The organism is Stenotrophomonas sp. Pemsol (assembly GCF_003586545.1).
Lineage (GTDB): Bacteria > Pseudomonadota > Gammaproteobacteria > Xanthomonadales > Xanthomonadaceae > Stenotrophomonas > Stenotrophomonas sepilia.
Genome location: NZ_CP025780.1, coordinates 1,641,591 through 1,695,449 on the forward strand (window position 1 = coordinate 1,641,591; position 53,859 = coordinate 1,695,449).

Genomic DNA, 53,859 nt, shown 5'->3' on the forward strand with positions numbered 1-53,859 from the left:
ACGTCTCTTGGAGGTGTCCAGCAGGGAGCGGAGCCGAGCGTGGGCTCGGCTCTACAGGGGCCTGTCAGCCGCGGGCGAGGGCGAGCAACCGCTCGGCGATCCTCTCCAGTGGCACCTGTTCCTCGGCAGCGCCCAGCTTGAACGCGGCACCGGGCATGCCCCAGACCACGCTGGTCGCTTCGTCCTGCACCAGCGTTGGGGCGCCGGCCTGGCGCATTTCCAGCAGGCCGCGCGCGCCGTCGTCACCCATGCCGGTGAGGATGGCACCGATGGCATTGCCACCGGCGCTCTGCGCGACCGAGCGGAACAGCACGTCCACCGCGGGCTTGTGCCGGTTCACTGCCGGGCCGTCGTCGACGCGGCAGCGCCAGCGCGCACCGTCGCGGATGATGCGCAGGTGCTTGCCGCCGGGCGGGAGGTAGGCGTGGCCGGGCAGCACCGCTTCGCCGTCGCTGGCCTCGCGCACGGCCATTGCCGAGTGTCGGTCCAGGCGTTCGGCAAAGGCGCTGCTGAAGCTGGCCGGCAGGTGCTGGGTCATCACCACGGCGGGTGCATCGGCAGGCATGCCTTCCAGCACCACGCGCAGCGCTTCGGTGCCACCGGCTGACGAGCCGATCGCGATCAGGCGGTCGGTGGTACGGAACTGCGGCGAGGCAGCACGCGTCGCCGGCGCTGCGTCCAGCGTGAGCTTGGGGGCGCTGGCACGCACCAGCGGGCGCACGCGCGAGCGCGCCGCCATCTTGACCTTGGCGATGATCTCCTCGGCATAGCCCTGCAGGCCGCGGGCCACGTCCAGCTTGGGCTTGGAGACGAAATCCACGGCGCCCAGCGCCAGTGCCTGCAGGGTGGTGTCGGCGCCTCGCTCGGTCAGCGAAGAAATCATCACCACCGGCAGCGGATGCAGGCGCATCAGGTTTTCCAGGAACGCCAGCCCGTCCATGCGCGGCATTTCCACGTCCAGGGTGATCACGTCCGGGAGCAGGCGCTTGATCTTCTCGCGCGCCAACAGCGGGTCAGCCGCAGTGCCGACCACGTCGATGGCCGGGTCGCTGGACAGGATTTCCGTGAGCATCTGCCGCACGACGGCGGAGTCGTCGACGATCAGGACCCGGCAGGGGGCGTTGCCGGTGAAGGTCATTCGAACAGCTCCACGCCACCGGTGACCGGCGCCTTGGACAGGCGCGCACGCACCGCCGATTCGGCGGCGGCCACCTCGGCCTCATGCGCATGCGGCAGGCGCTGCACCACCACGCGGCCGGTATCGGCGAAGAACCAGATCTTGCGCGGATGGATGCCGCACAGGTCCTCGGCAATGATCGGGATATGCTCGGCCTGCAGGTACTGGCGCACGAATTCGGCGTTGCGGGTGCCGACCGGATTGCTGGTGAAGCCCTTCAGCACGTTGGCACCACCGAACACCTTGGCCTCGATCCGCTTGCGATGTGCGCCGCGCTTGAGCATGTCGTTGATCAGCAGTTCCATCGCATAGCTGCCATAGCGCGCAGGCGCGCCGTCACCGGCGTTGCCCTCGGGCAGCAGGAAATGGTTCATGCCGCCGATCTTCAGCACCGGGTCGCGCAGGCAGGCCGCCACGCAGGACCCCAGCGTGGTGGTCAGCGCAGTGGTGTCATCGACCACCAGGTACTGGGTCGGCAGCAGCTTGGCGGCGATGGTCTGGAAGCGCGCATCCTGGTAGCGCATCACATCGTCGATACGCAGCGAGGCATTCATGCGCCGGCCTTCGCCGCACGGCGGTACAGGGTGCGGCCGCAGGGCTGGATCAGGTCGGCGGCGTGCAGATAGTTCTCCGAATGGCCGGTGTAGAGCAGACCGTCATCGGCCAGGTGCTGCACCAGGCGGCCGAGGATCGCGCGCTGGGTCGGCTTGTCGAAGTAGATCATCACGTTGCGGCAGAACAGTGCGTCGAACGGGCCACCGACGTCGTAGCGCGGGGCGAGCAGGTTCAACGGGCGGAATTCGATCAGCTCGCGCAGCGCGGGCAGCACGCGGCACTGGCCCTCGTTGGGGCCGCTGCCACGCTGGAAGTAGCGGCGGCGCAGGTCCGGATCGAGGCTGGCGACGCGATCGATGTTGTAGACGCCACGGCCGGCGGTGGCCAGCACCTGGGTGTCGACGTCAGTGGCGATGATGCGTACCGGCGGCTTCAGGGTGCCAAAGGCCTCGCACGCGGTGATCGCCATCGAATAGGGCTCTTCGCCGGTGGACGCCGCGCACGACCACAGCAGCAACGGCGTGCGGCTGGAGCGCTGCTGCAGTTCTTCGCGCAGCTTGTCGAAGTGGTGCGGTTCGCGGAAGAACGAGGTCAGATTGGTGGTCAGGGCGTTGGTGAACGCCTGCCACTCGTCACCATCTTCCTGCTCCAGATGGTCCAGGTACTGCTGGAAGCTGCGCATGCCCAGCGTGCGCAGGCGGCGCGACAGGCGGCCATAGACCATGTCGCGCTTTGCCGGCGCAAGCGCAATGCCCACGCGCTGGTAGATCAGGTCGCAGACGCGGCGGAAATCACGGTCGGCGAACTCGAATTCGCGTGGGCCGGTAACGATGGGAGTAGGACTTTGCACGGGGGACGTGTCCATCGGCGGGGGCAGCGGCCGAAGCCGCTACGGGTGGGTATCAGAATTCCTGCCAGTCGCTGTCGCTGGCGACGAAGGTGCCGGCGTTGCTGCTACGACGTGGCGATATCGGTGCAGGTGCTGCCGCGTGGCTTGGCTGCGGAGGTGCCACGGTGGTGACTCTCGCCGGCTCGACCCGCGCGGCAACGGCCTGCATCGCGGCCGAGACCTGGTTGTCGAGCCGGAAGATCGCCACGGCATCTGCAAGCTGTGCGGCCTGGTCTTCCATCGCACGTGCGGCAGCGGTGGCTTCCTCCACCAGCGCGGCGTTCTGCTGGGTGGTTTCGTCCATCTGCACCACGGTCTGGTTGACCTGCTCAATGCCCGCGCTCTGTTCCTGCGAGGCGGCGGAGATCTCGGCCATGATGTCGGTCACACGCTGCACCGAGGCGACGATCTCGCCCATGGTGCTGCCGGCCTGGTGGACCAGGCTGGAGCCCTCGGCGACCTTGCCGACGGAGTCGTCGATCAAGCCCTTGATCTCCTTGGCGGCAGCCGCCGAGCGCTGGGCGAGGGTGCGCACTTCGCTGGCGACCACGGCGAAGCCGCGGCCCTGTTCACCGGCACGCGCGGCTTCCACGGCGGCATTCAGCGCCAGGATGTTGGTCTGGAACGCAATGCCGTCGATGACGCTGATGATCTCGGCGATCTTCTTCGACGAGGCTTCGATGGCGGACATGGTGGTGACCACCTGGCCGACCACTTCACCGCCCTGCGAGGCGACGCCATGGGCGCCGATGGCGAGCTGGTTGGCCTGGCGGGCGTGCTCGGCGTTCTGGCGCACGGTGGAGGTCAGTTCCTCCATCGAGGCCGCGGTTTCCTCCAGGTTGGCGGCCTGCTGCTCGGTACGGCGCGACAGGTCGCTGTTGCCCGAGGCGATCTCGCCGGCGGCCAGGGTGATGCTGGAAGCGCTGGCCTGGATCTGGCCGACGATCTGGGTCAGCTGCGCGACCGTGGCGTTGGCATCGTCGCGCATGCGGGCGAACACGCCCTTGTAATCGCCGTGCATGCGCGCGGTCAGGTCGCCCTCGGCGATGGCCGACAGCAGCTGCGACAGCTTGCCGAGGTTGTCATCGCTGACCGCCATCATCGCGTTGAGGTTTTCCAGCATCAGGCGGAAATCGTGGTCGAAGCGCTGCGCATCGCCTCGGCGGCTGAAGTCGCCGGCAGCAGCGGCGCTGGCCAACTGCTTGATCTCGGCGTTGATGCGGCCGAGATTGGCCTTGACGGTGTCGACGGTGGTGGTCATCGCCGCCTTCTCGCCCGGGTAGCGGGCGATGTCGCGGCTCAGGTCACCAACCGCGTACTGCTGCACCACGTCCAGCACATCGTGCAGGGTCTGCACGTGGCTACCCACCAGGGCGTTGGTTTCCTGCACCATCAGCCCGTACTCGCCGGGGAAGGCGCTGGCGTCGATGCGGTAGCTGAGTTCGCCACCGTCGTGGCGGCGGGCCATTTCGCGCTGGCCGGTGATGACCGCATGCAACTGCTGCTGCATGCCGGCCATGGCGTCCAGCAGGCGGCCGGTTTCATCGTGCGGCTGCGGGCCGATATGGCTGTCGAGCTTGCCGGCGGCGATGCCCTCGGCGACGGCCGTGGCCTGCTTCAACGGCACGGCGATGCGATTGCCGATGACCCAGCTCAGGGCCAGTACGATCAGCACCAGGACGCCGCCGGAGACTGTCATGATGGCAGTGAACACCAGCGCCTGCTTCTGCACGTCGTCCATGTAGACGCCACTGCTGACCACCCAGTTCCACGGCGCGAACAGGCCGGCGTACGCGACCTTCTCGACCTCGCCCTTGCTGCCCGGCTTCGCCCAGCGGTAATTGACGAAGCCACCACCGGCGCGGGCGGCTTCGACCTGGTCGTAGTAGATGCGCACACCGTCGTCGGTGCGGAAGTCCTTCATGTCCTTGCCGACCAGGTCCTTGCGGAACGGGTGCATCAGCAGCCGGTAGCCGGTGTCGTAGACGTTGAAATAGTAGGTATCGCTCTCTGCACGCATCACTTCCAATGCCTGCAGCGCGGCGCGCTTGGCAGCCTCTTCGCTGAGTTCGCCGGTACCGGCCAGGCGGTGGTAGTGCTGCAGGATGCCGTAGCTCAGTTCGACCTGGGTCTTCAGTGCGGTCTTGCGGGTCTCGGTGAGATCCAGGTACTGCATGCGGGCGGCGATCACCGAGAGCGCGATCACGCCGAGCGCGATGAGCAGCGTCAGCAGGTTGAGCTTGCGCCGGACGGAAAGATTGCTGAAGTAGTGTTGCCAGCGATGCAGGAGATTCATCGAGCAGGACCAGGTCGAAGCGGGCGGGCGGCGCCGTGCCGGTCACGGCGGGACAAGCGGTGACAACCCCGTTATCGGCCGTCAGGGCGGGGGATTGAGGTGCGGTGTCCGAACGTATTCAGGTTTCCGTGCGGCGGCGGCTGCGGCGCTGCCTGCGGCAGGCTGGTTTTGAAGCAACAGCAACAGCAACAGCAGTTGGTCGGCGCTGGATTGTCAGTAGGTGGCTGGGCCGGGGTGGGCAGCCAGGACACGCCGTAAACCCGTCCATGGGGGCTCGATGGCGCCATCCATGGCGCCAACGGTCCTGCCTGCCCACCCCGGCCCAGCCCTCTCGGCATTTCGGTGTCGGACGGAAAGAGCGTTGGGGTTCCAGGTGGAAAGAGGGGTCAGATCCGTTTTCCGCAGGAAAACGGATCTGACCCCGGAAGTGACCTGGCTTTTGTTTTTTGCTCTTCTTTCTTCAATCCGGGGTGGACGCGCACGGAAACTGTCCGTGGCCGGGAGGGTGGGCTGCGCAGGGGTGTCTGATCTGGCCCCCAGGGATGGGTTTACGGCGGCCCCTGCGCAGCCCACCCTCCCGGCCAGCCCGCAGTAGCCAAGCGCTCTCCGCGACCACCCCGAGGGGCTTCACCGTTGGCTGATATCCAGATGCCCCGTAAACGAAGACGCCCCGGCGCAGGGCCGGGGCGTGTTCGTGGATCAGGTCAGGCCGGCATCAGAATTCCTGCCAGTCTCCGTCGGCCAGTTCGGTGGCCATCGGGCGACCGCCAGCGGTGCGGCGGGCCGGCGGTGCGACCGGTGCCGGGGCGGCTGGCACGGTGGCTCGCGGGGCCGGGGCTGCGGCGACGCGCGGGGCGGCGACGACCTCGGCCTCATCGACCACGAAGATCGACACCGCTTCGCTGAGATGGCCGGCCTGTTCTTCCATCGCACGTGCGGCAGCGGTGGCTTCCTCCACCAGCGCGGCATTCTGCTGGGTGGTTTCGTCCATCTGCACCACGGTCTGGTTGACCTGCTCGATGCCGGCCGACTGTTCCTGCGAGGCGGCGGAGATCTCGGCCATGATGTCGGTCACGCGCTGCACCGAGGCGACGATCTCGCCCATGGTCGCGCCGGCCTTGTGCACCAGCGCCGAGCCGTCGTTGACCTTGCCGACGGAGTCGTCGATCAGGCCCTTGATCTCCTTGGCGGCAGCCGCCGAGCGCTGGGCGAGGGTGCGCACTTCACTGGCAACCACGGCGAAGCCGCGGCCCTGTTCACCGGCACGCGCGGCTTCCACGGCGGCATTCAGCGCCAGGATGTTGGTCTGGAACGCAATGCCGTCGATGACGCTGATGATCTCGGCGATCTTCTTCGACGAGGCTTCGATGGCCGACATGGTGGTGACCACCTGGCCGACGACTTCACCGCCCTGCGAGGCGACGCCGTGGGCGCCGATGGCGAGCTGGTTGGCCTGGCGGGCATGCTCGGCGTTCTGGCGCACGGTGGAGGTCAGTTCCTCCATCGAGGCCGCGGTTTCTTCCAGGTTGGCAGCCTGCTGCTCGGTGCGGCGCGACAGGTCGCTGTTGCCCGAGGCGATCTCGCCGGCGGCCGAACTGATCGCGCGGCTGGACTGCTTGATGCGGGTGACGATCTCGCTCAGCTGCGCGGCGGTGGCGTTGGCATCGTCACGCATGCGGGCGAACACGCCCTGGTAGTCGCCGTGCATGCGCACGGTCAGGTCACCCTGCGACAGTGCCGCAAGCAGGCCGGAGATCTGTTCGATGCTGCCAGCGTTGGCATCCAGCAGGCCGTTGATCTGCTGGGCCAGCTGCAGGAAGAAGCCTTCCTTGTCGGTGGCGTCGATGCGGCCGGACAGGTCGCCGGCGGCAGCCTGGGCGATCACGCGGGCCACTTCGGCTTCGACCTGCGCTTCCTGAGTACGGTCGCGCCATTCCACCACGTAGCCGACGGTGTCGCCGCCTTCATTGCGGATGGTCGAGACCACCTGGGCGAACTGGGCATCGCCATACTGCATCGGGCGACGGGCGACGCCGTGTGCCTTCAGGTTACCCAGCAGGGTCTGGTCCATCTCGCCGCGGTGTTCAAGCACGGTGACCGGCTTGCCGATCAGCGAGGCCTGGGCATCGAAGTCCGGCAGGTCGCGGCGAACTTCGTCCTGGTACTGGCTCAGGGTCTGCTGCAGGGCGCGGTTGCTGTAGACGATGGTGTTGCTGGTGTCGGTCAGGTACACGCCGGTCGAGCTGTAGTCCAGCGCGGTACGGATGCGCAGATTCTCGCGGGCCACGGCCTGGTCGGTCTCGATGCGCTCGCGGAGGTCGCGCTGCATGCGCTGCATGGCCTGCATCAGTTCGCCCACTTCGTCCTGGCGGCTGACGTCGATATGACCATCGAGCTTGCCACCGGCGACGTCGTTGGCGACCGATACGGCGCCACGCACGCTGCCGACCAGTGCGCGGGCGAACAGCCACACCAGCACCAGGCCGAGTGCGGCGCCACCCAGCAGGGCGACCACGGTCAGCACGGCCGAGGCGGAATAGGTGGAGGCGGCCTCTTCGCGCGAGGCGCGGGCGAGGCGGTTGTCTTCGGCGATCAGCGCTTCCAGCGCCGATGCAGCCTTGCGGTGCTTGGTACGGGTTTCGCCGACGAAGGTATCGATGGCATCGTCCGGCAGGTCAAGTTCCAGCATCTCGGTGACGCTGTCATAGGACGCCAGCGCATCCTTCCATTCCTTGGCGAAGGTGTCGAACAGCTTCTTCTGTTGCGCGTTGTCGACCAGCTTCGGATAGTCCTTGATCGACTTGTCCATGCTGGTGCGCAGGTCGACGGCCTGCTTGCGCGCATCGGACTTGACGTCGTCGCTGGCGCGGATCAACTGCTGGTAGGCGGCATTGCGGTATTCGCCCAGCATGCCGCGCATCTCGCCGGCGAGGCGGATGCTCTCCATGCGTGAACCGGCCAGCTCGGTGGTGACGTTGTTCAGCGAATGCAGGCCGCGATAGGCGACGATGCCCTGCAGCAGCATCACCAGCAGGAGGACGCCGAAGGTCAGCAGCAGCTTCGGCATCAGTTTCAGGTTGTTGATCCACGGCATGGGCGTTGCGAGCTCCTAAGGCAGACGCGCCCGGGCATCGGGCCCGGTTGCAGCAGAAACCACGCCGGCACCAGGTCCGGCGCGGTTCGACGGACAGCGGATTACTTGATGTTGGCCAGCTTCAGCCCAGCCGGCGAGCTGACTTCGATTTCCGCGCGCGAGGCGTCGCGCTGGATCTTGCCGATCACGCAGACGGTCTTGCCTTCCAGGGTTTCCAGCGGGAAGGAGAACTTGCCGCGGTTCTCGCCGGCGATGCGGGCCGAGAAGGTGTGGCGCGGGAAGGCGCCGCCCATGTACAGGAAGGTCGGCTGGCCTTCGGAACCTTCTGCGTAGCGGGCCTTTTCAACCTTGCCACAGACCATGCCGTCCTTGCCGACCGAACGCGGGGCCAGTTCCGGCGGGATCATGTCAGCCGACTGGGCGAAAGCGGAGGCGGCGGTGGTGGCCAGGACAGCGGCCGAAACGAACGCAAGCAGGGACTTCATCGAGGGGTATCTCCGGGGATGGTAACGGTCGGGCCGGCCCTGCGCGCTCCTGCGCGGCCGGCTTCTGTCCCCCTATCGGCATCGCCGGGGGGAACTGAAGGGTTTTGTGACCGGAACGTGAAGCAGTTCCGTTTACTCAGGCGGCGACGTCTTCGGTGAGGCTGGCCTGGCCCATGTCGGCGCTGTCGAGCAGGGTCTCGATGTCCAGCAGGATCAGCATGCGATCGTCGTGGGTACCAATGCCGGAGATGAAGCGGGTATCGACGGCGGCACCGAATTCCGGGGTCGGTCGGATCTGCTCGGCCGACAGCGGGATCACGTCGGAGACGCTGTCGACGACGATGCCGACCACGCGGTCTTCGACGTTCAGCACGATCATCACGGTGAAGGCGTCGTAGCGGGCGTTGTCCAGGCGCAGCTTCAGGCGCAGGTCGATCACCGGGACGATGGTGCCACGCAGGTTGATCACGCCCTTGATGTAGTCCGGGGCATCCGGCACGCGGGTAACCGCGTCGTAGCCACGGATTTCCTGCACCTTGAGGATGTCCACGCCGTAGTGCTCGTCACCAAGGGTGAAGCTGAGGAATTCGCCACCGGTGCTGGCGGCGGAGCTGGTCTTGTCGTTCATCGAGGGGTCCTGGTTCTGCCGGAAGTCCCGGTGTCAGGCTCGATATCGGCCCCGCTGGGGGGGACTTTAGGTGCCCGGGCAGTGGATGGGGTCAGATCCCTTTTCAGGGAAAAGGGATCTGACCCCGGCATGCGTTCCAGGGTTGCCGGCCATCGGCCGGCACTACCGGTCGGGCGGCCTCAGAGCTCGCCGTTGCGGCGTGCCTTGCGTTGGCGGTCGATGCGGAAGATGTAGCGCTGGATGGCGCTGTCGGCGCCGCGCGGCAGGCTGTCGAAGCGCATGCCCACGCGCTTGACCTCGATGCCGTTGGGCTGGCGCTGCGGCAACAGGTTGCAGACCACCAGCGCGATGTCCAGGTCGGGACCGTCGGGCAGGGACAGCTGCGCCGGATAGCGCTTCTGCAGGCCGAACACCGCGCAGTCATTGGGAACCACCACGGCCAGGCCACCGCCACTGATGTCCACCACGCGCATCGACAACGCTTCGGCGCGCGCTTCGGCGGGGGGCAGCAGCAGCTGCGGTGAGTCGGTGACCGGGGTCTCCAGCCGATACAGCTCGCGGCGCTGCAGGTGCACCAGTTCTTCCGGAAGCGGGGCGCGGAAGGCCACGTGGCCGTCGTTGTCCACGCGCTGCAGTTCGTGCAGGCGGAAACGCACCAGTACCCGTTCGAGCTGGGCGAAGCACAGCAGGTGATCGGCCTGCTCGGCGGCGCGGTTGGAGGCTTCCTGCGGGCTGCCATCGAGCAGCAGGTAGTCCTCGTCCTCGTCGAGGTCGAGCAACGCAGTGGGGAACGAACGGTCACGGCCGTCGATGTGCGCGTTGATCAGTGATCGCTGGTCGATCAGCGAGCGCAGCAGCTGCCGCAGCTGGCGCGGGTTGCGGACCAGGAAGCGCTCGTCAGCGGCGTCGGCCGCGTGGACATCATGCACTGCAGTGTCGTTGCCGTCGGACATGGAATCTACGGTCAGGGGCGGGCGCCAGCACGCGTTGGTGCGAGGCTCGATGGGGATATCGGCCTCTGCACCGGATTATGAAGTGAGATTTGCATCACTTTCCACGCGTAAGGGGTCAGATCCCTTTCCTGCGGGAAAGGGATCTGATCCCGTGGTTCTGTCAGAATTCCTGCCAGTCGCCGTCCGCGGCCAGCGCCGGCTGGGCCGTTGCCGTGCGCAGCGCACGTGCCGGGGCCGGCCTTGCGGCCGGTGCGGCGGCGGCGACCTGGCGCGGTACCGGTGCCGCCAGCGGGCGTGCCGGAATGGCCGTCGTGCCGTGCGATGCCAGCCGGAAGCGGGCCACGGCTTCACCCAGCTGCACGGCCTGGTCCTCCATCGCACGTGCGGCAGCGGTGGCTTCCTCCACCAGCGCGGCATTCTGCTGGGTGGTTTCGTCCATCTGCACCACGGTCTGGTTGACCTGCTCGATGCCCGCGCTCTGTTCCTGCGAGGCGGCGGAGATCTCGGCCATGATGTCGGTCACACGCTGCACCGAGGCGACGATCTCGCCCATGGTGCTGCCGGCCTGGTGGACCAGGCTGGAGCCCTCGGCGACCTTGCCGACGGAGTCGTCGATCAAGCCCTTGATTTCCTTGGCGGCAGCGGCCGAGCGCTGGGCGAGGGTGCGTACTTCGCTGGCGACCACGGCGAAGCCACGGCCCTGTTCACCGGCACGCGCGGCTTCCACGGCGGCATTCAGTGCCAGGATATTGGTCTGGAACGCGATGCCGTCGATGACGCTGATGATCTCGGCGATCTTCTTCGACGAGGCTTCGATGGCCGACATGGTGGTGACCACCTGGCCGACCACTTCGCCACCTTGCGAGGCGACGCCATGCGCGCCGATGGCGAGCTGGTTGGCCTGGCGGGCGTGCTCGGCGTTCTGGCGCACGGTGGAGGTCAGTTCCTCCATCGAGGCCGCGGTTTCCTCCAGGTTGGCGGCCTGCTGCTCGGTCCGGCGCGACAGGTCGCTGTTGCCCGAGGCGATCTCGCCGGCGGCCAGGGTGATGCTGGAAGCGCTGGCCTGGATCTGGCCGACGATCTGGGTCAGCTGCGCGACCGTGGTGTTGGCATCATCCCGCATGCGGGCGAACACGCCATTGAACTGGCCTTCCATCCGCGCGGTCAGGTCGCCGGTGGCGATCGACTGCAGCAGCTGCGAGAGCTGGCCCAGGTTGCCGTCAGCCACCTGCATCATGGTGTTGAGGTGCTCGATCATCACCTTGAAGTCGTGCTGGAACCGCTGTGCGTCGCCGCGCTGGCTGAAGTCACCGGCGGCGGCCGCCGCAGCCAGGTGCTGGATCTGCGAATTGATGGCCAGCAGGCTGGCCTTGGCCGCGTCCATGGATTCGTGCAGGATCGCGCGGCTGCCGGGCAGGCGGCGTGCGTCCGGGCTCAGGTTGCCGATGGCGTACTGGTTGAGTACTTCAATGGCATCGACGATCGCATCGAGGTGCTCGAAGATCACCGTGTTGATGCCGTTGGCCAGCTGGCCGTAGACACCCGGGAAATCTTCCGGGATGCGATGGCTGATGTCCGGGCCAGCGTGCATCTGTGCCATCAGCTGTGTCTGCTCGCTGAAGCGTCGCAGCATCGCCGTCATCTCGGCGGTGGCAGCGAGCATCCTGCCGGCTTCATCGTTGCTGGTGGCCTGGGTGCTGACGCTGAGATCACCGCGGGCAACGGCCTGGATGGCATGCACGGCCTTGCCGAGTGGGCCGGTCACTGCACGCGAGATGACGATGGCCAGCGCGGCAGCGACCAGCGACAGCAGCACGATGCAGCCGATGATGGCAATCATGCTGGTGCGGTGGGTGGCGTTGGCGTCGGCAATCTTGCCGTCCATCTGGCCGGCGATGTGGGTTCCCAGTGCCTTCATTGCAGCGAAGAGGTCGCGACGCGCCGGGCGCGACTGCTCGTCGGAGATCTGCTGGGCCTGTGCGCCATCACCGGCGGCCACGGCGTCGCGCATCGCCTTGTTTGCGGCGAAGTAGCGGTCCAGCTGCGCACTGGCCGCGCGATACAGTTCACGCTCCTTGTCCAGCGCCGGCAGCGCCGCGTACGCCGCCAACTCGTCATGCACGGCCTTGGCGGTGTCGTCCATGCGCTTGTTGTAGTCGGCGACCTTGTCCGGCTGGTCGAGCATGCTCAGCTGGGCCAGTTCGTAGGTGCGGAACTCGCCCAGCTGCGAGCGTGCCTCGCCCAGATGCTGGACCGAGGGGATATCGTTGCCAGCCATGTCGCGCAACTGCGCGTTGGCCTCGCTCAGGCGCACCAGTGCGAAGGCGCCGAGGATCAGGGTCATCAAGGTGGTGAGGGTGAACCCCACGGCCAGCTTGCGGGCGATGGGCAGATCTTGGAACCACTTCATGCAGGGTGCTCCAGGTGGGCAGAGTGCCGGCGTCTGTGCGCCGGTTTGGGGGTGGTTGCAGAGCGAACGGGGGTGCCCGGTGGGGTTCGGTGACGACCGTCAAAGCGAAATAACGGCGCCGTCCGCGCGGACTTTATGGACGCAGATCACATTCGGTTGCGTAGGGATGACGGCGCGAAAGTGCTGGTCTGGCGGGGCTTGCGCTCGGATGACGTGGTTGCGCGCGAAACCATCGCCTCGACGGAGTTCACAGAAGGGATGGGGTCAGATCCCTTTTCCCTGAAAAGGGATCTGACCCCGGCTGGAATGGAGCACACAAACAAAACCGCCGCCCCGAAGGGCGGCGGTCCATGACCCGCATGCGGCGTGGATCAGGCGGCCTGCGGCATCCGCAGCGAGCGCACCAGTCCGCCGATGTCGACGATCAACGCGACGCGGCCGTCGCCAAGGATGGTGGCACCGGACACCCCGCCGATACGGCGGTAGTTGTTCTCGATGTTCTTCACCACCACCTGCTGCTGGCCGACCAGTTCGTCCACTTCCAGCGCGATTTTCTGGCCATCGCCTTCCACCACCACCACCAGCGATTCGCTGCCCGGTGCGCGGTTGCCGTAGCCGTAGTACTCGCTCAACGACAGGATCGGCAGGTACTCGCCGCGCACGCGCAGCACGCGGCCTTCGCCGGCCATGCTGCGGATATCCTCGGGCTGCGGCTGCAACGCCTCAAGCACGTAGGCAAGCGGCAGGATCAGGGTTTCGCCGGCCACGGCCACCGTCATGCCATCGAGGATGGCCAGGGTCAGCGGCAGGCGGATCAGCGTGCGGGTGCCGGTACCGAGGCTGCTTTCGATCTGCACCTCGCCGCCCAGTGCCTGGATGTTGCGGCGGACCACGTCCATGCCGACGCCACGCCCGGACAGGTCGGTGACCGCATCGGCCGTGGAGAAGCCAGGTTGGAAGATCAGGTCCCAGACCTGCGAATCGGTCGGGTTGTCCGGCACGGCCAGGCCGCGTTCGTGAGCCTTGGCCAGGATCTTGGCGCGGTCCAGGCCGCGACCGTCGTCGCTGACTTCGATGACGATATGGCCGCCCTGATGCGAAGCTGCCAGCGTGATCGTGCCGGTCTCGTCCTTGCCCGCACCGCGGCGGACGTCGGGCATTTCCAGGCCGTGGTCGATCGAGTTGCGCACCAGGTGCACCAGCGGATCGGCGATCTTTTCGATCAGACCCTTGTCCAGTTCGGTGCCTTCGCCGACGGTGCGCAGGCGCACCTGCTTGCCGAGGCGGCTGGACAGGTCACGAACCAGGCGCGGGAAGCGGCGGAACACCGCATCGACGGGCAGCATGCGCACGCCGATCACCGCTTCCTGCAGGTCGCGGGTGTTGCGTTCAAGCTGGTCCAGGCCAGCGAACAGGCTCTCGGCGTGGACCGGGTCCAGTGCGTGCGAGACCTGCTTGAGCATGGCCTGGGTGATGACCAGTTCGCCAACCAGGTTGATCAGCGCATCGACCTTGTCGACGCTGACGCGGATCGAGGTTTCCGCTTCCTGGCTGGCACCACCGTTGGCAGCAGGCGTGGCAGGTGCAGACGGGGCCGCTGCGACCGGAGCGGGAGCCGCTGCGGCCGGCGCCTCGGTGGCCAGGCTCGGCGGCGCGGCGGGACGGATGTCCAGCTCGCAATCGTCCAGCACCCAGGCGAAGGTGTCTTCGATCTTGCTGCGCGGCACCTTGCCAACCAGGCCCAGGTCCCACGCAAGATGCGCTTCGAGCGGATCAAGCTGGGCGAAGCCCGGCAGGCGCTCCATGCGCGCGGCGACCTGCAGCGAACCGAGGTGTTCCAGTTCGCGGATGATGCGAAGCGGATCGTTGCCGCTCATGAACAGCGACGGCGCCGGAGTGAAACCGATCTGCCAGGCTTCCGGCGTATCGTCCACCTTGGCTGCGGCGGCCGACGGGGCGCTCGCTGCGGCCTGGCCGGAAAGAACCGCTTCCAGGCGCGCCTTCACCGCAGCGACTGCAGCCGGATCGGCAGCCTGGCCGTGTTCGGCTTCGCGCAGCAGGGCGCGCAGCACGTCCACCGAGGACAGCATGGCGTCGACGGCGTGGCCTTCCAGGGCCCGCTTGCCGGCGCGCAGCTCATCGAGCAGCGTTTCCAGCACGTGGGTCAGGCCGGCGATCGCGTCGAAGCCGAAGGTGCCGGCGCCGCCCTTGATCGAGTGGGCGGCGCGGAATACCGAATTGATGATCTCCGCGTCCTGCTGCCCCGATTCCAGGGCCAGCAGGCCAGCCTCCATCGCATCGAGGCCTTCGCGGCTCTCCTCGAAGAAGGTGGCGTGGAAGCGTTGCAGGTCCATGCTCATGGCAGTGGTGATCCGGAAGCGAAGAGGGGGAGCGGCGCCGGGCGATCAGCCCAGCACTTTCTGCACGGTGGCGACCAGCTGTTCGGGATTGAACGGCTTGACCAGCCAGCCGGTGGCACCGGCGGCCTTGCCTTCGGACTTCTTGTCGGCGGCCGATTCGGTGGTCAGCATCAGCAGCGGGGTGAACTTGTAGTCCGGCAGCTGGCGCAGTTCGCGGATCAGCGCGATGCCGTCCATGTTCGGCATGTTGACGTCGGTCACCACCGCATTGAAGCGCTGGCCCTTGGCACGACCGAGCGCGACCGCGCCGTCTTCAGCTTCTTCGACGGCAAAACCGGCCGAGGTGAGGGCGAAGGACACCATCTGGCGCATCGACGCCGAATCGTCCACCACCAAGATACGTGCGCTCATGCAGCGTTCTCCACAGATTTCAGGTTGTCATGGGTTACGTCCAGGCCCAGGGCCTGGGTGACGCCCAGCAGGCGCGCGGCGTCACTGAAGGTTGCAGTGCAACCGTGGAAGCCGGTGCCCAGGCCTGCCTCGCGGCGGGCCTGCACGAACGCACACAGCACCTGCACGGCGGCCGTGTGGATGCGGGCGACCTGGCTGGCATCCAGGGTCAGCTCGCCAGCCTGGTCCACGAGTGGGGCGAGGCGGTTCTTGAGCTCGGTAGTGCTCTCGATGCCGAGATCCCCACCCAGTTCGACAGTGCTCATCGTTGCTCCGGACAAACGGTTCCGTGATCCATAACGGCACCCCGGTGGGGTTCTTTAGAAGAATCGACGCGGTGCGTCGATGCGGTCGCTGCTTAAAAGGGGACGGAGGGAATTAAGTCGCAATCGACCTGGCACTACTGCAGCTCCCTCGGCAACGGCGACCGCGCAGTGGGGACGTAAGGTGTTGATCCATCGGCGCAAAGCGCCGGGTCAGTTGCGACTTAATTCCCTCCGTCCCCTTTTTCTTGGCGGCTCAGCTCAACAGCCGGGTGGCGTCGAGCAGGATCATCGGCCGCTGGCTGACCCGGGCCACGCCGCGGAACAGGTCGTTTGAGATCTGGCAGATGCGCGCGGTATCGGGCGGTTCGATCTGCGAATCGGTGAGGTTGGCGACATCTTCGACCGCTGACACGCGCAGGCCGATGGTTTCGCCGTCCTCCTCCAGGACCACGATGCGGGTCTGTGCGTCGTCTTCGGCGGCCGCGGCGCCAAGGTGCAGGCCCAGATCCATCACCGGTACCACCTGGCCGCGCAGGTTCATGATGCCGAGCATGGCCGCTGCAGTGCCACGAAGTGGCAGCAGCGGCACCGGCAGCACCACTTCCTGCACCTTCAGCAGTTCCAGCGCATAGGCCTGGGTACCGCAGCGAAGGCGCAGCCAGCGTGAAGTGCGTTCGCCGGCGCGTCGGTTCTGCGGATGCGGGCTGCGAGCCGGTTGGTGGGCCTGCGCCTGCAGCTCCTGCCAGGTGCCGGGACGGTTGCCTGCCGGGGCATCGACGGCGGCGCGCGGCGGCGGAGTGGCGGTGCGCGCGGCCGGGGCTGCAGGTGCAACCGTCGGGGCCACCGTAGCTGCGACCACGGCGGGCGGTGGCGTGGCTACGTCTTCGCCACCGGCGGCCGCTTCGAACGCGGCCTGCAGGCCGGGGCTGTCGGTGTGGGCGAGGCGATGGCTGTCGGCCGGATCGGTCTCGTAGATCACCTCGTCCGGCAGGTCGTCCCAGGTAGGTTCCGGACCGGCGTTTGCAACGACGGCGGGTGCCGGCGCGGTTTCGTGGATGACCTCCTCAGGCAGGTCATCCCAGGTCGGCTCGCGTTCGGAAACCGCTTCTACCGCCGGACCCTGCCCAGCGTTACCGGAAGCGGCAGCGCTCTCGAAGGCCGCTTCCAGTGCTGCGTCGTCCCGGCTTTGCGCGGCGGCGACGGATTCTGTTTCGTAGATCACCTCGGCGGGCAGATCATCCCAGGTGGGTTCGCGCGTGGGTGGTGCGGCGCTCTCGAAGGCGGCTTCCAGCGCAGCGCTGTCCCCGCTCGGCGTGGCGGCGATGGTTTCGGTTTCGTAGATCACTTCGGCCGGCAGGTCGTCCCAGGTCGGTTCGCGTTCGGCGACTGCTTCGATCGCCGGGCCTTGCCCGGCGCCTGCGTGCGGCAGCACGGCAGGCGGCGGCGCGACCATCGCTTCGCCCAGCAGTTCGTCCAGGTAATCGTCGAGGATGCCGGTGCTGTTCATGCGGCCTGCTCCAGGGCGCGGGCATCCTCGCCGAGGATCCAGTTCAAGGCGCGCCGGTAGGCGGCCAGGCCACGGCCCGGGTAGTCCTCGCCGGCGCTCGGCAGGGTCAGCCCGGCGGCGTTGCTGATGCGGGTATCGATCGGAATGGCGTCTTCCCACACGCGGCTGCCATGGCGGTCCTGCATGGTGCGCAGCGACTCGTTGCCGGCGCGGGTGCGTCGGTCGAACAGGGTCGGCAGGATCGAGATCGGCAGCAGGCGGCGGCGCGAACGCTCGACCATCTCGCCGGTGCGGACCATGCCATCCAGGCCGTGCAGGGCCAGGGGCTCGGCCTGGGTCGGGATGATCAGGCGATCGGCGGCAGCCAGTGCGTTGATCATCAGCAGGCCGAGGGTGGGTGCGCAGTCCAGCAGGATGTAGTCGTGCTGGCCCTGGTGGCGCGCCAGCGCGTTCTGCAGGGCCAGGCCGAGGCCGGGCTGGTTGGCGCTGCGGCGTTCCAGCGTGGCCAGCGCCGACTGTGCGCAGACGTAGTCCAGGCCATGGATGTTGCTGGCATGGCACAGGCTGGACAGGTCCGCTGGCGGTGTGCCGAACAATTCCAGTACGCCGGCCGGCGGCGGGTCCACCGGCACGCCGAAGGCGCGGCTGAGCGAGGCATGCGGATCGAGGTCGATCAGCAGCACGCGATGGCCGAGCGCGGCCAGGCCGCGGCCGAGGGCGAGGGTGGTGGTGGTCTTGCCGACTCCGCCCTTCTGGTTGGCGACTGCCCAGATGCGCATCGGATTACTCCTTCATTGCCGGGGGAACGGCGGCGCCGACGCGGCTGCCAGCCGGCACCGGCGGCAACTTCACCGGTGCGATGGGGGAGGTGGGGGCGCTGGCCGGAGTTGCGTCGGCCTGTTCGGTGACGGTGCTGTCGGTGGCGCCGGTGGCTGCGTTCAGGCGTTGGCCGAGCGGATCCACCGAGTGCGACGTGTCGGCCAGGATGATGACCATCACCCGGCGGTTGCGGTTGCGGCCCTGCGCGCTGTCGTTCTCTTCGCGCGGGCGGAACTGGCCATAGCCGACCATCGCCAGCCGCGACGGCTGCACGCCCTGGTCGGCGAACAGGTGCACTACGCTGGCTGCGCGCCCGGCCGACAGTTCCCAGTTCGACGGGAAAGTGGCGGTGGCGATCGGCACGTTGTCGGTGTGGCCTTCCACGCGCACGCTGTTGGGCACGTCGCGCAGCACCTCGGCCAGGCTGGCCAGGGTCTGCCGCGCATGCACGTCCAGCGCGGCCGAGCCGGTGGGGAACAGGATGTCGCTGTTGATCTCGACTTCGATCCACAGTTCGGTGCGGCGCACGCTGATCATGCCGCGGTCGATCAGCGGCGCCAGTGCGGCGGTGAGGCGATCGGCAATCGTGTTGAGCTGGCGCTCGGCACGGGCGATCTGCTCCTGGTTGTGCACCGACACCGGCATGCGCATCTGCGAGGCCATCGACGGCAGCAGGGTCGGGTCGTGCGAGGGCGCCGGCGCGGAGGGACCGATCTTGGTGCCGGACTTGATCACCGAGGGGCTGTCCCAGCCGCCGCCCTGCACCTGCTTGTTGCCCACCTGCACCGGGTTGATGGTGCGCGGTGCGCCACCGAAGGCATCGGTCAGCGCGTCGGCCATGATCCGGTACTTGCCCTCGTTCACCGAGGAGATCGCGTACATGACCACGAAGAAGGCGAGCAGCAGCGTCATCAGGTCGGCATAGGGGATCGCCCATGCTTCGTGGTTGGCGTGCTCTTCGTGGTGCTTGCGGCGGGCCATGTCAGTGCAGGAAGCCGGAGAGGTTGGTTTCGATGTTGCGCGGGTTCTCGCCCTGGGCGATCGAGATCAGGCCTTCGATGACCATCTCGCGGTCGCGCGTGTTGTGCGAGATCACACTCTTGAGCTTGGCGGCGATCGGCAGGAACAGCAGGTTGGCCGAAGCGATGCCGTAGATGGTGGCGGTGAACGCGGCGGCGATGCCGTGGCCGAGCTTGCTCGGGTCGGCCAGGTTCTTCATCACCGCGATCAGGCCCAGCACGGCACCGATGATGCCGAGCGTCGGTGCATAGATGCCCATCGCCTCGAACACCTTGGCGCCGGCCTGGTCCTGGTGCTCCTGGCTGCCCAGTTCGATTTCCAGCATGTGCCGCATGGATTCGGGCTCGACGCCGTCCACCAGTAGCTGCAGGCCCTTGCGCAGGAACGGGTCCTGCTGCGCTTCCACCTGCGATTCCAGGCCCAGCAGGCCCTGGCGGCGGGCGATGTTGCTCCACTCGACGATCTGCTGGATCAGCTCGCGGCGGTCGCTGTGCGGTGGACGCACGACCCAGCGCACGATGCTGAACGCGTGCTTGAACACCGCCGGCGAGGTGTGCAGCAGGATCGCGGCGACGGTGCCGACGATGACGATCACGAACGCCGCAGGCGACCACAGCGACGCCAGGCCGGCGCCCTTGAGGATGCTGCCGCCGACCAGCGAGGCCAGGGCGAGAAAGAGTCCAATGAGGCTGAGTCTATCCATGGATCCGGTATCGGCTTGTATGAATGGGACTTGAGACACCGGTACGGGCTACTGGTGCGACTTCACGGTTTTACGGGTTCAGCAAGCGGGTCAGTCGTGCGGGCTGCGCAGGCCGTCCACATCCAGGATCAGCGCCATGCGACCATCGCCGATCAGGGTTGCACCTGCGTAACCGCGCAGGCCGCGCAGGGCTTTCGGCAGTGGCTTGATGACCACTTCCTCGCGCCCACGGACCTGGTCCACGACCAGGCCGAAGCGCGCTTCGCCGGCCTGCAGCACCACGATCGTCAGCAGTGTCGACGCGGCGGGCGTCACATCCAGCCACTGGCGCAGATCGACCAGTGGCAGCGTGTGCGAACGGCGGTCGAGCACGGCGCGGCCATCGAACCAGCCCAGCGAGGTGCGCGGTGCGTGCAGCACTTCCATCACGCGCGCCAGCGGCAGCGCATAGACGTCTTCGCCGGCCTGCACCAGCAGGGTCGGCAGGATCGCCAGGGTGAGCGGCACGCGGATCAGGAAGCGGCTGCCGCGGCCCAGCTCCGACTGGATCTGGATCTGGCCACTCAGTTCGCGGATGCGCGACTGCACCACGTCCATGCCAACGCCGCGGCCGGAGATATCCGTGACCTGCTGCTTGGTCGAGAAGCCGGGCAGGAACACCAGGTGCAGGCACTCCTCGCTGCTCAGGCGGGCGGCGGCCTCCGGATCGATCAGGCCCTTCTCGCGTGCCTTCGCGCGCAGCTTTTCCGGGTCGATGCCGGCGCCATCGTCCTGCACCTCGATGCTGACGTAGTCACCTTCCTGCTGCGCCGACAACCGCACATGGCCCATCCGCGGCTTGCCCTGTGCTTCGCGCAGGTCGGGCATTTCCACGCCATGGTCGATGGCGTTGCGGACCAGGTGCACCAGCGGGTCGGCCAGCGCTTCGACCAGGTTGCGGTCGAGCTCGGTCTCGGCGCCGATCAGCTCCAGTTCCACTTCCTTCTTCAGCGAGCGGGCAACGTCTCGGGCGACCTTGGGGAAGCGCGAGAAGACCTTGCCCACCGGCTGCATGCGGGTACGCATCACCGCCGACTGCAGGCGCGCGGTGGCGATGTCCAGGGTGGACACGGCGCGGTCCAGTTCCTCGTCGCGCAGGCGCGCACGCAGGGTCTTGAGCCGGTTGCGTGACAGCACCAGTTCGCCGATCAGATTGACGATCGCGTCCAGGCGCTTGGTGTCCACGCGCACGGTGTGTTCGGCCTCGGCCAGCGGCTTGGCGGCCGGCTTGGTCGCCGCTGCAGGTGCCGGTGCGGCCGGTGCGGCCAGTGGGCGTGGTGCCGCGATCGGTGCGGGCGCTGCCGCAGCGATGGGCTTGGCGCCGGGTGCGGCGCCACCGTGCAGCTGGTCGAGCAGGGCTTCGAACTCGTCTTCGCTGATCAGGCCGTCGTCGGCCTTCCTTGCCGGCGCCACCGCAGTCGGTGCGTTGCCGCCGTGCAGCTGGTCGAGCAGGGCCTCGAACTCGTCGTCGGTGATCAGGTCGCTGCCACCCGCAGCGGGAGCTGCTGCGGCGGCGGGTGCAGCCACGGCACCGCCATGCATGTCGAACTGGGCGATCAGCTCCGGCGGCGCATAGCCCGGCTCGGTGCCGGAGGAAACTGCATCCAGCATCGCTTGCAGGTAGTCCAGCGATTGCTGGGCGGCATCGAAGTGATGGGCCTGCAGCACGGCCTGGCCCGCGCGCGCGATGCCCAGCGCTTCTTCGGCGGCGTGGCACAACTCGACCATGGCGGTGACGCCGAGGAAGCCGGCGCCGCCCTTGAGCGTGTGGTAGCCCCGGAACACCGCGTTGAGTTGCTCGGTGTCCTGTGGTGCCTGCTCCAGCGACACCAGCTGTTCGCCCAGGCGATCCAGGATTTCCTGCGCCTCGATGATGAAATCGGCAGTGATGTCGTCGGATACCGCGCTCATGCTTACAGCCCCAGGTCCGACAGCAGGTCGTCGGCGTCGTTCTGCGAGACCGCGTGGCGGTCCAGTCCCTTCAGTGCCGGCCCGGCCAGTTCCGGATCGGTGCGATGCTGTTCCGGCGGCAGGCCGAGCGCGCCGAAGCCCTCATGCACACGGCGGACGATGCCGACCACGCGACGGATGATCTGCCCCGTCAGGTCCTGGTAGCTCTGGGTCAGGGCGATCTCGGTGAGGTTGTGGCGGATGCGCTCGAGCTGTGCATCCTGGCCCGGCTGCAGGCCTTCGGCGCGCAGCTGTTCGGTCAGGCTGCGGCATTCCTCGGCCAGGTCCAGGGTGCGGTGCGTTGCCTGTTCGGTCATCGCCACCACGTGGTCCAGGCGTGCGCAGGCATCGTCCAGTTCGCCGGCCTCGCTGGGCACGGTCGGCAGTTCACCCAGGGCCTGCCCGAGCTCGCGGGCCAGCCGCGAGAGGCCGCTCATCATCGGCTGCGTGCGCAGCGCGACCAGTCCGTCGATGCGTTGCCGCCAGGCGGTTTCGTCACCGGACTCCAGTGCGTCCAGTGCTTCCTGCAGGCGCAGGGCGAGGGCATTCCTGTCGACCGTGGTATCCATCAGGCACTGGCCGCCAGGCGTTCGAAGATCTTGCCGAGCTTCTCTTCCAGCGTCTGCGCGGTGAACGGCTTGATGATGTAGCCGTTCACGCCGTTCTGGGCCGCTTCGATGATCTGCTCGCGCTTGGCTTCGGCGGTGACCATCAGCACCGGCAGGGTCTTCAGCTTGGCGTCGGCACGAATCGCCTTGAGCAGCTCGATGCCGGTCATTACCGGCATGTTCCAGTCGGTGACCACGAAATCGAACGGCTGGCTCTGCAGCAGCGACAGCGCGGCATGCCCGTCCTCGGCTTCGGCGGTGTTGGTGAAGCCCAGATCGCCCAGCAGGTTCTTGACGATGCGACGCATGGTCGAGAAGTCGTCGACGATCAGGATGCGCATGTTCTTGTTCAAAGCAGAGTTCCTTTGTTGTTCATTCCGGGCGGCCGGGGGCAGCTGCCTCGGCGATGTTCATTCTTCGAGGCCGGCGTCGACGGCCTCGAATACCTTCAGCCGGCCGCGCAGGCGCAGCACGGCCTGGCCGTGGATCTGGCAGACCCGCGACTCGCTCACGCCGAGCACCGCGCCGATCTCCTTCAGGTTGAGTTCCTGCTCGTAGTAGAGCGAGAGCACCAGCTGTTCGCGCTCGGGCAGATGGCCGATGGCCTTGCCCAGCTCGCGGCCGAACTCGCTGCGCTCCAGCACCTGCTGCGGGGTCGGGCCACCCTGTGCGACCGTGTCCAGCTCGCCCTGGTCCTCAATGCGCGACTCCAGGCTCAGCACCTGGCCACGCGCGGCGTCTTCCATCAGGCGCAGGTATTCGGGCAGTGGCATCTCCATCGCGGCGGCCACTTCGGTGGCGCTGGCGGCGCGGCCGCTGCTCTGTTCCAGGCGGCGGATGGTGGCCGCAGCATCGCGTGCACGGCGGTGCACCGAGCGCGGCACCCAGTCGCCACGACGGATCTCGTCGATCATCGAGCCACGGATACGGATCGAGGCATAGGTCTCGAACGAGGCGCCCTGGTCGGCGTCGTAGCTGCGCGAAGCCTCGATCAGGCCCATCATGCCAGCCTGGATCAGGTCGTCGACTTCGACGCTGGCCGGCAGGCGCGCGGCCAGATGGTGGGCGATGCGCCGCACCAGGTCCGAGTGCTGGGCGATGACCTCGTTGGCCGCCGAGCGCTGGACTTCCCTGTACTGGGCCGCGCCCTTCATGCCGCCACCCCGCGCTGCTTGAGGATGCGTTCGAGGAAGAACTCGACGCCGCCGCGTGGTTCGGTCGGCGCCTGCCAGCGGGCCGTGCGGCGCGCGATCTCGGTAATCGCCAGTGCGGACGGGCTGGACGGGTAGGCCTTCACCACCGGCTGCTGGCGCTGGACCGACAGGCGCAGCCAGTCATCCTGCGGCACGCAGCCCAGGTAGTTCAGCGAAACATCGGCGAGGAACTTCTCGCAGACGCGGGTCAGCTTCTCGTACAGCACGCGGCCCTCGTTGGGGTCGCGCACCATGTTGGCCACCACCTGGACGCGGTCCACGCCCCGTTCACGCGACAGCACCTTGATCAGCGCGTAGGCGTCGGTGATTGAAGCCGGCTCGTCACAGACCACGACCACGGTGTCCTGCGCGGCCTGGCAGAAGGTCAGCACGCCGTCGGTGATGCCCGCGGCGGTGTCCACCACCATGATGTCCAGCTCGCGCTCCAGCTCGGAGAACACGTTGACCAGGCCGACGTGCTCGGCCGGGGCCAGCTCGGCCATGTGCCGGCGGCCGGACGCGGCCGGGACCACCAGCACGCCGTTCGGGCCTTCGACGATGACATCGTCCAGCGAGCAGCGGCCGGCCACCAGGTCGGCCAGCGTAAAGGTGGGGTTCAAGCCCAGGATCACGTCGATGTTGGCCAGGCCGAGGTCGGCGTCCAGCAGCAGCGTGCGCTTGCCCATGCCGGCCAGCGCCACGGCCAGGTTGGCCGACACGTTGGTCTTGCCCACGCCGCCCTTGCCGCCGGTCACGGCGATGGTGCGCACAGGGCCGAGCGGCTCGCTGCGGGTGGCCGACAGCGGGAAGGTCTTGGTCAGCTTGGCGTACTCACGCGACGGCATGGTTCAACTCCGGGTTGCAGGGCATATCGGCCGCTCGGCGCAAATCTTCAAGGCGAAGTACGAGATTGGCCGCACTTGCCCGGTGCAGGTCGTCCGGAACGTCCTGGCCATCGGTCACCCAGGTGATCGGCAGGGCATGGTCCACGGCCACCGACAGGGCGTTGCCGAAGCGGCCGGTTTCGTCCAGCTTGCTCAGCACCAGGCCCTGCAGGTTGGCGGCACCGAAGCGGCGGACCACCTCGTCCATGTCGCCGAAGCTGGTGTTGGCCGGCAGCACCAGCAGGGTGCGCACCTGGCGGGCGGCGCGCAGCCACTGCAGCTGGGCGGCCAGCGCGCGGTCGCGCGGGCCCAGCCCGGCGGTGTCGATCAGTACCAGCTTGTAGTCCTTCAGGCGTTCCAGCAGCTGGTCCAGGTCGGTGCCGCTGTTGGCCTCGTGGACGGCGATGCCGAGCTGCCTGCCATAGCCATACAGCTGCTCGCGGGCGCCGATGCGGGTGGTGTCGGTGGTGACCAGGGCGACGTCACGCGGCGCGTGCTTCTCGGCGAAGCGCGAGGCCAGCTTGGCGATGGTGGTGGTCTTGCCGGCGCCGGTCGGGCCTACCAGCGCGATCACGCCGCCTTCCTCCAGCGGGTCGACCGGGGCGATCGGCAGCTTGCGCGAGATCAGCCCCAGCATCAGGCCGCGGCCTCGGTGCGCCTCGGTCTCCAGCGGAATCTGCATGGCGACGTCGCGGGCCAGGCCAGCATCGAAGCCGTACTCGTCCATCAGGTCCAGCGCGGTGGCGCGCACCGGGCAGCCGCGCAGGCGCTCGTCGGTGAAGCGGTTCATTTCGCGCTCGATCACCTGGCGCATGCCGGCCACTTCCTGGCGCAGCTGGCGGATCTCGGCGTCGTCCTGGGCGACCACGGTCAGGACCGGGGCTGGGGCGAGCGTCGGCGTCGGCGCGGTTTCGACGGTGGCATCGGCCAGCGCCGGTTCGCTTGCGGCGACCTCCGGCCGCGTTTCGGCCAGGGCTGCGGTCGGCAGCGGCGGCGGCTGCACGGCCGGGGCCGCGCTTTCGTGATGCGCCTCGTGCGGCGGGTCGATCTGGAAGCGGGCGCGGTTGGCCGGCGTGGCGCTGGCGGGTGCCGGTGCGACGATGGCTTCGGCGAACGGGGCGAAGATCTGGTCCGGCAGCGCCGGCTCATTGACGGCGGCGCGTGCCAGCGTGGCGGCGAAGCCGGTGCTGCCGCGGGTCGGCACGATCTCGTCGGCGCTGTCCAGGGTGCGGCCGGTAGCGCCCACTGCTGCACGGGCGAGGGCGGCCACCGCCGAGGTGGTCGCGGCAATCGGTTCCGGTGCCGGGGTGCTGCTGCGGCGGCGGGTGACGGCGGCGATCACCGCGTCGGCGGCGGTGCGCGGCTTGGGTGCCGGCGGCGGTGCGACGTCACGGCGCGAGGCTTCCAGCGCACGCTGCACCGCGCTCTCGTCGTAGTTGGCGGCGGCGACGATCTCGATGCCTTCCTCGATCCGGCGGTTGGACAGGATCACGGCGTCAGGACCATGTTCCTTGCGCACCAGGTTCATGGCCGAGCGCATGTCGGCGGCGACGAATCGTTTGATTTTCATGCTGTGGTCACGGGGCGAAGACGGCGGGGTGGCGGTCGGGGAACTCGGGTGGTCGGTGGTCTGCACGGTGCGGGTCCCCTTGGTGTCTGTCAGTTGCGTTGGTTCGAAAGTGGTGTCTGTTTTCTGGCGCATCGGCGGGCGGGCGTCAGCTGATCGTTCCGACCAGCTTCAGGCGCTTGTCCTCCGGCACCTCGCTGTAGGCCAGGACCGACAGCGACGGAACGCTGTGGCGGACCAGGCGGGCCAGCGCGGCGCGCACCGGGCCAGGTACCAGCACGACCGCGGGCTCGTTGCGGGCTTCCTGCTTGCTGACACATTCGGCCAGGCTCTGGTGCAGTCGCTCAGCGAGTCCGGGTTCCAGCGCGGCGCCGTTGCCCTGCGTGGACTCCTGCAAGACACGTTCCAATTGCGGGTTGAGGGTGAACACCGGCAGCTCCGCCGACATTCCGGCGATCTCCTGCATGATGAAGCGGCCCAGTGCGGTGCGCACCGCGGCGGTCAGCACGGCCGGGTCCTGGCTGGCGGGCGCATGTTCGACCAGCGCTTCGGCGATCTTGCGCAGCTGGCGGATCGGAATGCGCTCCACCAGCAGGTTCTGCAGCACGCGCACCACCGCCGACAGCGGCAGCGCCTTGGGCGTCAGATCTTCGACGAGCTTGGGCGCGCTCTTGGCCAGGTTGGCCAGCAGGTGCTGCACTTCCTCATGGCCGAGCAGCTCGGGTGCGTGTTCGCGGATCAGGTGCGACAGATGGGTGGCGACCACGGTGGCCGGGTCGACCACCGTGTAGCCCAGCGTTTCGGCCTGGGCGCGCTGATGCGGCTGGATCCAGGTGGCATCCAGGCCGAACGCGGGATCCTTGCCGGCAATGCCCTCCAGTGCGCCGAGCGCGCTGCCTGGATCCAGGGCCAGCTCGCGGTCGGGGTGGATCTCGGCGGTGGCCACCGGTACGCCGTGCACCAGCACGCGGTAGCCGTTGGCGGGAAGTTCCAGGTTGTCGCGGATGTGCACCGACGGGATCAGGAAGCCGACATCCTGGGTCAGCTTGCGACGCACACCCTTGATGCGCGCCATCAGTTCACCGCCCTGGTTGCTGTCCACCAGCGGAATCAGCCGATAGCCGACCTCCAGGCCCAGCGGATCGACCGGGCGCAGTTCGTCCCAGCTCAGTTCGGCGGTGGGGGCCGCGGCGGCCGGGCGGCCGAGCGCAGTGAGCGCGGCGGCATCGGTGCCACTGCCTGTCGCATCGGCAGCCGGTGCCTTGGTCTTGCGATACAGCTTCCAGGCGATGAAGCCAAGGATCGAGGCCAGCGTCAGGAAAGCGACGTTGGGCATGCCCGGCACCAGGCCCACCAGGCCGATGATGCCGGCGGTGATCGCCAGCGCCCGGTACTGGCCGAACACCTGCCCGGTCATGGCCTGGGCCATGTCCTGCGAGCGCGAGGCGCGGGTGACCAGCATCGCCACCGCGCTGGAGACCAGCAGCGCCGGCAGCTGTGCCACCAGGCCGTCACCGATCGACAGCAGGGTATAGGTGGCGGCGGCTTCGCCGAACGGCATGCCATGCTGCAGCACGCCCACGGCCAGGCCGCCGAGCATGTTGATGAACAGGATCAGGATGCCGGCGATGGCGTCGCCGCGGATGAACTTGCTGGCACCGTCCATCGCACCGTAGAAGTCGGCTTCCTCGCGGACTTCCTCGCGGCGCAGCTTGGCTTCTTCACGCGTCAGCAAACCGGCGTTGAGGTCGGCGTCGATCGCCATCTGCTTGCCGGGCATCGCGTCCAGGATGAAGCGCGCGGTCACTTCCGAGACGCGGCCGGCGCCCTTGGTGATGACCACGAAGTTGATGATGGTCAGGATCGCGAACACCACGATGCCGACCGCGTAGTTGCCGCCGATCACGAATTCACCGAAGGCGGCGATGACCTTGCCCGCGGCATCGTGCCCGTTCTGGCCATTGAGCAGGATCACGCGGGTGGAGGCCACGTTCAGCGCCAGCCGCAGCATGGTCGTGATCAACAGCACGATCGGGAAGATGGTGAAATCCAGCGGGCGCTTCACGTAGACCACCGCCAGCAGCACCATCAGCGAGATGGCGATGTTGAAGGTGAACAGCGCATCGAGGACAGGCGCGGCCAGTGGCACCACGACCATGGCCAGCAGGGCCAGCACGATCAGCGGCGCGCCAAGGCCCTGGCGGATCATTTCCAGGGCGCGGCGGGTGTTGAATCCGGTGGCGGGCTGGGCGCTCACGGGCGGCCTCCCTTGCCGAATTCATCCACCTGGATGTGCGGGGCGTCCGGCATCGGGCCAGTGCGCCAGGCGCGCAGCTGGTAGACGTAGGACAGGACCTGGGCGACGGCCGAATACAGTCTCACGGGAATTTCCTTTCCGAGTTGGCCTTCCCGATACAAGGCGCGTGCCAAAGGCGGGGCGGAGACGATCGCGACCTTGTTGCCGTCGGCCACTTCACGGATGCGCAGGGCGGTCTCGTCCACGCCCAGCGCGACCACGGTGGGAGCGTTCATGGCGCCGCCTTCGTACTTCAGGGCCACCGCGTAATGGGTGGGGTTGACCACCACCACGTCGGCGGTGGGCACCGCTTCCATCATCCGGCGGTTGGCCATCTGCTGCTGCAGCTGGCGGATGCGGCCCTTCACCTCGGGGCTGCCTTCGCTTTCCTTCATTTCCCGGCGCAGCTCTTCACGGGTCATCTTCAGCTTGCGCATCCAGTTCCAGCGCTGGTATGGGGCATCGATGGCGGCCAGCACCAGCATGGCGCCGGCGGTGGCCAGCAGCAGGCGCAGGGTGAAGCCGAGGCCGTCGGTGATGGCGGTCTCCAGCGGGTGGTGGATCAGCCCGCGCAGGGTGTCAAAGCCGGTCCAGACCACCAGCCCTGCGGCCACACCGACGAAGGCCACGCGCAGCAGCGACTTGGTGAACTCGGCAATCGCCTCGGGGCCATACAGGCGCTTGAGCCCGCTCATCGGGTTCATGCGGTTGATGTCAGGCAGCAACGCCTTCTGCGACCAGCGCAGGCCGCCCATCACCAGCGGGGCGACGAAGCTGGCCAGCAGGCAGACCAGCACCAGCGGTGCGATCACCAGCAGGAACTGCAACAGCAGGTCGCCGAAGTGGCCGAACAGTTCCTTCGGGTTCTGCCGCAGGCTCTGTTCCGGGCTGAGCGCCTGCTTCATCCAGGCCGTGGCGCCACGGCCGATCGAGCCGCTCATGGCCATCACCGCCAGCACACCGGCGCCGAACACGGCGGCGGTGCCGAGTTCGCGCGAGCGCGGCAGGTTGCCCTGTTCACGGGCGTCGCGCAGGCGTTTTTCGGTCGGTTGTTCGGTCTTTTCGCCGGCGGATTCGTTCTCGGACATCACGGGCACTGCGTCAGGGGTTGCCGGAGGGCGTGCAAGAACTGTTCCGCTATCCGTCAGCCGCGAACGGCAGCACTGTGTGTCTGCTCCTGCTCATTCTGGCGTTCGCAGTGCTGTATGCGCTGCCGCGCTATCGCATCCAGAGGGCGAGGAAGATCGTTCAACTGCTGCTGTACAGGGGGCAGCTAGCAGCTACATGAGGCATGATGCCAAGACACGCAGAGAGAAGGGCGGTGCTGAATGGGTTGCAGGATGGGATATCGCAGCAATGAGCTTTGACATAGTCGTTTTGAAGCTGGAAGACCTCGGTGAAGAAGACCTCTCCAATGTCGAGACTGTGCAGGACATCGGATGTCCCCAGGCCATAATCGCATCATTGGAGTTGGTGTTCCCCGGATGTGTCCAAGGTGCATTCTCGGATGGTGAGCGCTACTCGCTCGAGTCCGCTCTGAATGGAGACCCGGTGAGCTCCATACACCTTACTCTTCGATTCGGTCGAGCATGGTCTGAGGCAGCCAATTCTGAGTTCATGGCCCTGCTTTCAACACTTTGCCAGCGGTTGCAGTCAGTCGCGTTTGCCGTCTCCGACAACTCGAGGATTACCCCTCCCTGCTGAAGCGGACGATCTTGCTCGCGACAACGGCACGGGAGGCCAGGGCTCGTTGAGCATCGGGTGACTGGCAGGAGGAAGCATCCCCAAGATGAAGCTGGATGGCTTGCCGGCACGTCAGCGTTCGACCTAGTCGCTCCAGGGATGACGCAAATGGCAACGTCGACGTTACCGTGAATTTCGTATTCCTGCAGAAGAGTCCAGAACTCTTGCAGACAACCAACGCACCCTCCGACCATCAGGTCGGTGCGCCGAGCGCATCTCAGCAGGCCATCACCTGTTGCATCGCCAGGTGGATTCAGCGTCCCCCACCTTCGGGCGCTTTGAAGCCGGTGCTCAGTTCCACCCGCGGCCGGGGCAGGTCGTGCAGCTGCATGAAGCGCGCCGCGTCGACCGGGCGGCCGAGCAGATAACCCTGCAGGAAGTCGCAGCCCAGGCGCTCCAGGTAGGCGCGCTGCGCGGCGGTTTCCACGCCTTCGGCGACGATGTCCATGTCCAGGGCATGGCCCAGCGCCACGATCGCCGAGACGATCACCACGTCCTCCGCACTGTGTTCCAGGTCACGCACGAACGCGTGGTCGATCTTGATCTCCGTGGCGGGCAGCCGCTTCAGGTACAGCAGGCTGGAATAGCCGGTTCCGAAATCATCGATGGAGATGCCCACGCCCAGCGCCGACAGCGCCTGCAGCAGGCGAAGGCTGGTATCGGTATCGCGCATGACCGTGCTTTCGGTGATTTCCAGCACCAGGTGGCGCGGAGCGATGTTGTGGCGTTCGATCATCGCGCGCACATCCTGCAGCAGGTGCGGCGAACTGAACTGCACCGGCGACAGGTTCACCGACATCGACCAGCCTTCATGCCCGGCGTCGCGCCAGCGCCGCAGCTGCTGGCAGGCCTGGTCCAGTGCCCAGCGACCGATCTCGTTGATCGCGCCGCTGCGTTCGGCCAGGCGGATGAAGCGGTCCGGTGGGATCAGTCCGTGCTCCGGGTGTTTCCAGCGGATCAGCGCTTCGGCACCGGCCACCTTCTGGGTGGCCACGCGGATCTTCGGCTGATAGTGCAGGAACAGCTGCTCGCTGCCGATCGCACGGCGCAGGTCGGCCAGCAGCCGGAACTGCTGCTCGGCACTGTCGTTCATCCAGTCGGCGAACAGCACGAAGGCGTTGCGTCCGGATTCCTTGGCCTGGTACATCGCCGCGTCGGCGAAGGCCATCAGCTGGCGCTCGCTGGCAGCGTGGTCGGGGCAGATCGCCACGCCGATGCTGGCGGTCACTTGAAGTTCGTTGTCCGGCAGCAACGGGCCGCTGCCCACTGCCTGCAGGATGCGCCGGGCGAGGGTGGGCAGGTCCTCGTCGTGCTCGATGCGCACCACCAGCACGAATTCGTCGCCGCCCAGACGGGCCAGCATATCGTTGGGCCGGAGCAGCTGGCGGGTACGCTCGGCCACCGCCACCAGCAGTGCGTCGCCGGCCTGATGGCCGTAGGCATCATTGACCTGCTTGAATCCGTCCAGGTCCATGAACATCACCGCGAAACGGCTGCCGCCCTGTTCGGCTTCGGCCAGCGCCTGCACGATGCGCCGCTGCAGCAGCAGGCGGTTCGGCAGGCGGGTCAGCGGGTCGTGCAGTGCAGCCTGGGTCAATTCCTGCTGGGCATCGGTCAACGAGGTGCTCAGCATCGAGTTGCGAAGCCGCAGCAGCTGCGCCTCCACACGCTGGTCCAGCCACGAGACCACCAGCACCACCGCCAGGATCGCAACCGTCAACACCACCACCAGCATCGCCAGCCACTCGCTCTGCAGGCCATCACCGACCGCGGCGCCGCAGATGCTGCCTTCCGGGAAACGCGCGGCGGCCATGCCGGTGTAGTGCATGCCGACGATGGCCAGGCCGAGCAGGCCGGCGGCCGCCAACCGGTCACCGATGCGGGTGCGCTGGGCGCGCAGCCGGAACGCCACGTACAGTGCGGTCCACGAAGCGGCCACCGCCACCACCAGGGAGAGCAGCAGCCAGCCCGGGTCGTAGTCGATCCCGGGCTGCATGCGCATCGCCGCCATGCCGACGTAGTGCATGCCGGCAATGCCGGTGCCCATCAGCAGGGCACCACCGGCCAATCGAGGATGGGGCAGGGTACGCAGTGAGACCAGCCACAGTGCGAACACCGACGAGGCGATCGCCAGGGCCAGCGAGAGCAGGGTGATGGGCAGGTCGTAGCCCAGTGCAATGGGCAGATCGAAGGCCAGCATGCCGATGAAGTGCATCGACCAGACACCCAGGCCCATGGCGAATCCGCCCCCCAGGCGCCACCACCAGGCGGCTGCCCTGCCCGGGGCGGTGACCGTGCGTCCTGCCATGGCCAGCGCCGTGTACGACGCCATCACGGCGACCAGCAGTGAGATCGCCACCAGCCACGGGTTGTACGTGCCTACCAGCATTCGTCAGTCTCCCGGACCTGCCTGTCGACGGAAACCACGGTGGGGCATGCATGAGGCAGGCCAACGCGAACGGGCGCCGGCCAGGTGCGGCATCCCCCCGGTTGCCGCGCATTCACTCTAACGCGCAGACCGGGGGGGACTTCAAGCGGCAATACGTGATGACCGGGTCAGCGTGTGACCGCGTCCGCGGCCTGGAAGGCGGCGTCGAACAGGCGCTGTACCGGCGGCCCCATTTCCCCGGCCAGCAGCGCCAGGAGGAACAGGCCCAGCAGCAGCGAAACCGGCAGGCCCAGCTGGATCGGGTTCAGCGCAGGGGCGGCTCGCGCCAGGACACCGAAGGCCAGGTTCACCGCCAGCATCGCCACGGTCAGCGGGATGGCCAGGGTCAGCGCACCGCGCAGCACGGTCAGCAGGAAGGTCGGAGCGATGCTGAAGAAGGCATGGGGATCAGGCAGCGGGGCGCCAATCGGCAGCGCGCGATAGCTGTCCACCAGCAGCGAGATCAGCGCCAGGTGGCCGTTGGCGGTGAAGAACAGCAGCCCGAACAGCAGATAGAACCACTGTCCGATCACGCCGGAGGTACCACCGCGCAGCGGGTCGCTCATCTGCGCGAAGGCCAGGCCGGTGCCCTGCGCGATCAGTTCGCCCGCCATCGCACCGGCTTCGAACACAAGCCGCAGCAGGAAGCCGATGGATACGCCGATGGCCAGCTCGCGCGCGATGGTCAGCACCGTGGCGGCGTCGAAGCCGGTCCAGTCCGGCACCGGGGGCAGCAGCGGTGCCAGGGCGATGGCCAGGGTGCCAGCCAGCACCACGCGCACCCGTGACGGGACGGCGCGGGTCCCGACCATGGGCATGGCCATGGCCACAGCGCCGATGCGCAGCATGGTCCACAGTACGGTGCCGATCATGCCGAAGGCCTGAAGGCCGTCGGCAGCCATCTGGGTGGCGGCGTCCATCGAAGCGCGTGTCCTAGCCGATCAGGTGCGGAATTCGCTGGAACAGCAGCGTGGTGAATTCAACCAGGTGGCCGATCAGCAGGCTGCCCAGTGCGAACAGCACCGCGGTCAGCGCTGCAGCTTTGGCGACGAAGGCGATGGTCGGTTCATTGAGCTGGGTCGCGGCCTGCACGACACCAACCACCACGCCCACCACCAGTACGGTGAGCAGCAGCGGGCCGGCCACCCACAACACGGTGATCAGGCCGCCACGCAGTTCAGTCAAGGCAAGTTCGGGAGACATTCGGATTCCATCTGCTCATGTAGAGTCGAGCCCTGCTCGACTGCGCGTTACGGGGGATATCAGGCCGGATTGAAGCTCGCCGCCAACGTACCCACGGTCAGCACCCAGCCATCGACCAGCACGAACAGCAGGATCTTGAAGGGCGCCGATACCAGCATCGGCGACAGCATCATCATGCCCATCGACATCAGCACGCTGGCAACGACCAGGTCGATGATCACGAACGGGATGAAGATCAGGAATCCGATCTCGAAGGCGGTCTTCAGTTCACTGGTGACGAACGAAGCGACCAGCACCGGGAACGGGATCGCGTCGGGGCTGGCGTAGGTGCCATGCCCGGCGATGCCGGCAAAGGTCATCAGGTCGGTCTCGCGGATCTGCGCCAGCATGAAGCCGCGCAGTGGCTGCGTGGTCAGCGTCCATGCGGTCTGGAAGTCGATGTCGCCGTTGAGGTAGGGCGCCATGCCCGCGCTCCACGCCTTGTCCCAGGTCGGCATCATCACCATTGCGGTGAGGAACAGGGCCAGTCCCAGCAGCACCTGGTTGGACGGCGTCTGGCCGGTGCCCAGCGCCTGGCGCAGCAGGCCCAGCACGATGATGATGCGGGTGAACGAGGTCAGCACCAGCAGCATCGACGGGATCAGGGTGATCGCGGTCATCAGCAGCAGGGTCTGCAGCGGCAGGCTGACCGGCTGGCCGCCGATCTTGCCGACGTTGACGTCCGGCAGCGTGGTGGCCGGAGCGCCGGGTGCGGCGAACGCCAGTGCCGGCAACAGGCACAGGGCAAGCAACAGCAGCCACGGCATCAGGGTGGCAAGTCGGGTACGGGTGACACGCATGTCAGGGATCCTTGCGCAGCCGCTGCTGCAGCAGCTGGGCGAAATTCGGCAGGTTCTTGAAGTCCGGCACGCGCACCGGTGCCGGTGGCGGCAGCGGCTCGGGCAGGGTATGCAGGGTATTGATGCCGCCGGCGGTGACGCCCAGCAGCAGCTGCTGGCCGTTGACCTCCACCACCACCACGCGCTCCTTGGCGCCGACGCTCAGGCTGGCCACCAGCTTCATGCCTTCGGCCGGACGGAAGCCGCTGCCAGGCATGCGCTTGAGCAGCCAGCCCAGGCCGATCACCAGCGCCAGCACCGCCAGCAGCGCCAGCACCGCACCGAACAGGCTGGGTGCGGCGGCCGCATGCTGGCCGACCTGCGGGCCGACCGGCGCGGCGGCCTTGCCGACCGCCAGCAGGGTGGAGGCCAGCAGGCTCAACGCAGTCTCCGGATACGCTCGCTGGGGCTGACCACGTCGGTCAGGCGCACGCCGAAGCGGTCATTGATCACTACTACTTCGCCGTGGGCGATCAGGGTGCCGTTGACGAACACGTCCAGCGATTCGCCAGCACCGCGCTCCAGTTCCACCACCGACCCCTGGTTGAGCTGCAGCAGGTTGCGGATCGGCAGGCGGGCACGACCGACTTCCAGCGACAGGGTCACCGGCACATCGAGGATCACGTCCAGGTTCAGGTCCGGACCATTCGCCTCATCGGCCTGCAGGCTGCTGAACTGGGCCGGGGTCGGTTCGAGGGCGTCGATATCGTTCATTGCGGGTCTTCCTGGATGACGGGTACGCGCGGGCGGGTGCCCGGCGGATGGGTAGCGGTGATCTTCACGGCGTTCATGCCGTTGGCGATGCCGAACTCGCCGGTGAACACGGGGATGTTCTCCACGCACAGCGGCACCTGCGGGCTCAGCTCGATCGGCAGGATGTCGCCGACCTTCAACTGGGTCAGGTCGCGCAGGGTCATGCGCTTGCTGGCCAGCACGCTGGACAGGGTGACTTCGGCGACGTTGAGCTGCTCACGCAGGGTCTTGCCCCAGCTCTCGTCGCGGTCGTTGCGGTCGCTCTGGATGCCGGCGTCGAGCAGTTCGCGGATCGGTTCCAGCATCGAGTAGGGCAGGGTGACGTGGATGTCGCCGCCACCACCGTCGAGCTCGACGTGCAGGCGGCACACCACCACATATTCGCGCGGGGTCACGATGTTGGCGAAATGCGGGTTGATCTCTGAGTTGATGTACTCGAAGTCGACATCCATCACCGGTGCCCACGCTTCGCGCAGATCGGCGAAGGTCTGCTTCAACAGCAGGTGGATCACCCGCATTTCAGTAGCCGTGAACTCGCGGCCCTCGATGCGGGTGGGGTAGCGCCCGTCGCCGCCGAAGAAATTGTCGACGATGGCGAACACCAGGGTCGGCTCGAACACGATCAGGCCGGTGCCGCGCAGCGGCTTGAAGCGGATCAGGTTCAGGTTGGTCGGTACATACAGCGAGTGCATGTAGTCGTTGAACTTGATCAGTTCGATGCCGCGCACCGACAGTTCGGCCGAGCGGCGGATCAGGTTGAACAGGCCGATCCGCCACAGGCGCGCGAAGCGCTCATGGACCATTTCCAGGGTCGGCATGCGACCACGGATGATGCGGTCCTGGCTGGCGAAGTCGTACGAGCGCGCTTCGCCTGACGGGGGTTCCGCATCGGTCTCGACCGCGCCACTGTCCACGCCGTGGAGCAGGGCATCGATCTCGTCCTGGGACAGCAGATCATTCATCGGTGGGCCCTTACTGGGTCACGAAGCTGGTGAACAGCAGATCGTCGGCGCCGTTGCTGCCGGTCTCGGCCTTGAGTACCTTCTGCACCTCGGCCAATGAGGCGGCCTGCAGCTTCTTCTTGCCGGCGACATCGGCGATCTGGTCCGGGCTGACCTGCGAGAACAGCATCAGCAGGCGCGCACGGATGGCCGGGGCGTGGGTCTTGATCGCTTCCAGCGCGGCCGGGTCGCGGGTCATCAGCTGGACCTCCAGCTGCAGGTAACGCGGGCCGTCGACCGGGCCATTGAGGTTGACCACGAAGGCCGGGTCCAGCGCGAAGTACTGTGCCGGGGCTGGGGTCGCGCTCTTCTTCGGCGCCTGCGCGGTCTTCTCTTCGTGCTTGGACTGGGTGAAGAACCACACGCCGCCACCGGCGGCAGCGGCGGCCAGTACGGCCACCAGCGCGGTGATCAGGATCGGACTACGCGGCTTGGCGGCCTTGTCCTTCTCTGCGGTCTTCTTGGTTTTGTCAGCGGCTGCGGCCACGGGTGAAGCTCCTGAGGGTTGCTTCACCGGGATATGCAAGGGGCGTGCCGAAGGCCGGGCAGCGGGATGCGACGGAATTCCGTCGGAAACCTGTGCCGGTAGGTGCCAACCTTGGTCGGCACGCCTGTCAGGCGTAAGCGTCCAGCAGTCCGCGCTGGCGGATCAACTGCGCCGACGACACGCTGGCCTCGCCCGGCGTCGGTTCTCCGTCGCCGATGATGCCGCTGCCACCGGGCTGGCCCGGCGCATTGCCCTCACCACCCGGTGACTGGTGGCCGACATCGGCGTGGGCCAGCTGGAAGCCCTGTTCGCCCAGCAGCTCGCGCAGGCGCGGCAGGCTGCTTTCCAGCGCTTGCCGCACGTCCACGTGCGGGCTGCTGAAGCTGGCATGCACCTTGTCGCCGTTCAACTGCAGGCGCACGTCGACCGGGCCCATGTCGTCCGGGCTCAGGCGGATGTGGGCGTGGCCGATCTTCTGGTCGGCCAGCCAACCCAGGCGTGCGCCGATGGCCTGGTCGAAGCCATCGTCACCCAGCACGGGTTTCGGCGTCGGCTCGCCATTGAAGATCGCATTGCCGGCGGCGAGCGCCGCCTTGAGGTCCTGTACGGCGGCTGCTGCCGGGGCGTGCAGCAGGGGTGTGCTGGCGCGGTCGCCAACGGCGGCCACGTCACTGCCTTCGCCGCGCTCGCTGCGCTTGCCGGGCAGGATCATCTCCGGCAGTGGCAGCGCCGTGGCATCGTCCGCACTGGTCGCCGCCGGTTTGGCGTCAGCCGCCACTGGGGTTATGGTGGCCGTCGCCGGCGCGTCTACAGGTAGTGTCGGGTTCGTGGCGGGGGCAGAAGCAGGCAGCGCGCTACCGTCGCTGGCCAGCGCCGGTGCAGCGGTGGTCGGCAGAGCAGCGGCCGGATCGGCAGGCATCGGCATCGCCAGCACCAGGCCGGCCAGGCCGGGCGGTGGCCACGGGGCGTCCTCGGTCGCGGCGGGCTTGTCCTTCTCGGTGCCGGGTCCCCCTGGGGTCACGGCAACGGGTGGCAGCGACGGCGTTTCAGCAGTTGCCGCTTCGGCGCCCGCATTGCGTTCATCCGGTGCCTGGCCATTGCTGTCGGCGGTCGATGGTTGGCTCGGCGTGGATGGCATCGGTGTCGTGGCGCTCCCGGCTGGCGTGGGTGCAGACGGTGCGCCGCCCTGCAGCAGCTGGCTGAAGTCCTTTCCGCCTTCGCTGCGCGAGGCGCGTGCGGCACTGTTGCTGGTGGCGGGCGTGGCCGTGTTGGCGCTGCTGGCGAGCGGGGCGGGCATCACGAGCGGCCTCCCTGCTCGGCGCCGTCCTGGTCTTCGGCCTGCACCAGGCGTGCACGCCGTGCGCCAATGTCGTCCATCTCGCGCTGGTCGCGGCGGTCGGTCACCACCTTTTCCTGCGCCCGGTAGCTGGCGGCCAGCTGCTCCAGCACCGCCTTGTCACGGCTGGCCAGGATCAGGCGCGCGCGCTCGGCCTCCACTTTCTCGCGGTTGCCATTGACCGTGGCCTGCTGCTGCTCGACCGCGCTGTCCAGTCGATCGAGGAAGGCGCGGCGGTTGAGCAACTGTGCCGGGCTGGTCGCCGCCATCTGTGCGTTGGCGTACTCCTCGGCATAGCGGCGCAGTTCGTCCAGTCGCGACAGATGGGTGTCGAGCACGCGCTGGCGTTCGGCCAGGTCGCGGGCGACCGCGTCCTCATGTTCCTGGGCCCGCTTGAGCAGGGGATCGATGCGCTTGGACTGGTTCATGGCTTAACTCTCTTGTTCCACCAGGCGCTGCAGCGCCGCCTGGCTGTGCGGGAGATCTGCGGCCTTGGCAACGTCCTGGCCGAGGAACTCCATGATTTCCGGCCAGCGTTCCAGGGCTTCGTCGGTGGCCGCGTCGTTGCCGCGCTGGTAAGCACCGATCGCGATCAGGTCCCGGTTGGCCGAGTAGGCCGAGACCAGTCGCTTCAACTTGCGGATGCGCAGGCGCCACGGTTCGTCGGCGATTTCCGTGACCACGCGGCTGACCGACGACTCGACGTCGATGGCCGGGTACAAGCCGCTGTCGGCCACGCGGCGCGAGAGCAGGATGTGGCCGTCGAGGATCGCGCGCGCGGCATCGGCGATCGGATCCTGCGGATCATCGCCTTCGGTCAGCACCGTGTAGAACGCGGTGATCGAGCCACGGCCCTTGGCGCCATTGCCGGCGCGTTCGACCAGTGCCGGCAGCTTGGCGAACACCGACGGCGGATAGCCGCGGGTGGTCGGCGGTTCGCCGACCGACAGGCCGATCTCGCGCTGCGCCTGGGCGAAGCGGGTCAGTGAGTCCATCAGCAGCAGCACGTTCAGGCCCTGGTCGCGGAACCACTCGGCAACGGCGGTGGCGCGGTAGGCACCATGCAGTCGCGCCAGCGGCGGCCGGTCGGCAGGGCTGGCGACCACCACGGCGCGGCGCAGGCCTTCCTCGCCCAGCGTGGTCTCGACGAAATCGCGCACTTCGCGGCCACGTTCACCGATCAGGCCGACCACGATCACGTCGGCGGCGGTGTAGCGGGTCATCATGCCCAGCAGCGTCGACTTGCCGACGCCGGAGCCGGCGAACAGGCCGACACGCTGGCCGCGGCCGATCGGCAGCAGCGCGTTGATCGCGCGCACGCCCACGTCCAGCGGCTGGGTGATCGGTTCACGCGCCAGCGGATTGATCGACACGCCGGCCATGCCAACATGGCCTTCGGCGCGGATCGGGCCCTTGCCATCCAGCGGCACGCCGTCGCTGTCGATGACGCGGCCGAGCAGGCCTTCGCCCACTTCCACGCCGCCCCGGCGCGCCGATGGCACCACCCGGGCGTTGGGCAGCAGGCCATGCAGTTCGGCGCTGGGCATCAGGTAGGTGCGCTCGCCGGCAAAGCCGACCACTTCTGCATCGACCCAGCCACCGTCGACCACTTCCACCTTGCAGCTGGCACCCAGCGGCGCTTCGCAGCCGACCGCTTCCAGGGTGAGCCCGACCGCACGGCGCAACACGCCCTCGCGGATCAGGCCGCGACCATGCGCGGTGTCCACGCGCAGGCCATCCAGGCGCCGCGCCAGGCGCAGGTTGCGGGCTACGGCCCAGTCGGCCGGCGGCGGAGTGGTTTGCGGTCCGACGCTCATGCGGTGGCTCCGGTCTGGCGGATCACCGCATCCAGGGCCCCGCGCAGGCGGGCTTCCAGGGTGCCGTCGATGCGCACGGCTTCGGCGTGCACGCGCAGGTCGCCACGGCTGAGGCTGGTATCCGGTACCAGGCGCTGCACCGGTGAAAGGTTCAGCAGCGGGGCGAGGGCAGCGATGTCATCCGGGTGCAGCCGCACTTCCACCTCGCGGGTGCTGCCCCCCACGGCGTCGATCGCTTCGCCGACCAGCTGCGCCAGCAGTGCCGGCTCGGCTTCGTAGGCGCGGCCGACCAGTGCGCCGGCGATGCGCACCGCCAGTTCGCCGAGTGCACCGACCACTTCGTTCTCCAGCCGCACCAGCGGCCGGCTGAAGTTGTCCAGGATCCCTTCGATCTGTGCGGCGAGGCGACGTACTTCGGCCTGGCCCTGGCCGTAGCCGTCGGCATGGCCCTGTTCGAACCCTTCCTTCTCGGCGCTGTCCTGGATAGCCTGGATCTCTTCAAGGGTCGGCAGCTGCAGCGGCGGCTCCGGTTCGTGTTCCGGATCCGGCTCGGTGAGTTCGAACGCATCCTCCTGCTCCAGCACTGGTTCGGGCTGGGCCAGCAGGTCCGGGGCAAGCCAGCGCACGACGTTGCTCACAGCATGGCCTCCGCGCTGCCACCGATGGTGACGGTGCCTTCATCGGCCATGCGCTTGACGATCGCCAGGATCTCGCGCTGTGCGCCTTCCACGTCGGACAGGCGCACCGGGCCGCGGGCTTCCATGTCCTCCAGCAGGATCTCGGCCGCGCGCTGCGACATGTTGCGGGTGATCTTGTCGCGCACCTTGATGTCGGCGCCGCGCAGGGCCAGGCCCAGGCGCTCGCCGCTCACCTCGCGCAGCACCAGCTGCATCTCGCGATCGTCCAGGTCGACCAGGTCGTCGAACACGAACATCAGGTCCTGGATGCGGTTGCTCAACGGCGCATCGATGCGCGCGATTTCGCCCAGGATTGCCTGGTCCTGGCCGCTGTCCATGAAGTTCAGGATGTTGGCCGCGCACTGCACGCCGCCGATGTTCGATGACTTCAGGTTCTGGTTGCCCGCGAACTGGCGCTCCATGATCTCGTTGAGTTCATTGAGCGCGTTCGGCGGAATACCGTCGAGGGTGGCGATGCGCAGCAGCACATCCACGCGGGTACGGTCCGGCAGCAGCTTCAGCGCGTCGGCGGCCTGGTCGGTTTCCAGGTGCGCCATCACGATGGCGATGATCTGCGGGTGCTCGTTGCGCACCAGGTCGGCCACCGCACGCGGGTCCATCCACTTCAGCGCGTCCAGGCCGGTGGTGTTGCGGCCGAGCAGGATGCGGTCGATCAGGTTGCCGGCCTTCTCGCTGCCCAGCGCCTGCACCAGCATGTTGCGGATGTAGTCATCCGAGCCCACGCCCAGCGAGGTCTTCGAGCCCAGTTCCTGGCCGAACTGGTCCATCACCCGCTCCACCTGCTCGCGGGTGATGTCGGTCATGGTGGCCATGGCGATGCCGATCTTCTGTACTTCCTTGGGTTCCATGTGGCGCAGCACTTCGGCCGCATCCAGCTCACCCAGCGAAAGCAGCAGCACGGCCGCGCGCTGTACACCGGTCAGTTGTGCCTCAGTCATTGGCCACCCAGCCCTTGACCACCTGGGCCACGCGCTTGGAGTCGGTCTTCACGGCTTCACGCGCCATCCGCAGTCGTTCCTCATATGAATCCACCGGCAGTGCGAGCGCATCCGGTCCGCCCAGGCTTGCCCGGTCGGTGCCCAGCGCTGGCAGCGCAATGCCATCGTCATCGACCAGCTGCACATCCGCCGTATGCGGCTCCAGCGCCTGCTCGTCTGCCTTCCTGCTCTGGCCGGTGATCGCGCGCAGCGCCGGGCGCAGCACGCCGAACAGCAGCGCCAGCACCACCACCGCGCCCAGCAGCATGCGGCCGGCATCGTGCACCCACGGCAGCTCCCACCAGGCCGGGCCTTGTTCGGGCGTGGTCTCGCGCACGAACGGGGCATTCATCACCGACACGGTGTCGCCACGCTCGGCGTTGAAGCCGACGGCCTGCTTGACCAGCGCCTCGACGCGGGTCAGTTCGGCGGCCGACAGCGGCTGCGGGCTCATCTTGCCGTTGGCGCCGGCGCGCGGCACGTTGTCCACCAGCACCGCCACCGACACGCGCTTGATGCGGCCGGCCGGCTGGCGGGTGTGCTGCAGGGTGCGGTCCAGCTCGTAGTTGCGGGTGGCGTTCTTGCTGCTTTCGGTCGGGGTCTGCGCGGTGGCCGGCGCGGCCTGCTGGCCCGGCGGACTGTTGCTGGTTGCACCCGGCACGCCCTGCGGACCCGGCGTGCTGGTGGTGTTCTCGCTCATCTGCTCGCTGCGCAGCTTCTGCGGTTCACCGTTGTAGAGCTCACGGGCTTCCTCGGTCACCGAGAAGTCCATGTCCACGCTCACTTCCGGGTTGACGCGGCCGGGGCCGGTCATCGGCTCCAGCAGCTCGCGGATGCGCTGGTTGAACGAGGTTTCCTGGCGTCGCACCTGCTCGAACTGCGCGGCGTTGACCGCCGCCTCGCTGTTCGGGTCGGTGATGCTGAGCATGCGCCCGCTCTGGTCGACCACGGTCACCCGTTCCGGCGCCAGGTCCGGAATGCTGGCCGCGACCATGTGCACGATGGCGTCCACCTGGCTGCGTTCCAGCTGCTGGCCGCCCCGCAGTTCCAGGGTGACCGAGGCGCTGGCCACGTCACGCTGGCGGGTGAAGGCGCTGGGCTTGGGAATGGCCAGATGCACGCGTGAATCACGTACCGGGCGCAGCGTGTTGATGGTGCGCGACAGCTCGGTTTCCAGCGCGTGCTGGTAGCGCGCGCTTTCCACGAACTGGCTGACGCCGAAGCCCGGGTCGCGTTCCATCAGCTCGAAGCCGAGCTTGCCACTGTCGGTCAGGCCGGAGCCGGCCAGCTTCAGGCGGGCGTCGTGCAGGTTCTTTTCCGGCACGGTGATGCCACCGGTGGCCGGATCGAGCGCGAACGGAATCTGCGCGGCGCGCAGCAGGTCGGTCGCCTCAGCGGTCGCCTTCTGGTCCAGGCCGGTGTACAGCGGGACCATGCCCGGCTTCTGTGACCAGAAGAACACGGACAGGCCTGCCGCCACCGCCACCGCGATCATCGCCATCAGGCCCAGCCGACGGGTGATCTGCAGACTCTGCAGGCGGTCGAACCATTGCCCGGCCTTTTCGGCGTTCAGGCTGTCCTTGGAGAGCGTCAGTGCCATGCGTCTCTATTCCTTACAGCGGCATGTTCATCACGTCCTGGTAGGCCTGGACGAGACGGTTGCGGACTTCCACGGTGGCGCGGAAGGCGATCTGGGACTGCTGCGAGGCGACCATCACCTTGGCCAGGTCGGCGCTGGGGTCGCCCATTTCAAAGGCCTTGGCGAGGGCGCCGGACTTCTGCTGCGCATCGTTGACGCCGGCAATCGCACCACGCAGGGTTTCGGTGAAGCTGGCCGGCTGGGCCTGCGGTGCTTCCAGCACCGTGCCCGGCAGGGCATTGCTGCGCGGCGTTTCGCCCAGCGGGTTGAGCGCCGGCTGCCCCATCTGGGTCTGATAGGAGCGGATCTGCGAAAGGATCGAAGTGACGGAGTGGGACATCTGCAACGGTTCCAGAAACAGGGATGGGGTTGTCTGCTGGAGCAGGTGCAAGTGCCGTGCCGAAACCGGTTTTCGATTCAGTGAAGTGAGGAGGTTGGGTGTGCGTGCGGGGTTGCACCCCGCTCCCCGCGGTAGTGCCGGCCGCTGGCCGGCAACCTCAGTGGCAATGACCGAAGCCGGAGCCGGAGCAACAGCAGAAGCGGGTCTACTGAGGGATGGCGGGGCGGGTCCGGTTGCGGGGGACGCTGCAAGTACCCCTCCGGGGCCCGGCCCAGCCGCTGGCGGCTGTGCGTTCGGGCGCTTGCGAAGCAGTGCTTCGCAAGCAAAGCGCCCTCACCCATGTAAGCTCGGTCGCCGCATCCATGCGGCTCACGCCCCCGCAACCGGACCCACCCCGCCTTCGACAGTTTCACGCTGCTGCCGGTAGATGCTGACCGCTGGTCGGCGCTGATCGGATGGGGTCAGATCCCGTTGCGACGCAACGGGCTCTGACCCCATTGAAGGCGCCATTTATCCGGCGTCGGTTTTCTGGCCTACGGCTGCAGGGTCCAGCGGCCGGAATTCTGGCGCCGGCGCGGGGCGATGGGGCCGTCGTGCTGGGTGTAGATGAAGCGGCCCTGGCGGTCGCTCTGGCAGGTCAGCAGCAGGGTGTAGTGGGCGGGACCGGCCGGGTGGGCCTCGGTCATCTGGATTTCCGCGATATGCGGGGCCAGGCGCTGGTAGCGGTAGCTGCCGCCGATGCGCAAGTCAGTGCCGAGGATGTCCAGCACGTACTGGCTGCCGGCAAAGCTGACCTGCACCATGCGCCCGGCGTTGGGGTTGTCCGGCGCGTACAGCGGGTCGCTGAGGTTGGTGAACTGACGTTGGTCGAGCGTGGCGGGTAGGGTGCAGTTGGCGGCGGTGGCCAGGGCGGGGCAGAGCAGGGCGGTGAGCAGGATCAGGCGATGCATGGTGGAACCTCCTTGGGATGTCCTTGCCATACTCCGCACTGCGGCCGTGTTGTCTCTAGGAAAACCTGCAAATGCGATGGGGTCAGATCCCTTTCCGCAGGAAAGGGATCTGACCCCGATGACCTCGATGTCAATCCGCGCGTGGTCGCTGCCACCTTAGTTCTTCGAACCACGCTTCGAATATGTCGTTGGCCATCAAGGTGTCGTGGTTGGAGTACTTCAGGGCATAGCTGTAGTCCACCGTGAGGCTGCGCCGCACGACGTCATACCGGGCTTTAAGCTCGGTGGGTGACTCTCGATGGTGGCGCACGTGAAGGGCGATCAACTGTTTGAGATCGCTCAGAAGACAATCCAGAAGCGCAGACTGCTGCTCCTCGGATGTATTGAAGACAGCTGCTTCTGCCGTGCAAACGGACTTGTTCAGCAAGTGCTTCTCATAGAAGCCACCACCGATCTCGTAGAAGACATCAGCAGCGAGCAGCCCTTGTTCTGCGGAGCAATAGAGATAGACCCCATTGGCTCTGTCATCGCTGTACTCAAGACAAACGCTGAGCATGGATTCCAGTATTTCCTGCATGGAGCTTTCAAAGGTCTCGCTCATGACATTCCTCGGTGGCAATCGCAACCCCTGAGGCTATTGCGTCCCGGAGTGAAGCGCATCGGGAATAGTTGCAAATCCCACAAACACCAACGCCCGGGCGAGCCCAGGCGTTCGTGCCCCCTTCATGCTGGTGGCGCGGTTCAGCCGGCCAGTTCGGCCTGCTCGCGTTCGATGCCGTACTTGCGCAGCTTTTCCACCAGGGTGGTGCGGCGCAGGCCGAGCAGCTGGGCGGCGTGGGCGACCACGCCCTGGGTGCGTTCCAGTGCTTCGTTGATCAGGCCAAGTTCGATGCTGGCCATGTGGTTGCGCAGGTCCATGCCTTCGTCGGGCAGCGCTGCCGGTGCCGCCGGGCGATTGACGGCAATGCCGTGCTCCAGTGCCGGCTGGCTGCCGCTGCCCGGGGTGTGGAAGGAGAAACTGCGCAGGTCCAGGCGTTCTTCGCTGGCGGCCGGCTGTGCCGGTGCCGGCGTGGCGGCGGCCAGTGCCGCATCGCCACGGTAACGGGCCGGCAGGTCCTGCACGCGCACCGAGCCACCCGGATGCAGCACCGCCAGGCGCTCGACCAGGTTGGTCAGCTCGCGCACGTTGCCCGGCCATTCGTAGCCGGCCAGCGCCTGCAGGGCTTCCGGGGTGAAGCGCACTTCGCCACGGCCAGTGCGGGCCAGCTGCGCGGCGATGGTTTCCACCAGTGCCGGCAGGTCTTCGCGACGCTCGCGCAGCGCGGGTACTTCAATCGGGAACACGTTGAGGCGGTAGAACAGATCCTCGCGGAACTTGCCCTCAGCGATGCGGGTCTCCAGGTCGCGATGGGTCGCGGCCACCACGCGCACGTTGCAGCGGATGGTCTGGTTGCCACCCACGCGCTCGAAACTGCGCTCCTGCAGCACGCGCAGCAGCTTCACCTGCATCGGCAGGCTCATGTCGCCGATTTCGTCGAGCAGCAGGGTGCCGCCCTCGGCCATTTCGAAACGGCCCTTGCGCGCGGTGAGCGCGCCGGTGAAGGCGCCCTTCTCATGGCCGAACAGTTCGCTTTCCAGCAGGTCGGCCGGAATGGCGCCGCAGTTGATCGCCACGAACGGTCCGTCACGGCGCGGCGAACGCTGGTGGATGGCGCGCGACACCACTTCCTTGCCGGTACCGGATTCACCCAGCACCAGCACGGTGGTATCGAATGCGGCCACCTGTTCGATCATGGTGCGCAGGGCGCTCACTGCCGGGCCATTGCCGGTGGGTCCCTGGTCCTGCGCGGCGCCGGCCTGATGCTCGGCATCCAGGCGCTTGAGGCTGGCGCGGCGCAGCAGGGCTTCCATCTGCGCGTGGCGCAGCGGCGTTTCCAGCGGCCAGATATTCGCTTCATGCAGCCCGTGCTGCTGGGCAAACACTGCAGTATCACCATCGGCCAGCAGCACCGGAGGCGGCAGGCTGCTGCCGCCCAGCCAGTTGTACAGCGCGGTGCTGGCGGGGTTGTCGTCCAGGCTGCCGACGATCACCGCCATCCAGTCGTGCTGGCGCTGCCGGCCCAGGTCGAAGTCGGCCGCGTCGGAGACCCAGCGCGGATTGAAGTCCATGAATTCCAGCAGGGCAACGGTGCGCTCTGCGCGCACGGCGTCGTTGTCCAGCACCAGGATGCGCGATTCACTCACGACTGTTCCTCCCTGAGGCCTTCCAGGATCGGCATGACTTCCTGGATGTAGGACAGCTTGCTGACAAAGTTGTCGGCACCGGCACGCAGCGCGTGTTCGCGGTGCTCGGCGTCGTCGAAGTGGCTGGCGATCACGATGTACGGTGCATCGTCCTGCGACTTGATCAGGCGGGTGGCCTGCAGGCCGCCCATCTCCGGCATGGCCAGGTCCATCAGCACCACCTGCGGGCGCAGCGTTTCCGAGCGCTCGATCGCTTCCAGGCCGTTGCCGGCACTGCCGACGATCTGCAGCCAGTCGATCTTGCGGAAATGGCGCATCGCCGCGTTGATGAAGCCCTCGTGGTCATCGACCAGCAGGACCGTGAGCTTGTTCATGTCCAACATCCTTTTCAGCCCACCCGGGCCAGCTGCGGTTGCCTGGCGCTGAGCCGGCGCCGTTCGCGGGCCGGGGCGATATCCAGTTGTTCTCGGTATTTTGCGACGGTTCGGCGGGCAATGTTCACCCCCTGGCGTGACAGCAGGCCGGCAATGGCCTCGTCGGCCAGCGGACGGCCGGCGGGTTCGGCGTCGATCAGGCGGCGGACCATGGCTTTCACCGCCTGGCCGGAGACGCTGGCGCCTTCCAGGCGCACCGCGAAGAAGTGCTTCAGTTCGAAGGTGCCGCGCGGGGTCTGCAGGAACTTGCCGGTGGTGATGCGCGAGACGGTGGACTCGTGCATGCCGATTTCCTCGGCCACTTCCTTCAGGGTCAGCGGGGCCATCGCCTCTTCGCCACGCACCAGGAAGGCGGCCTGGCGCTCGACGATCACACGCGCGGTGCGCAGCAGGGTGTCGTAGCGCATCGACAGGCCGCGGCTGAACCAGCGCGCCTCCTGCAGCATCTCGCGCAGTGCCGGCGCGGCTTCGCTGGTTTCGGCCAGCGCCTGTTCGTACTGGCTGTTGATCGAGACGCGGCGGCTGGTGGCCGGGTTCAGTGCCACCTTCCATTGCCCATCGGCATGCCAGGCGACCACGTCCGGTACCACCACCGCATTGCGTTCGGGCAGCAGGCTGTCGCCGGGGCGCGGCTGCAGCGAGAGGATCAGGCGCACCGCCTCGCGCACGTCGTCGATCTCGGCGTCGTGCTGGCGGGCGAGGGCGGGGTAGTCGTGCGCGGCCAGTGCCTCGAGCGCGCCATCGAGGATGCGGGCGGCCAGGTGACGCGCGGGGACCACGCCGTGCAGGCTGCGCAGTTGTGCCTGCAGGCCTTCGCGCAGGTCCTGCGCAGCCATGCCAGCCGGCTCACCGTGCAGCAGCTGCTGGCGGATGGCCTCGACGCCTTCGGCGGCGATGTCGAACTGGGCGCTGGCCAGCAGCTGCAGCTGCGCCAGTGGCGCCTGCAGGTAGCCGGCCTCGTCGCAGTGGTCGAGCCAGAACGCGGCCACCGCCAGTTCGCTGTCGTCCATGTCCAGCGCCAGGCGCTGCAGCACGCGCAGCTGAGGGTCGGTCGACTCACCGGCGGCAATGCGCGCCATGCGGTCGTCGTCGCCGTCCTGCCAGCTGGCGCCGGCCACGTCCCACATCGAAGACTCCGGCAACTCGTCGAACGCAGCGGTGTCCAGCGTGGTGGCGGCGGCCTCGGTGGCGTCAGCGGCAGGCGCTTCGGCCTCTTCGATCTCCAGCAGTGGGTTGGAGTCCAGCAGGCGCTGGATTTCCTGTTCCAGGTGCAGGCCATCGAGCTGCAGCAGCCGGATCGACTGCAGCAGCTGAGGGGTGAGGTGAAGTTGTTGGCCCAGCTGGGTCGAGAGTGCAGCCTTCATCGTGGTTCCCCGGCGCCGCTCCCCGGCGCCTTGTGGAACGCATCTTGCTTTTGATCCGGCGTGGGCGGAATCGGGGGGTTCCTGAGGGGATTCGTGGTTGTCCCGACAGGATGTAGGGGTTATCCCTACATTGGCTCGAGATATTGACGAAACGGGCCGCCAAGTCATTGATTCGTCGTGCCGACGCAGCGGGTTTTGCAGCGGCCGGTGTACGGATTCCTGTCAGGGAATGTCGGGGTGACGGGAATTCGTCGCCGGTGCAGTGCCGGGCAGGGGTCAGATCCCTTTCCTGCGGAAAGGGATCTGACCCCATTCGCAGGCAATCACTCCAGCTCGTGCTGGTGGCGCGCGGCCAGCAGCAACAGGTCATTGGCGCGGCGGCAGCCCAACGACTCCATCATGCGTGCGCGATGGGTTTCCACCGTCTTCACGCTGATGCCGAGGTCCGCAGCGATTTCCTTGTTGCTTTCGCCCTTGCCGATGCGGCGCAGGATCTCGCGCTGACGAGGCGACAGCGCGGCAATGCCGGTAGGCTTCTCGCGGCCCAGCATGGGGGCCAGCATCTTGGCCGAGATCTGGGGACTCAGGAACACCTGGCCGGCATGCGCGGCGCGCAGCGCCAGTTCCAGCTCCTGCGGTGCTGCATCCTTCACCACGAACCCGACCGCACCGCGATCCAGGGCGTCGCGCACATGGGCGGCATCGTCGTGCATGGTCATCATCACCACCCGGGTGCCCGGGGCGCGCAGGCGGATGTCGCTGAGCGCTTCCAGGCCGGTGCGGCCCGGCAACGAGAGATCCATCAGCACCACATCCGGCGCATGCTGCAGCGCCAGCTGCAGTGCCTGTTCGGCGTTGCTGGCCTCGGCGACGAGCTGCACGTCGGCAAACCCCTGCAGCAGCCGCGCCAGGCCGGCGCGGACGAGGGTGTGATCGTCGACGATGAGAACTCGCACAGGCACGCAACAGATCCGTGTAGGGGAGTCCACCTTAACTTAGCTGAACGGGCGCGCCAAGGCTTGCCCGCCAAGCGTGATGGTGGCAGCTTTCAGCGCGCCCGGCGCGCCTCGGCCACCTGGCGGCGGTGCAGTCGGAACAGGTGCCGTTCCATTGCCATTTCCAGGCCGTCGCCCAGGCGCTGGAAGCGCAGCCACAGGAAGTGGCCGCCGCTGCCGTCGGCTGCCTCGGCGATCACTTCCACCGGCAGGTCGATGTGGTCGGGCAGCCAGTCGCTGGGCTGCAGGCGCACCACGCCGGCCTGTCCGGGGCTGGCACCACTGCGCGGGCCCAGCTGCAGGCGGATGCCACGGCGCGACCAGCGCACCGGGCGCAGGGGCAGTTCCAGGCCCTGCTGGCGCACCAAGCGGCCGAGCAGCACCATCGCCAGGTCCAGCTTGGCTTCAAGGCGTTGCAGCTGCAGGGTGGCCTCGTTGCGCTCGTCGTGCTCGTCAACACGGCTGTCTTCGACCAGTGCCAAGCTGCGCAGCAGGCCTTCGGCACCGCTGGTGCGTCCGGCCGCGCTGCCCGCCTGGAACTCGGCCGGCAGGGCCAGCTCGCAGCTGAGCGTTTCGTCGAACAGCTCGCTTTCGGCAGGATGGTGCAGCGACGTGGTCGGCAGCTGGGTCATGCCAGCGATTCTGCCTGCAGGTAGGCATGGGCGGCGCGAAGAGAGCGCTGGCCGTCATTCATCAGTGCGGCTGCTGCATCGCGGCGCTGGCGCAGCAGGCCCAGAAGGCTCTGCTGGCGCTCGAACAGGGCGCTCAGCGGCCCGTGGTCCGCAGCGGTCAGCGGCTGGCTGAGCAGGGCATGCAGGGTGCTGTCGTGCCCGTCGAGCAGGCTGTCGGCCTGGTCCAGGGCGTCATCGCCCAATGCCTTCTCGAAGGCATCCAGCTGCGCGTGCAGTTCGGGCAGGCTCATGGCGCCACCGCGGCCGGGCGGCGCTGTTCGTGCGGGATCGCGTTCCAGGCGCTGTCGATCTCGCCCAGCAGCTGCAGCGATTCATCCAGCGCGGCGCGGTCGTTGTGCAGGTTGGCTTCGGTCAGGCGCTGCAGCACGTAATCGTACAGGGCCGACAGGTTGCCGGCGATCTCGCCGCCGGCCTCATGGTCCAGCGAGCCGTTGAGGTGGCCGACGATCGCGCAGACTTCGCCGATCGCCTTGCCCTTGCCGGCCTGGTCGCCGCGCTCGAGGCTGGCCAGGGCGCGACGCACGCGCTCCAGCGCGCCGGCCAGCAGCATCGCCACCAGCTTGTGCGGATCGGCATCGGCGACCGCACTGGTCACTCCCACCTGGCGGTACTGCTCGGCATATTGACGGCTGGAACCGTACATTCGTGATTCTCCTTGCGCGGGGTGCCGTCGGGCGATCGTGGGGATCGGTGCCGGCGGCGCGGCGATGATTGCTGTTGCGTCCGTTATCGGTGCATTGCGCGGCAAACTTGAGTGCCACGCACGCATCGTCAGCGGTTCAACTGTGCCAGCTGCTGCTGCAGCGCCGTGTTGCTCTGCTGCAACTTGCCCATCAGGCTGTCCAGCGCGATGAACTGCTTCTTGTAGCGCTCTTCCACGCTCTTCATCCGCGTGTCGAGATCCTTGCGGCGCTTGTCGATGTTGTCCAGCGTGGTGTTCAGTCCCTTGGTCCGCGCGACGAACGCGCCTTCCTTGCCGACCGTGGTGCTGACATAGCCGTCGACCAGCGTGTACAGCTTGCCGGCACCGCCGGTATCTCCGGTGATCGCTTGGCGCATCTTCTCCGGCTGGCTGGCCAGTGCGGCGGCGAACTTGGTGGTGTCCAGGATCAGCGTGCCGTCGGCATTGGGGTAGCCGCGGGTATCCAGACCGATCGCCTTGGCATCGAGCTTGTCACCAGCCAGGTCCTTGAGCACGCTCGACATCACCGAGCGCAGTTGGCTGATGGCGCCGCGCATCTGCGCATCACCGGTCAGCGTGGAGGCTTCCTTGGTCTTGGCGTCGTACTTGGTTTCGGTGTTGATCGCCGCCAGTGCGGCGTTGTAGGCGGTGACGAACTCCTGCATCACCTTGGTGGCTGCCGCAGTGTCGGTGCTGATAGTCACCGTGCTGGTGCCCGGCATCTTCAGGTTCAGGGTCAGGCCCGGAACCGCATCGGCCACCGTATTGCTGGCGCTTACGACCTTCACGCCATCGATGGTCAGCTCGGCGTCGGCGGCGGCGGTGTTCTGCTTGAGGCTGTTGACCAGTCCCCCCAGCTTGGCGTCGCTGCCTGCGTATTCGAGCTTGATCGCGTTGGCGGCACCGGTCTTCTCCTGGGCGATCGACAGGTACTGGTTGTCGCCGGAGCTGATCAGGGTGGCCTGCACGCCTTCCTTGCGGCCAGCCGCATCGATCTTGTTGCGGATGGTGGTCAGCGTGTCGCCGTCCTCCACCTCCACGTTCATGGTCTTGGCCTTGTCGCCCACGCCAACGGTCAGCGTCAAGGTTCCGGCAGCAAACGTGTCGGTCTTGGGTACCGAGGTATCGGCGATCAGTTTGTGCGCGGTGGCCAGCGAGGTGACATTGACCACGTGCGTGCCGTTGGAGGCCGCAGCCTTGGTTGTGCCGACGTCATACAGCGCGACCGACGCCGTCAGGATCTCGTCGGTGCCCTTGTCGCCGCCTTTGCTTGCGGTCACGGTGCGCGTGTCGAACGCCGTGGTGGCCTTCAGTGCGGTCAGCGCCGTCTTCAGCTTGTCGAAGGCCGAGGTGATGGTGCCGATCGACGACAGCTGCATCTTGGCCTTGGACTGCTGCAGGTTCAGCGCATTGTCGGCGGGCTTGCGGTCGGCTGCGACCAGCTGGTTGACGATGTCCGAGATGTTGAGCCCCGAGCCAATGCCACCGTATCCAAAGTCTGCCACGTCGTTTCTCCTGGTATCCGGGCCCGGCCGTCGTGCGGTGGCCCGTCGTCAACGAAAATAGCGGCCTGCGCCGCTGGGTCTTGAGGACTTCGTTGATGCACGTGCCGTGCCAATCGCCTGGCGCAGGTTCTGGCACGCGGGTTGCAGGAGGGCTGGGGCAGGGTGCGGGTGGGTTCACCGCGGGCTGCCGGGAGTCTGCAAAAAGCCCTCCCCCAATGCAGGGGAGGGATCAGACTACTGACAATCGGGGGGAGACGAAGCCGCCCGGTACGTACAGTCAAAGGTACAGCGCTGAAAGAGAGGTCCGCAGGAGCGGGCGATGCCAAGCCGGTTCGGGACTGATCCCGGGCCGGGCATGGCCCGCGCCTTCGTGCATCGTGGCTTCCCGGTTGCCGCTACCGTCGGTTCGACCCGACGGTAGCGGCGCCTTCTTGCCGTGGATCAGCGCAGCAGGCTGAGCACGCCCTGCGGCACCTGGTTGGCCTGGGCCAGCATGGCCGTACCGGCCTGCTGCAGGATCTGGGTGCGGGTCAGCTCGGCGGTTTCCTTGGCAAAGTCGGTGTCCTTGATGCGGCTGCGCGATGCCGACAGGTTTTCCGACGAGGTCTGCAGGTTGGCCACCACCGAGGTGAAGCGGTTCTGGATCGCACCGAGGTCGGCGCGGGTGCTGTTGATCGCACCCAGGGCCTTGTCGACCACTTCCAGGGCCTGCTGGGCACCGAGCACGGTGCTCACGTCCAGCTTCTGCACGTTGGCCGAGGTGTCGGTGCCAGCAGTGTAGGCGCCGGCAGCCGCTGCGGCGCCCCAGGTCTTGGCGGTGGCGTCGTAGTCGCTGCGCATCAGGGCGATATCGGCAGCGGCAACGGCCTTGCCTTCCTTCACCGAGCTCAGCTTCAGGGAGCCGTCGGCATTGGCTTCGGCGTAGATGCCGGCCTCGCCGATCTTGGCGTTGATGGCGGTGGCGACGGCCTTGGAGGCATCCGCCGTGGTGGCGCCGGCCTTCACTTCAACCGTGCCGATGTCCACGCCCATGACGGTGCCGGAGAAGCGTGCGCCGTCGGTGCTGGCGGCCAGGGCGGCGGTCGCGCCGGTGGCGAAGGTCGAGGTGCCCAGCGAGCCGGCCTTGGCATCGATGGTCTTGTCGATGGCGATGGCCTGGCCGGCATTGGCGCCGACCTGGAACAGCTGGCTGGAGAAGGTGCCGTCCAGCAGCTTCGTGCCGTTGAAGTCCGACTGCTTGGCGACGCGGTCGATTTCCGAGACCAGCTGGGTCACTTCGGCCTGCAGGGCCTTGCGGTCGCTGGCCGAGTTGGTGGCGTTGGCGGCCTGCACCGACAGCTCGCGGACGCGCTGCAGGTTGTTGCCGATTTCGGTCAGCGAACCTTCGGCGACCTGGGCCAGCGAAATACCGTCGTTGGCGTTGCGGATGGCGACGTCGGTACCGCGGATCTGCGTGCCGAAGCGCTCGGAGATCGCCAGGCCGGCGGCGTCGTCCTTGGCGCTGTTGATGCGCGAACCGGAGGACAGGCGCTGGATGGTGGTAG

Annotated in this window: 51 protein-coding genes; 1 reads left to right on the forward strand and 50 read right to left on the reverse strand. The window is 67.4% G+C overall.

The genetic code is table 11. The features are described from left to right. Positions 1–64: 64 nt before the first annotated feature. The 24 genes from PEM_RS07600 to flhB all read right to left on the reverse strand — a co-directional run bounded on the left by PEM_RS07600 (position 65) and on the right by flhB (position 29,237). Positions 65–1,138 carry a chemotaxis response regulator protein-glutamate methylesterase gene (locus tag PEM_RS07600; protein ID WP_005416406.1) on the reverse strand — a complete coding sequence of 358 codons (1,074 nt, stop codon included), beginning with the start codon at positions 1,136–1,138 and terminating at the stop codon, positions 65–67. Next, the gene (gene cheD, locus PEM_RS07605; RefSeq protein WP_005416407.1) at positions 1,135–1,731 is read right to left on the reverse strand and encodes a chemoreceptor glutamine deamidase CheD; all 597 of its coding nucleotides are present in this window, start codon (positions 1,729–1,731) and stop codon (positions 1,135–1,137) included. The genes PEM_RS07600 and cheD overlap by 4 nt, the downstream gene beginning before the upstream one ends. Further along, positions 1,728–2,597 (reverse strand): CheR family methyltransferase, encoded by an 870-nt coding sequence (locus PEM_RS07610; RefSeq protein ID WP_049416359.1) that lies wholly within the window; start codon positions 2,595–2,597, stop codon positions 1,728–1,730. The genes cheD and PEM_RS07610 overlap by 4 nt, the downstream gene beginning before the upstream one ends. A 37-nt stretch (positions 2,598–2,634) precedes the next feature. Further along, positions 2,635–4,917, reverse strand: coding sequence for a methyl-accepting chemotaxis protein (locus tag PEM_RS07615; RefSeq protein ID WP_119706084.1), 2,283 nt, complete (start codon positions 4,915–4,917; stop codon positions 2,635–2,637). A gap of 715 nt (positions 4,918–5,632) precedes the next feature. Further along, positions 5,633–8,011, reverse strand: a complete 2,379-nt coding sequence (locus PEM_RS07620) for a methyl-accepting chemotaxis protein (RefSeq protein ID WP_111127761.1) — start codon at positions 8,009–8,011, stop codon at positions 5,633–5,635. 101 nt (positions 8,012–8,112) lie between these two features. Next, on the reverse strand, positions 8,113–8,496 hold the full coding sequence (locus PEM_RS07625) for a hypothetical protein (RefSeq protein ID WP_005416411.1): 384 nt from the start codon (positions 8,494–8,496) through the stop codon (positions 8,113–8,115). 136 nt (positions 8,497–8,632) lie between these two features. After that, complete coding sequence (locus PEM_RS07630; RefSeq protein WP_005416412.1) at positions 8,633–9,124, reverse strand: chemotaxis protein CheW; 492 nt, start codon at positions 9,122–9,124, stop codon at positions 8,633–8,635. A gap of 179 nt (positions 9,125–9,303) precedes the next feature. Then, complete coding sequence (locus PEM_RS07635; RefSeq protein ID WP_111127759.1) at positions 9,304–10,077, reverse strand: flagellar brake protein; 774 nt, start codon at positions 10,075–10,077, stop codon at positions 9,304–9,306. A 160-nt stretch (positions 10,078–10,237) separates the two neighbouring features. After that, positions 10,238–12,487 carry a methyl-accepting chemotaxis protein gene (locus PEM_RS07640; RefSeq protein WP_111127757.1) on the reverse strand — a complete coding sequence of 750 codons (2,250 nt, stop codon included), beginning with the start codon at positions 12,485–12,487 and terminating at the stop codon, positions 10,238–10,240. Positions 12,488–12,858: 371 nt separating this feature from the next. Further along, positions 12,859–14,847: a chemotaxis protein CheA gene (locus PEM_RS07645; RefSeq protein ID WP_111127755.1), complete on the reverse strand. Its 1,989-nt coding sequence runs from the start codon at positions 14,845–14,847 to the stop codon at positions 12,859–12,861. Positions 14,848–14,892: 45 nt separating this feature from the next. Continuing rightward, positions 14,893–15,258 carry a response regulator gene (locus tag PEM_RS07650; protein ID WP_005409521.1) on the reverse strand — a complete coding sequence of 122 codons (366 nt, stop codon included), beginning with the start codon at positions 15,256–15,258 and terminating at the stop codon, positions 14,893–14,895. Beyond that, positions 15,255–15,563: an STAS domain-containing protein gene (locus PEM_RS07655; RefSeq protein WP_065184917.1), complete on the reverse strand. Its 309-nt coding sequence runs from the start codon at positions 15,561–15,563 to the stop codon at positions 15,255–15,257. Before PEM_RS07655 ends, PEM_RS07650 begins: the two co-directional genes overlap by 4 nt. Positions 15,564–15,816: 253 nt before the next feature. Next, the gene (locus tag PEM_RS07660) at positions 15,817–17,070 is read right to left on the reverse strand and encodes a chemotaxis protein CheW (protein ID WP_111127753.1); all 1,254 of its coding nucleotides are present in this window, start codon (positions 17,068–17,070) and stop codon (positions 15,817–15,819) included. Then, positions 17,067–17,849: a ParA family protein gene (locus PEM_RS07665; protein WP_065184912.1), complete on the reverse strand. Its 783-nt coding sequence runs from the start codon at positions 17,847–17,849 to the stop codon at positions 17,067–17,069. Before PEM_RS07665 ends, PEM_RS07660 begins: the two co-directional genes overlap by 4 nt. Before the next feature lie 4 nt (positions 17,850–17,853). Further along, the gene (gene motD, locus PEM_RS07670) at positions 17,854–18,870 is read right to left on the reverse strand and encodes a flagellar motor protein MotD (protein ID WP_065178540.1); all 1,017 of its coding nucleotides are present in this window, start codon (positions 18,868–18,870) and stop codon (positions 17,854–17,856) included. Between the two features lies 1 nt (position 18,871). Beyond that, entirely contained in the window at positions 18,872–19,612 is a 741-nt protein-coding gene (locus PEM_RS07675) for a flagellar motor protein (protein WP_049413360.1), read from the reverse strand. 90 nt (positions 19,613–19,702) lie between these two features. Continuing rightward, positions 19,703–21,562 carry a chemotaxis protein CheA gene (locus PEM_RS07680; RefSeq protein WP_111127750.1) on the reverse strand — a complete coding sequence of 620 codons (1,860 nt, stop codon included), beginning with the start codon at positions 21,560–21,562 and terminating at the stop codon, positions 19,703–19,705. A 2-nt stretch (positions 21,563–21,564) separates the two neighbouring features. Then, a complete protein-coding gene (locus tag PEM_RS07685; RefSeq protein WP_005416422.1) occupies positions 21,565–22,170 on the reverse strand; it encodes a protein phosphatase CheZ in 606 nt (201 codons plus the stop codon). Further along, positions 22,170–22,562: a chemotaxis response regulator CheY gene (gene cheY / locus PEM_RS07690; protein WP_005413247.1), complete on the reverse strand. Its 393-nt coding sequence runs from the start codon at positions 22,560–22,562 to the stop codon at positions 22,170–22,172. Before cheY ends, PEM_RS07685 begins: the two co-directional genes overlap by 1 nt. A gap of 57 nt (positions 22,563–22,619) precedes the next feature. Then, positions 22,620–23,363 carry an RNA polymerase sigma factor FliA gene (locus PEM_RS07695; protein WP_005416423.1) on the reverse strand — a complete coding sequence of 248 codons (744 nt, stop codon included), beginning with the start codon at positions 23,361–23,363 and terminating at the stop codon, positions 22,620–22,622. After that, positions 23,360–24,247 (reverse strand): P-loop NTPase, encoded by an 888-nt coding sequence (locus PEM_RS07700; protein ID WP_032959426.1) that lies wholly within the window; start codon positions 24,245–24,247, stop codon positions 23,360–23,362. The genes PEM_RS07695 and PEM_RS07700 overlap by 4 nt, the downstream gene beginning before the upstream one ends. Next, a complete protein-coding gene (gene flhF / locus PEM_RS07705) occupies positions 24,234–25,856 on the reverse strand; it encodes a flagellar biosynthesis protein FlhF (RefSeq protein WP_095377977.1) in 1,623 nt (540 codons plus the stop codon). The genes PEM_RS07700 and flhF overlap by 14 nt, the downstream gene beginning before the upstream one ends. A 145-nt stretch (positions 25,857–26,001) precedes the next feature. Further along, on the reverse strand, positions 26,002–28,062 hold the full coding sequence (gene flhA / locus PEM_RS07710) for a flagellar biosynthesis protein FlhA (protein WP_205529642.1): 2,061 nt from the start codon (positions 28,060–28,062) through the stop codon (positions 26,002–26,004). Between the two features lie 44 nt (positions 28,063–28,106). Then, entirely contained in the window at positions 28,107–29,237 is a 1,131-nt protein-coding gene (gene flhB / locus PEM_RS07715; RefSeq protein ID WP_095377979.1) for a flagellar biosynthesis protein FlhB, read from the reverse strand. Positions 29,238–29,433: 196 nt separating this feature from the next. Between flhB and PEM_RS07725 the strand changes: the two genes are divergently transcribed. Then, complete coding sequence (locus tag PEM_RS07725; RefSeq protein ID WP_240431596.1) at positions 29,434–29,853, forward strand: hypothetical protein; 420 nt, start codon at positions 29,434–29,436, stop codon at positions 29,851–29,853. 292 nt (positions 29,854–30,145) lie between these two features. On the opposite strand, the gene PEM_RS07730 is transcribed toward PEM_RS07725, so the two are convergent. From PEM_RS07730 to PEM_RS07855, 26 genes are all read right to left on the reverse strand, one after another. Beyond that, positions 30,146–32,281: a bifunctional diguanylate cyclase/phosphodiesterase gene (locus PEM_RS07730; RefSeq protein ID WP_111127745.1), complete on the reverse strand. Its 2,136-nt coding sequence runs from the start codon at positions 32,279–32,281 to the stop codon at positions 30,146–30,148. Between the two features lie 167 nt (positions 32,282–32,448). Beyond that, a complete protein-coding gene (gene fliR / locus PEM_RS07735; protein ID WP_049460577.1) occupies positions 32,449–33,240 on the reverse strand; it encodes a flagellar biosynthetic protein FliR in 792 nt (263 codons plus the stop codon). A gap of 13 nt (positions 33,241–33,253) precedes the next feature. Next, entirely contained in the window at positions 33,254–33,523 is a 270-nt protein-coding gene (locus PEM_RS07740; RefSeq protein ID WP_005413254.1) for a flagellar biosynthetic protein FliQ, read from the reverse strand. Positions 33,524–33,582: 59 nt separating this feature from the next. Next, complete coding sequence (gene fliP, locus PEM_RS07745) at positions 33,583–34,362, reverse strand: flagellar type III secretion system pore protein FliP (protein WP_111127743.1); 780 nt, start codon at positions 34,360–34,362, stop codon at positions 33,583–33,585. 1 nt (position 34,363) lies between these two features. Continuing rightward, positions 34,364–34,762 (reverse strand): flagellar biosynthetic protein FliO, encoded by a 399-nt coding sequence (gene fliO, locus PEM_RS07750; RefSeq protein WP_180848852.1) that lies wholly within the window; start codon positions 34,760–34,762, stop codon positions 34,364–34,366. A gap of 17 nt (positions 34,763–34,779) precedes the next feature. Further along, positions 34,780–35,115, reverse strand: coding sequence for a flagellar motor switch protein FliN (fliN, locus tag PEM_RS07755; protein WP_005409543.1), 336 nt, complete (start codon positions 35,113–35,115; stop codon positions 34,780–34,782). Beyond that, entirely contained in the window at positions 35,112–36,116 is a 1,005-nt protein-coding gene (gene fliM, locus PEM_RS07760; protein ID WP_005416434.1) for a flagellar motor switch protein FliM, read from the reverse strand. Before fliM ends, fliN begins: the two co-directional genes overlap by 4 nt. A gap of 10 nt (positions 36,117–36,126) precedes the next feature. Continuing rightward, the gene (locus tag PEM_RS07765) at positions 36,127–36,642 is read right to left on the reverse strand and encodes a flagellar basal body-associated FliL family protein (RefSeq protein WP_111127740.1); all 516 of its coding nucleotides are present in this window, start codon (positions 36,640–36,642) and stop codon (positions 36,127–36,129) included. Positions 36,643–36,769: 127 nt separating this feature from the next. Further along, positions 36,770–37,939, reverse strand: coding sequence for a flagellar hook-length control protein FliK (locus tag PEM_RS07770; protein ID WP_111127739.1), 1,170 nt, complete (start codon positions 37,937–37,939; stop codon positions 36,770–36,772). Beyond that, positions 37,939–38,406 carry a flagellar export protein FliJ gene (gene fliJ / locus PEM_RS07775; protein ID WP_005416437.1) on the reverse strand — a complete coding sequence of 156 codons (468 nt, stop codon included), beginning with the start codon at positions 38,404–38,406 and terminating at the stop codon, positions 37,939–37,941. Before fliJ ends, PEM_RS07770 begins: the two co-directional genes overlap by 1 nt. A 3-nt stretch (positions 38,407–38,409) precedes the next feature. Then, positions 38,410–39,795: a FliI/YscN family ATPase gene (locus PEM_RS07780; RefSeq protein WP_111127737.1), complete on the reverse strand. Its 1,386-nt coding sequence runs from the start codon at positions 39,793–39,795 to the stop codon at positions 38,410–38,412. Next, positions 39,792–40,433 (reverse strand): FliH/SctL family protein, encoded by a 642-nt coding sequence (locus tag PEM_RS07785; RefSeq protein WP_095377985.1) that lies wholly within the window; start codon positions 40,431–40,433, stop codon positions 39,792–39,794. Before PEM_RS07785 ends, PEM_RS07780 begins: the two co-directional genes overlap by 4 nt. Next, positions 40,430–41,416, reverse strand: a complete 987-nt coding sequence (fliG, locus tag PEM_RS07790; protein ID WP_024958226.1) for a flagellar motor switch protein FliG — start codon at positions 41,414–41,416, stop codon at positions 40,430–40,432. Before fliG ends, PEM_RS07785 begins: the two co-directional genes overlap by 4 nt. A 7-nt stretch (positions 41,417–41,423) precedes the next feature. Continuing rightward, positions 41,424–43,070: a flagellar basal-body MS-ring/collar protein FliF gene (gene fliF / locus PEM_RS07795; RefSeq protein WP_049412900.1), complete on the reverse strand. Its 1,647-nt coding sequence runs from the start codon at positions 43,068–43,070 to the stop codon at positions 41,424–41,426. A gap of 13 nt (positions 43,071–43,083) precedes the next feature. Then, positions 43,084–43,449 (reverse strand): flagellar hook-basal body complex protein FliE, encoded by a 366-nt coding sequence (gene fliE, locus PEM_RS07800; RefSeq protein WP_005416441.1) that lies wholly within the window; start codon positions 43,447–43,449, stop codon positions 43,084–43,086. Between the two features lie 533 nt (positions 43,450–43,982). Continuing rightward, a complete protein-coding gene (locus PEM_RS07805; RefSeq protein ID WP_111127732.1) occupies positions 43,983–44,399 on the reverse strand; it encodes a hypothetical protein in 417 nt (138 codons plus the stop codon). Between the two features lie 130 nt (positions 44,400–44,529). After that, the gene (locus PEM_RS07810) at positions 44,530–45,000 is read right to left on the reverse strand and encodes a hypothetical protein (RefSeq protein ID WP_111127730.1); all 471 of its coding nucleotides are present in this window, start codon (positions 44,998–45,000) and stop codon (positions 44,530–44,532) included. A gap of 140 nt (positions 45,001–45,140) precedes the next feature. Further along, complete coding sequence (locus PEM_RS07815) at positions 45,141–46,643, reverse strand: sigma-54 dependent transcriptional regulator (protein WP_119706086.1); 1,503 nt, start codon at positions 46,641–46,643, stop codon at positions 45,141–45,143. After that, positions 46,640–47,017: a response regulator transcription factor gene (locus PEM_RS07820; RefSeq protein WP_005409556.1), complete on the reverse strand. Its 378-nt coding sequence runs from the start codon at positions 47,015–47,017 to the stop codon at positions 46,640–46,642. Before PEM_RS07820 ends, PEM_RS07815 begins: the two co-directional genes overlap by 4 nt. Before the next feature lie 14 nt (positions 47,018–47,031). Beyond that, positions 47,032–48,441 carry an RNA polymerase factor sigma-54 gene (gene rpoN / locus PEM_RS07825; protein ID WP_005416444.1) on the reverse strand — a complete coding sequence of 470 codons (1,410 nt, stop codon included), beginning with the start codon at positions 48,439–48,441 and terminating at the stop codon, positions 47,032–47,034. Positions 48,442–48,764: 323 nt separating this feature from the next. Beyond that, the gene (locus PEM_RS07830; RefSeq protein ID WP_005413261.1) at positions 48,765–49,397 is read right to left on the reverse strand and encodes a response regulator transcription factor; all 633 of its coding nucleotides are present in this window, start codon (positions 49,395–49,397) and stop codon (positions 48,765–48,767) included. 92 nt (positions 49,398–49,489) lie between these two features. Next, entirely contained in the window at positions 49,490–50,068 is a 579-nt protein-coding gene (locus tag PEM_RS07835; RefSeq protein ID WP_069138606.1) for a PilZ domain-containing protein, read from the reverse strand. After that, positions 50,065–50,358 carry a hypothetical protein gene (locus tag PEM_RS07840; protein ID WP_069138605.1) on the reverse strand — a complete coding sequence of 98 codons (294 nt, stop codon included), beginning with the start codon at positions 50,356–50,358 and terminating at the stop codon, positions 50,065–50,067. The genes PEM_RS07835 and PEM_RS07840 overlap by 4 nt, the downstream gene beginning before the upstream one ends. After that, positions 50,355–50,771, reverse strand: a complete 417-nt coding sequence (gene fliS, locus PEM_RS07845; protein ID WP_005416447.1) for a flagellar export chaperone FliS — start codon at positions 50,769–50,771, stop codon at positions 50,355–50,357. Before fliS ends, PEM_RS07840 begins: the two co-directional genes overlap by 4 nt. Positions 50,772–50,899: 128 nt before the next feature. Next, on the reverse strand, positions 50,900–52,315 hold the full coding sequence (gene fliD, locus PEM_RS07850) for a flagellar filament capping protein FliD (RefSeq protein WP_095377989.1): 1,416 nt from the start codon (positions 52,313–52,315) through the stop codon (positions 50,900–50,902). Positions 52,316–52,756: 441 nt separating this feature from the next. After that, the coding region (locus PEM_RS07855) for a flagellin (RefSeq protein ID WP_162911582.1) at positions 52,757–53,859 on the reverse strand (1,103 nt) is incomplete at its 5' end.

Bases quoted from the DNA above. Each gene is read 5' to 3' on its own strand.
- PEM_RS07600 (WP_005416406.1), bottom strand. From the start codon at position 1,138: ATGACCTTCACCGGCAACGCCCCCTGCCGGGTCCTGATCGTCGACGAC.
- cheD (WP_005416407.1), bottom strand. From the start codon at position 1,731: ATGAATGCCTCGCTGCGTATCGACGATGTGATGCGCTACCAGGATGCG.
- PEM_RS07610 (WP_049416359.1), bottom strand. From the start codon at position 2,597: ATGGACACGTCCCCCGTGCAAAGTCCTACTCCCATCGTTACCGGCCCA.
- PEM_RS07615 (WP_119706084.1), bottom strand. From the start codon at position 4,917: ATGAATCTCCTGCATCGCTGGCAACACTACTTCAGCAATCTTTCCGTC.
- PEM_RS07620 (WP_111127761.1), bottom strand. From the start codon at position 8,011: ATGCCGTGGATCAACAACCTGAAACTGATGCCGAAGCTGCTGCTGACC.
- PEM_RS07625 (WP_005416411.1), bottom strand. From the start codon at position 8,496: ATGAAGTCCCTGCTTGCGTTCGTTTCGGCCGCTGTCCTGGCCACCACC.
- PEM_RS07630 (WP_005416412.1), bottom strand. From the start codon at position 9,124: ATGAACGACAAGACCAGCTCCGCCGCCAGCACCGGTGGCGAATTCCTC.
- PEM_RS07635 (WP_111127759.1), bottom strand. From the start codon at position 10,077: ATGTCCGACGGCAACGACACTGCAGTGCATGATGTCCACGCGGCCGAC.
- PEM_RS07640 (WP_111127757.1), bottom strand. From the start codon at position 12,487: ATGAAGTGGTTCCAAGATCTGCCCATCGCCCGCAAGCTGGCCGTGGGG.
- PEM_RS07645 (WP_111127755.1), bottom strand. From the start codon at position 14,847: ATGAGCATGGACCTGCAACGCTTCCACGCCACCTTCTTCGAGGAGAGC.
- PEM_RS07650 (WP_005409521.1), bottom strand. From the start codon at position 15,258: ATGAGCGCACGTATCTTGGTGGTGGACGATTCGGCGTCGATGCGCCAG.
- PEM_RS07655 (WP_065184917.1), bottom strand. From the start codon at position 15,563: ATGAGCACTGTCGAACTGGGTGGGGATCTCGGCATCGAGAGCACTACC.
- PEM_RS07660 (WP_111127753.1), bottom strand. From the start codon at position 17,070: ATGAACAGCACCGGCATCCTCGACGATTACCTGGACGAACTGCTGGGC.
- PEM_RS07665 (WP_065184912.1), bottom strand. From the start codon at position 17,849: ATGCGCATCTGGGCAGTCGCCAACCAGAAGGGCGGAGTCGGCAAGACC.
- motD (WP_065178540.1), bottom strand. From the start codon at position 18,870: ATGGCCCGCCGCAAGCACCACGAAGAGCACGCCAACCACGAAGCATGG.
- PEM_RS07675 (WP_049413360.1), bottom strand. From the start codon at position 19,612: ATGGATAGACTCAGCCTCATTGGACTCTTTCTCGCCCTGGCCTCGCTG.
- PEM_RS07680 (WP_111127750.1), bottom strand. From the start codon at position 21,562: ATGAGCGCGGTATCCGACGACATCACTGCCGATTTCATCATCGAGGCG.
- PEM_RS07685 (WP_005416422.1), bottom strand. From the start codon at position 22,170: ATGGATACCACGGTCGACAGGAATGCCCTCGCCCTGCGCCTGCAGGAA.
- PEM_RS07695 (WP_005416423.1), bottom strand. From the start codon at position 23,363: ATGAAGGGCGCGGCCCAGTACAGGGAAGTCCAGCGCTCGGCGGCCAAC.
- PEM_RS07700 (WP_032959426.1), bottom strand. From the start codon at position 24,247: ATGCCGTCGCGTGAGTACGCCAAGCTGACCAAGACCTTCCCGCTGTCG.
- flhF (WP_095377977.1), bottom strand. From the start codon at position 25,856: ATGAAAATCAAACGATTCGTCGCCGCCGACATGCGCTCGGCCATGAAC.
- flhA (WP_205529642.1), bottom strand. From the start codon at position 28,062: ATGATCCGCCAGGGCCTTGGCGCGCCGCTGATCGTGCTGGCCCTGCTG.
- flhB (WP_095377979.1), bottom strand. From the start codon at position 29,237: ATGTCCGAGAACGAATCCGCCGGCGAAAAGACCGAACAACCGACCGAA.
- PEM_RS07725 (WP_240431596.1), top strand. From the start codon at position 29,434: ATGAGGCATGATGCCAAGACACGCAGAGAGAAGGGCGGTGCTGAATGG.
- PEM_RS07730 (WP_111127745.1), bottom strand. From the start codon at position 32,281: ATGCTGGTAGGCACGTACAACCCGTGGCTGGTGGCGATCTCACTGCTG.
- fliR (WP_049460577.1), bottom strand. From the start codon at position 33,240: ATGGACGCCGCCACCCAGATGGCTGCCGACGGCCTTCAGGCCTTCGGC.
- PEM_RS07740 (WP_005413254.1), bottom strand. From the start codon at position 33,523: ATGTCTCCCGAACTTGCCTTGACTGAACTGCGTGGCGGCCTGATCACC.
- fliP (WP_111127743.1), bottom strand. From the start codon at position 34,362: ATGCGTGTCACCCGTACCCGACTTGCCACCCTGATGCCGTGGCTGCTG.
- fliN (WP_005409543.1), bottom strand. From the start codon at position 35,115: ATGAACGATATCGACGCCCTCGAACCGACCCCGGCCCAGTTCAGCAGC.
- fliM (WP_005416434.1), bottom strand. From the start codon at position 36,116: ATGAATGATCTGCTGTCCCAGGACGAGATCGATGCCCTGCTCCACGGC.
- PEM_RS07770 (WP_111127739.1), bottom strand. From the start codon at position 37,939: ATGCCCGCCCCGCTCGCCAGCAGCGCCAACACGGCCACGCCCGCCACC.
- fliJ (WP_005416437.1), bottom strand. From the start codon at position 38,406: ATGAACCAGTCCAAGCGCATCGATCCCCTGCTCAAGCGGGCCCAGGAA.
- PEM_RS07780 (WP_111127737.1), bottom strand. From the start codon at position 39,795: ATGAGCGTCGGACCGCAAACCACTCCGCCGCCGGCCGACTGGGCCGTA.
- fliF (WP_049412900.1), bottom strand. From the start codon at position 43,070: ATGGCACTGACGCTCTCCAAGGACAGCCTGAACGCCGAAAAGGCCGGG.
- fliE (WP_005416441.1), bottom strand. From the start codon at position 43,449: ATGTCCCACTCCGTCACTTCGATCCTTTCGCAGATCCGCTCCTATCAG.
- PEM_RS07805 (WP_111127732.1), bottom strand. From the start codon at position 44,399: ATGCATCGCCTGATCCTGCTCACCGCCCTGCTCTGCCCCGCCCTGGCC.
- PEM_RS07810 (WP_111127730.1), bottom strand. From the start codon at position 45,000: ATGAGCGAGACCTTTGAAAGCTCCATGCAGGAAATACTGGAATCCATG.
- PEM_RS07820 (WP_005409556.1), bottom strand. From the start codon at position 47,017: ATGAACAAGCTCACGGTCCTGCTGGTCGATGACCACGAGGGCTTCATC.
- rpoN (WP_005416444.1), bottom strand. From the start codon at position 48,441: ATGAAGGCTGCACTCTCGACCCAGCTGGGCCAACAACTTCACCTCACC.
- PEM_RS07835 (WP_069138606.1), bottom strand. From the start codon at position 50,068: ATGACCCAGCTGCCGACCACGTCGCTGCACCATCCTGCCGAAAGCGAG.
- PEM_RS07840 (WP_069138605.1), bottom strand. From the start codon at position 50,358: ATGAGCCTGCCCGAACTGCACGCGCAGCTGGATGCCTTCGAGAAGGCA.
- fliS (WP_005416447.1), bottom strand. From the start codon at position 50,771: ATGTACGGTTCCAGCCGTCAATATGCCGAGCAGTACCGCCAGGTGGGA.